This is a genomic window from Bacillota bacterium, assembly GCA_013178125.1.
Lineage (GTDB): Bacteria > Bacillota > SHA-98 > Ch115 > JABLXJ01 > JABLXL01.
In genome coordinates, this window is sequence record JABLXJ010000009.1 from 57,672 (window position 1) to 115,342 (window position 57,671).

Annotated in this window: 54 protein-coding genes and 4 pseudogenes (1 of these 58 only partly in view); 17 read left to right on the forward strand and 41 right to left on the reverse strand. The window is 57.1% G+C overall.

What is annotated here, in order from left to right:
- Positions 1 to 125: 125 nt before the first annotated feature.
- From HPY71_09190 to HPY71_09300, 23 genes are all read right to left on the reverse strand, one after another.
- Entirely contained in the window at positions 126 to 695 is a 570-nt protein-coding gene (locus HPY71_09190; GenBank protein NPV53685.1) for a hypothetical protein, read from the reverse strand.
- 53 nt (positions 696 to 748) lie between these two features.
- Positions 749 to 1,561: an OmpA family protein gene (locus tag HPY71_09195; protein ID NPV53686.1), complete on the reverse strand. Its 813-nt coding sequence runs from the start codon at positions 1,559 to 1,561 to the stop codon at positions 749 to 751.
- On the reverse strand, positions 1,545 to 2,345 hold the full coding sequence (locus tag HPY71_09200) for a motility protein A (GenBank protein ID NPV53687.1): 801 nt from the start codon (positions 2,343 to 2,345) through the stop codon (positions 1,545 to 1,547). The genes HPY71_09195 and HPY71_09200 overlap by 17 nt, the downstream gene beginning before the upstream one ends.
- 51 nt (positions 2,346 to 2,396) lie before the next feature.
- Positions 2,397 to 2,678, reverse strand: a complete 282-nt coding sequence (locus HPY71_09205) for a flagellar FlbD family protein (GenBank protein ID NPV53688.1) — start codon at positions 2,676 to 2,678, stop codon at positions 2,397 to 2,399.
- Positions 2,679 to 2,876: 198 nt separating this feature from the next.
- A complete protein-coding gene (locus tag HPY71_09210) occupies positions 2,877 to 4,112 on the reverse strand; it encodes a flagellar hook protein FlgE (protein NPV53689.1) in 1,236 nt (411 codons plus the stop codon).
- 175 nt (positions 4,113 to 4,287) lie between these two features.
- A complete protein-coding gene (locus HPY71_09215; protein NPV53690.1) occupies positions 4,288 to 4,626 on the reverse strand; it encodes a flagellar protein in 339 nt (112 codons plus the stop codon).
- A gap of 212 nt (positions 4,627 to 4,838) precedes the next feature.
- Entirely contained in the window at positions 4,839 to 5,330 is a 492-nt protein-coding gene (locus tag HPY71_09220; protein NPV53691.1) for a flagellar hook assembly protein FlgD, read from the reverse strand.
- A gap of 92 nt (positions 5,331 to 5,422) precedes the next feature.
- Positions 5,423 to 7,858, reverse strand: coding sequence for a flagellar hook-length control protein FliK (locus tag HPY71_09225; protein NPV53692.1), 2,436 nt, complete (start codon positions 7,856 to 7,858; stop codon positions 5,423 to 5,425).
- Positions 7,840 to 8,349, reverse strand: a complete 510-nt coding sequence (gene fliJ / locus HPY71_09230) for a flagellar export protein FliJ (protein NPV53693.1) — start codon at positions 8,347 to 8,349, stop codon at positions 7,840 to 7,842. The genes HPY71_09225 and fliJ overlap by 19 nt, the downstream gene beginning before the upstream one ends.
- Positions 8,350 to 8,495: 146 nt before the next feature.
- The gene (fliI, locus tag HPY71_09235) at positions 8,496 to 9,830 is read right to left on the reverse strand and encodes a flagellar protein export ATPase FliI (GenBank protein ID NPV53694.1); all 1,335 of its coding nucleotides are present in this window, start codon (positions 9,828 to 9,830) and stop codon (positions 8,496 to 8,498) included.
- A gap of 73 nt (positions 9,831 to 9,903) precedes the next feature.
- Complete coding sequence (locus tag HPY71_09240; protein ID NPV53695.1) at positions 9,904 to 10,701, reverse strand: hypothetical protein; 798 nt, start codon at positions 10,699 to 10,701, stop codon at positions 9,904 to 9,906.
- Positions 10,694 to 11,710: a flagellar motor switch protein FliG gene (gene fliG / locus HPY71_09245; protein ID NPV53696.1), complete on the reverse strand. Its 1,017-nt coding sequence runs from the start codon at positions 11,708 to 11,710 to the stop codon at positions 10,694 to 10,696. The genes HPY71_09240 and fliG overlap by 8 nt, the downstream gene beginning before the upstream one ends.
- Before the next feature lies 1 nt (position 11,711).
- A complete protein-coding gene (gene fliF, locus HPY71_09250; protein NPV53697.1) occupies positions 11,712 to 13,403 on the reverse strand; it encodes a flagellar M-ring protein FliF in 1,692 nt (563 codons plus the stop codon).
- A gap of 1 nt (position 13,404) precedes the next feature.
- Positions 13,405 to 13,737, reverse strand: a complete 333-nt coding sequence (gene fliE / locus HPY71_09255) for a flagellar hook-basal body complex protein FliE (protein ID NPV53698.1) — start codon at positions 13,735 to 13,737, stop codon at positions 13,405 to 13,407.
- Between the two features lie 63 nt (positions 13,738 to 13,800).
- Positions 13,801 to 14,286, reverse strand: a complete 486-nt coding sequence (gene flgC / locus HPY71_09260) for a flagellar basal body rod protein FlgC (protein ID NPV53699.1) — start codon at positions 14,284 to 14,286, stop codon at positions 13,801 to 13,803.
- A gap of 3 nt (positions 14,287 to 14,289) precedes the next feature.
- Positions 14,290 to 14,658 carry a flagellar basal body rod protein FlgB gene (gene flgB, locus HPY71_09265; GenBank protein ID NPV53700.1) on the reverse strand — a complete coding sequence of 123 codons (369 nt, stop codon included), beginning with the start codon at positions 14,656 to 14,658 and terminating at the stop codon, positions 14,290 to 14,292.
- 440 nt (positions 14,659 to 15,098) lie between these two features.
- The gene (locus HPY71_09270; protein ID NPV53701.1) at positions 15,099 to 15,632 is read right to left on the reverse strand and encodes a chemotaxis protein CheX; all 534 of its coding nucleotides are present in this window, start codon (positions 15,630 to 15,632) and stop codon (positions 15,099 to 15,101) included.
- 62 nt (positions 15,633 to 15,694) lie between these two features.
- Entirely contained in the window at positions 15,695 to 16,480 is a 786-nt protein-coding gene (locus HPY71_09275) for a protein-glutamate O-methyltransferase CheR (protein ID NPV53702.1), read from the reverse strand.
- Positions 16,481 to 16,578: 98 nt separating this feature from the next.
- Complete coding sequence (locus tag HPY71_09280) at positions 16,579 to 17,688, reverse strand: chemotaxis response regulator protein-glutamate methylesterase (GenBank protein ID NPV53703.1); 1,110 nt, start codon at positions 17,686 to 17,688, stop codon at positions 16,579 to 16,581.
- Positions 17,689 to 17,763: 75 nt separating this feature from the next.
- Entirely contained in the window at positions 17,764 to 18,120 is a 357-nt protein-coding gene (locus tag HPY71_09285) for a response regulator (protein NPV53704.1), read from the reverse strand.
- 73 nt (positions 18,121 to 18,193) lie between these two features.
- Entirely contained in the window at positions 18,194 to 20,500 is a 2,307-nt protein-coding gene (locus HPY71_09290; GenBank protein NPV53705.1) for a chemotaxis protein CheA, read from the reverse strand.
- A gap of 17 nt (positions 20,501 to 20,517) precedes the next feature.
- Positions 20,518 to 20,982 carry a chemotaxis protein CheW gene (locus tag HPY71_09295; GenBank protein ID NPV53706.1) on the reverse strand — a complete coding sequence of 155 codons (465 nt, stop codon included), beginning with the start codon at positions 20,980 to 20,982 and terminating at the stop codon, positions 20,518 to 20,520.
- A 114-nt stretch (positions 20,983 to 21,096) separates the two neighbouring features.
- Positions 21,097 to 23,262 (reverse strand): HAMP domain-containing protein, encoded by a 2,166-nt coding sequence (locus tag HPY71_09300; GenBank protein NPV53707.1) that lies wholly within the window; start codon positions 23,260 to 23,262, stop codon positions 21,097 to 21,099.
- A 162-nt stretch (positions 23,263 to 23,424) separates the two neighbouring features.
- On the opposite strand from HPY71_09300, the gene HPY71_09305 reads away from it, so the two are divergent.
- Entirely contained in the window at positions 23,425 to 23,619 is a 195-nt protein-coding gene (locus tag HPY71_09305; GenBank protein NPV53708.1) for a small, acid-soluble spore protein, alpha/beta type, read from the forward strand.
- A 160-nt stretch (positions 23,620 to 23,779) separates the two neighbouring features.
- On the opposite strand, the gene HPY71_09310 is transcribed toward HPY71_09305, so the two are convergent.
- The 6 genes from HPY71_09310 to HPY71_09335 all read right to left on the reverse strand — a co-directional run bounded on the left by HPY71_09310 (position 23,780) and on the right by HPY71_09335 (position 29,784).
- The gene (locus HPY71_09310) at positions 23,780 to 25,162 is read right to left on the reverse strand and encodes a hypothetical protein (protein ID NPV53709.1); all 1,383 of its coding nucleotides are present in this window, start codon (positions 25,160 to 25,162) and stop codon (positions 23,780 to 23,782) included.
- A gap of 51 nt (positions 25,163 to 25,213) precedes the next feature.
- The gene (spoVG, locus tag HPY71_09315; protein ID NPV53710.1) at positions 25,214 to 25,483 is read right to left on the reverse strand and encodes a septation regulator SpoVG; all 270 of its coding nucleotides are present in this window, start codon (positions 25,481 to 25,483) and stop codon (positions 25,214 to 25,216) included.
- Between the two features lie 92 nt (positions 25,484 to 25,575).
- On the reverse strand, positions 25,576 to 26,403 hold the full coding sequence (gene purR, locus HPY71_09320; GenBank protein NPV53711.1) for a pur operon repressor: 828 nt from the start codon (positions 26,401 to 26,403) through the stop codon (positions 25,576 to 25,578).
- A 45-nt stretch (positions 26,404 to 26,448) separates the two neighbouring features.
- The gene (locus HPY71_09325) at positions 26,449 to 27,330 is read right to left on the reverse strand and encodes an NTP transferase domain-containing protein (protein NPV53712.1); all 882 of its coding nucleotides are present in this window, start codon (positions 27,328 to 27,330) and stop codon (positions 26,449 to 26,451) included.
- Positions 27,315 to 28,472, reverse strand: coding sequence for a 4-(cytidine 5'-diphospho)-2-C-methyl-D-erythritol kinase (gene ispE / locus HPY71_09330; protein NPV53713.1), 1,158 nt, complete (start codon positions 28,470 to 28,472; stop codon positions 27,315 to 27,317). The genes HPY71_09325 and ispE overlap by 16 nt, the downstream gene beginning before the upstream one ends.
- 118 nt (positions 28,473 to 28,590) lie before the next feature.
- The gene (locus HPY71_09335) at positions 28,591 to 29,784 is read right to left on the reverse strand and encodes a D-alanyl-D-alanine carboxypeptidase (protein NPV53714.1); all 1,194 of its coding nucleotides are present in this window, start codon (positions 29,782 to 29,784) and stop codon (positions 28,591 to 28,593) included.
- Positions 29,785 to 30,498: 714 nt separating this feature from the next.
- Between HPY71_09335 and HPY71_09340 the strand changes: the two are divergent.
- Both HPY71_09340 and HPY71_09345 read left to right on the forward strand, forming a co-directional pair.
- Positions 30,499 to 30,735, forward strand: a pseudogene (locus tag HPY71_09340) (peptidoglycan-binding protein).
- A 39-nt stretch (positions 30,736 to 30,774) separates the two neighbouring features.
- A pseudogene (locus tag HPY71_09345) lies at positions 30,775 to 31,185 on the forward strand (L,D-transpeptidase).
- A 26-nt stretch (positions 31,186 to 31,211) separates the two neighbouring features.
- Here HPY71_09345 and HPY71_09350 read toward each other — a convergent pair.
- Positions 31,212 to 31,304, reverse strand: a pseudogene (locus tag HPY71_09350) (DUF2242 domain-containing protein).
- A gap of 16 nt (positions 31,305 to 31,320) precedes the next feature.
- On the opposite strand from HPY71_09350, the gene HPY71_09355 reads away from it, so the two are divergent.
- The 14 genes and pseudogenes from HPY71_09355 (at position 31,321) to HPY71_09420 (ending at position 44,936) form a co-directional block, all read left to right on the forward strand.
- On the forward strand, positions 31,321 to 31,620 hold the full coding sequence (locus tag HPY71_09355; GenBank protein NPV53715.1) for a LysM peptidoglycan-binding domain-containing protein: 300 nt from the start codon (positions 31,321 to 31,323) through the stop codon (positions 31,618 to 31,620).
- Between the two features lie 138 nt (positions 31,621 to 31,758).
- On the forward strand, positions 31,759 to 32,031 hold the full coding sequence (locus HPY71_09360; GenBank protein ID NPV53716.1) for a hypothetical protein: 273 nt from the start codon (positions 31,759 to 31,761) through the stop codon (positions 32,029 to 32,031).
- Positions 32,028 to 32,474 carry a PIN domain-containing protein gene (locus HPY71_09365; protein NPV53717.1) on the forward strand — a complete coding sequence of 149 codons (447 nt, stop codon included), beginning with the start codon at positions 32,028 to 32,030 and terminating at the stop codon, positions 32,472 to 32,474. Before HPY71_09360 ends, HPY71_09365 begins: the two co-directional genes overlap by 4 nt.
- Positions 32,475 to 32,856: 382 nt before the next feature.
- Positions 32,857 to 33,906 carry a LacI family DNA-binding transcriptional regulator gene (locus HPY71_09370; GenBank protein NPV53718.1) on the forward strand — a complete coding sequence of 350 codons (1,050 nt, stop codon included), beginning with the start codon at positions 32,857 to 32,859 and terminating at the stop codon, positions 33,904 to 33,906.
- A 221-nt stretch (positions 33,907 to 34,127) separates the two neighbouring features.
- Positions 34,128 to 36,134, forward strand: a complete 2,007-nt coding sequence (locus tag HPY71_09375) for a beta-galactosidase (GenBank protein NPV53719.1) — start codon at positions 34,128 to 34,130, stop codon at positions 36,132 to 36,134.
- 305 nt (positions 36,135 to 36,439) lie between these two features.
- The gene (locus HPY71_09380) at positions 36,440 to 37,762 is read left to right on the forward strand and encodes an extracellular solute-binding protein (protein ID NPV53720.1); all 1,323 of its coding nucleotides are present in this window, start codon (positions 36,440 to 36,442) and stop codon (positions 37,760 to 37,762) included.
- A 120-nt stretch (positions 37,763 to 37,882) separates the two neighbouring features.
- On the forward strand, positions 37,883 to 38,794 hold the full coding sequence (locus tag HPY71_09385) for a sugar ABC transporter permease (GenBank protein ID NPV53721.1): 912 nt from the start codon (positions 37,883 to 37,885) through the stop codon (positions 38,792 to 38,794).
- Between the two features lie 291 nt (positions 38,795 to 39,085).
- Positions 39,086 to 39,664: a carbohydrate ABC transporter permease gene (locus HPY71_09390; protein ID NPV53722.1), complete on the forward strand. Its 579-nt coding sequence runs from the start codon at positions 39,086 to 39,088 to the stop codon at positions 39,662 to 39,664.
- Between the two features lie 315 nt (positions 39,665 to 39,979).
- On the forward strand, positions 39,980 to 40,900 hold the full coding sequence (locus HPY71_09395; GenBank protein NPV53723.1) for a hypothetical protein: 921 nt from the start codon (positions 39,980 to 39,982) through the stop codon (positions 40,898 to 40,900).
- A 46-nt stretch (positions 40,901 to 40,946) separates the two neighbouring features.
- On the forward strand, positions 40,947 to 42,233 hold the full coding sequence (locus tag HPY71_09400) for a hypothetical protein (protein ID NPV53724.1): 1,287 nt from the start codon (positions 40,947 to 40,949) through the stop codon (positions 42,231 to 42,233).
- A 41-nt stretch (positions 42,234 to 42,274) separates the two neighbouring features.
- A complete protein-coding gene (locus tag HPY71_09405) occupies positions 42,275 to 43,321 on the forward strand; it encodes a hypothetical protein (GenBank protein NPV53725.1) in 1,047 nt (348 codons plus the stop codon).
- A 155-nt stretch (positions 43,322 to 43,476) separates the two neighbouring features.
- Positions 43,477 to 43,578 (forward strand): annotated as a pseudogene (locus tag HPY71_09410) (GDSL family lipase).
- Between the two features lie 47 nt (positions 43,579 to 43,625).
- Positions 43,626 to 44,633 (forward strand): hypothetical protein, encoded by a 1,008-nt coding sequence (locus HPY71_09415; GenBank protein NPV53726.1) that lies wholly within the window; start codon positions 43,626 to 43,628, stop codon positions 44,631 to 44,633.
- A gap of 108 nt (positions 44,634 to 44,741) precedes the next feature.
- Positions 44,742 to 44,936: a hypothetical protein gene (locus tag HPY71_09420; GenBank protein ID NPV53727.1), complete on the forward strand. Its 195-nt coding sequence runs from the start codon at positions 44,742 to 44,744 to the stop codon at positions 44,934 to 44,936.
- Positions 44,937 to 45,266: 330 nt separating this feature from the next.
- Here HPY71_09420 and HPY71_09425 read toward each other — a convergent pair whose 3' ends face one another.
- From HPY71_09425 to HPY71_09475, 11 genes are all read right to left on the reverse strand, one after another.
- Positions 45,267 to 45,971 (reverse strand): hypothetical protein, encoded by a 705-nt coding sequence (locus HPY71_09425; GenBank protein NPV53728.1) that lies wholly within the window; start codon positions 45,969 to 45,971, stop codon positions 45,267 to 45,269.
- A gap of 445 nt (positions 45,972 to 46,416) precedes the next feature.
- Positions 46,417 to 47,220 carry a DUF1638 domain-containing protein gene (locus HPY71_09430; protein ID NPV53729.1) on the reverse strand — a complete coding sequence of 268 codons (804 nt, stop codon included), beginning with the start codon at positions 47,218 to 47,220 and terminating at the stop codon, positions 46,417 to 46,419.
- A 320-nt stretch (positions 47,221 to 47,540) separates the two neighbouring features.
- Entirely contained in the window at positions 47,541 to 48,587 is a 1,047-nt protein-coding gene (locus tag HPY71_09435; GenBank protein NPV53730.1) for an alcohol dehydrogenase catalytic domain-containing protein, read from the reverse strand.
- A gap of 36 nt (positions 48,588 to 48,623) precedes the next feature.
- A complete protein-coding gene (locus HPY71_09440) occupies positions 48,624 to 49,856 on the reverse strand; it encodes a mannitol-1-phosphate 5-dehydrogenase (GenBank protein ID NPV53731.1) in 1,233 nt (410 codons plus the stop codon).
- A 191-nt stretch (positions 49,857 to 50,047) separates the two neighbouring features.
- Positions 50,048 to 50,431, reverse strand: a complete 384-nt coding sequence (gene gcvH / locus HPY71_09445) for a glycine cleavage system protein GcvH (GenBank protein NPV53732.1) — start codon at positions 50,429 to 50,431, stop codon at positions 50,048 to 50,050.
- A 155-nt stretch (positions 50,432 to 50,586) separates the two neighbouring features.
- Positions 50,587 to 51,813 carry a thiolase family protein gene (locus tag HPY71_09450; protein ID NPV53733.1) on the reverse strand — a complete coding sequence of 409 codons (1,227 nt, stop codon included), beginning with the start codon at positions 51,811 to 51,813 and terminating at the stop codon, positions 50,587 to 50,589.
- 168 nt (positions 51,814 to 51,981) lie between these two features.
- On the reverse strand, positions 51,982 to 54,297 hold the full coding sequence (locus tag HPY71_09455) for a pyruvate dehydrogenase (protein ID NPV53734.1): 2,316 nt from the start codon (positions 54,295 to 54,297) through the stop codon (positions 51,982 to 51,984).
- A 250-nt stretch (positions 54,298 to 54,547) separates the two neighbouring features.
- Positions 54,548 to 55,717, reverse strand: coding sequence for an MFS transporter (locus tag HPY71_09460; GenBank protein NPV53735.1), 1,170 nt, complete (start codon positions 55,715 to 55,717; stop codon positions 54,548 to 54,550).
- A 58-nt stretch (positions 55,718 to 55,775) separates the two neighbouring features.
- Positions 55,776 to 56,339, reverse strand: a complete 564-nt coding sequence (locus tag HPY71_09465; protein NPV53736.1) for a hypothetical protein — start codon at positions 56,337 to 56,339, stop codon at positions 55,776 to 55,778.
- 166 nt (positions 56,340 to 56,505) lie between these two features.
- Positions 56,506 to 57,006: an NUDIX hydrolase gene (locus HPY71_09470; GenBank protein NPV53737.1), complete on the reverse strand. Its 501-nt coding sequence runs from the start codon at positions 57,004 to 57,006 to the stop codon at positions 56,506 to 56,508.
- A gap of 183 nt (positions 57,007 to 57,189) precedes the next feature.
- A protein-coding gene (locus tag HPY71_09475) for a hypothetical protein (protein ID NPV53738.1) crosses the window boundary here: on the reverse strand, positions 57,190 to 57,671 show its 3' portion. The gene runs 316 nt beyond the window's last position; the window shows 482 of its 798 coding nt (coding positions 317–798); its start codon lies off the right edge, out of view; it ends in the stop codon at positions 57,190 to 57,192.

Here is a 57,671-nt window from a genome sequence, read left to right on the forward strand (position 1 = left end):
CCCGCCCCGCTGTGATCCACTCGACTTGCTTGCGATAATCTCGGCTTTCTCCGGCACTGCCTTACCCTTACCCCGACTCACCCCGGGTCAACGGGTTTCCGGCCTCCGGGTTTCCGCCTGCTCACTTACTGAATTACGAAATCAGTAAAAAACACATTGCGCACCTTCCCCGTGTCGAGGTTACTATTAAAAGCCTGGACAAGCTCGCGACGCAATTCTTCCTTGCCCTTCGGGCTATCAAGTTCGGACAGGGTCTTGCTTGTCAGAACGTTGATGACTACATCCCTCATCCTGACGAGCTTGGTCTTGACCTCGCGGGCGGCGCTTGCGGTCGTAAGCTCTATAGATATGGAAACCTTCAAGTAGCGCTCGGCATCCGTGCGAGCTATATTTACAATGAATGGGTCGAAGGATTCGATCGGCCCCTGCACATCCTGGAGTTCAGCCTGCTTGGCGGCCCCGTTCAGCATGATCGGGTGCTTCTTGGAGATGCCATAGTAAGCCCCGGCCGCCAGAAGCAACAGGATGATGCCGATGAGCGTGAGGTTCCTTCCGAAGAACACCCCGGCGAGCCCGCGCCCCCGGCTCCCTTGAGCCCCTCCGGGGAGCCGCGCCCCTGGCTGCATACCTCGAACGCCCTGATAAATGCCCCGGTCCCCGGGCGCCCCGGGTGGGACAGGTCTATTCCCTGGCATGGTCCATACCCCCAAACAGCATCTGAGCTAACTAGTCTCGCCTGAAGTCTCACCTAATCGACCGTAACCGTCTTTGCTGAATTACCCCCTGCAGCCGGCCTACCCCCTGTAGTTGGCCCGGGCGCCTTGCCTGGCTCCTCCCACCGCCTCTTCTCCGTCAATATCACCATGTCAACACGGCGGTTGAGGGCCCTGTTTCGCTCGCTCGTATTCGGGACCTTGGGGTGGTACTGCCCGTAGCCCATGGCCGAGAAACGCTCGGGCGGGAGGCGCAGCGATTCGACAAGATACCTCAGAACCTCTGTGGCCCGGGCCGTCGAGAGCTCCCAGTTTGACGGGAATTTCGCGCTGTGGATCGGCAGGTCGCACGTATGTCCCTCGATCCTGATATCATTTGGCAGCTTCTTAATCAACCCGGCCACCTCGATCAGGACCTTTTTCGCATCGGGCTTCAGCGTTGCCTCGCCCCGGTCGAACAGCACCTTATCCATAAAGCTCACCACCAGCCCGCGCTCATCGAGCTTGAGCTCGACATCATTCGACAAGCCCTTCTCGCGGAGATAGCCCTCAAACCTCCTCATGACGCCCATGAGATTCCTCCGCTCGCGCGCCTCGGGGCTCTCAGAAGGGGGCTTTTGAGCCGGCAGGTCGCCGAGATTGAGCGGCCTCGGTCCCCCCGTGAGCACCCCCAGGGCCCCCTGGAGGGAGATGATCGCCTGCCTGAACTTTATGATATCGATCCTTGAAAAGGCGAACATCAACACAAAGAAACACATGAGGAGGCTCATTAGGTCGCCGTATGTAACCATCCAGGCCGGAGCCCCGCTGATCCCATCGTTGCCTCCGCGCCTACGCTTGTTCCTCATAGCCTCCCACCACCGGTCGCCTGTAAGTTATGTTTGCCCTCATAGAGGGGGAGAGGTAAGCCCGGAGCTTCTCCTCCACGATGCGTGGGTTATCCCCTGATTGAATGGCCAGGATGCCTTCGAGCATTATCTCCTTGAGCAGGGTCTCCTTCTCGCTCCTGAGCTCGAGCTTCCCTGCAATGGGTGTGAAAACCAGGTAGGCGAGCATGGCGCCATAAAACGTGGTGATCAAGGCGGTAGCCATGCCCGGCCCGATCGCGCTCGGATCGTTGATGTTCCGCAACATCTGGATGAGTCCGATGAGCGTCCCGATCATGCCGAAGGCCGGGGCATACGTCGCCATCGCCTGGTATATCTGCCTCCCGGCCTTGTGTCGCTCTTCCGAGCACGCGATGTCGTTCTCGAGGATCTCGCGTATGAGCTCGGGCTCTGTTGCATCCACAACAAGCTGCAAACCTCTTCGCAAGAAATCATCCTCCACGTAATCGAGGCTATTCTCGAGGGCGAGGAGACCCTCGCGGCGGGCCTTTTCGGCGAAGCCGATGATCTCGCTGATCACGACCGTCGGGTCGTCCACCTTCTCTGTGAAAGCAATCCTCGTGATCCGCAGGACGCTCCTTATCTCCGAAAAGGGGAAATTCACAAGCGTAGAGGCTATGGTTCCTCCGATCGTAATAAATACGGATGGGAGATCGTAAAATGTGCGCAGCGCCCCGCCCATGAATATTGCCGCCCCGACGAGAACAGCGCCGGCTACGATGCCAAGGAATGTAGTAACATCCATCAACGACGACACCTCTCTCTGGATAGAGCCATTAACCTCGATGTCAGGTGCTTACGCGCCGGCATCCCGGTCCTCGACTGACTCGTCGCCCAGCCCGCGCTGATCCGGCCCATACCGGCCCGGGGCCTCGCCAGGGTGCTTAAAAGTCAGGCCCTGGGCGATGCAGCGGCGGTAATCGATGACCTTCTGGATTACCTCATCGACGCCCTGCCGCACCAGGAGCTTCCTCCCGGTGGTCAGCGTGATTATCGTATCGGGCGTGGCCTCCACAGTCTCTATGAGCTCTGCGTTCACAACTATCTCCTTCTGGTCGAGACGGTTGACCTTGATCATGCTCCCACCCCCCTGCCGTCTCACTCCTTTGGACCCGGCCTCCGGACCCGTATCAGGCTGCACACCACCGTTCCGCCACACCACTACTATCCCCCGGGCGGAGGGCGGTGTGCAGCCAGACCAGCGGAAGGTGACTGCTTGAATGCCGTTTTGAATGCCATTTGAAGAGCCCGGCGATCCCCCACATCAACTTAGAACTTAGCGCTTCAGCGTGAGAAGGTCCTGCAGCATCTCGTCCGCGGTGGTGATTATCCTCGAATTCGCCTGGAAGCCGCGTTGCGTGATTATCATGTCTGTGAACTCCCGGGCGAGGTCCACGTTGGACATCTCGAGCGCACCCTCCACGATCTTACCGCGCGCCTCGGTCGTCGCCACCCCTATAAGCGCCGCTCCTGAATTCGCCGATGACCGGTACATGTTGCTCCCGAGCCTCTCGAGCCCCGCGGGGTTCGCGAAGTTGGCCAGCACTATCTGCCCCAGGGGCTGGTGCTGCCCGTTGGTGTAAACCCCCGTTATCAACCCGTTGTCAGCTATGCTGAAGTCCTCCAGCGAACCGGGCGGGAAGCCATCCTGGCTCGCCATGCTCACCACGGAGCCGGAAGAGGTATTATACTGGGTCATGGTCGAGAAGTCGAGGGTGACCGTCTGGGGCGTGGTAGCACCCCCGGTTGGGTTAAGTTGTAACGAACCCGTGGACACCCCAGACTGACCATCGGCGTCGAAGGTTATCTGTGCGGGAGACGGACTCGTTATGCTTGGCGAACCATCCCCGCTTGCGCTGAGACTCCACTGTCCACCGGCAACCTTCTCAAATGTCACCGTCAAATCATACGCCTTCCCGAGCGAGTCAAATACCTCGACCGGGACGTCTACAGTATCGCCCACAGCCGCCCCCGCATCCAGGTTGCCGCGCAGCTTCACATTGGCCGTCGCCTTCGCGAGCATCTTTTCGCCAAGCGGGATCTTCACATCCTGAATCGGCTGGGTCGTATCGATGTGCCCCGCCGCATCAGCGATCCAGCCCTGGACCCTGTAGCCCGTGGACGGGTTCACGAGGGTATTGGCCGCGTCGAGCTTGAATGCCCCATCGCGCGTGAAATACTGCTTCTCGCCGTCCGACACCACGAAGAACCCCGCCCCCTCGATCGCCAGGTCGGTGGGCAGGTCGGTCGTTTCAAGATTGCCCTGGGTCTGGAAGGTATCTATGCTCCTGACGCCCGTTCCCAGCCCGACCTGCATCGGGTTTACGCCGCCGCGGCCGCCCGGCACCGGAGCAGCCCCGTTTTTGAGGGTCTGGCACAGGACCTCGTGAAACGTCACGCGGCTGGCCTTGAACCCTATGGTATTTATGTTCGCGATGTTATTTCCTATGACATCCATCCTGACCTGGTGAGCCTTTGACCCCGAAACCCCTGAAAACATGGCTCGCATCATAGTCGCATCGACCTCCCCTGGGTTTTATTGGGTTCGCCGGCTTCAATTCGCCAGCTTCAACTCCAAGATTTACTAGTTACCGCCTCAGTCGTTCAGCGGCCCCGGGCCCCCTCCGAGAGGTCCGGCCCGTTAGATATTGCTTAAACGCCTCTTCACTAGCTGAATTGGCTGAACGTCAGATAATCACAGCGCTATCGATATTTGTAAAGACATTCTCCCTGGCGCTCGCGCTGTCGATCGCCGTTATCACAGTCCGGTTCTCGATGCTCACCACCAGCGCCAGCCTGTCCATCAGCACGAGCGACTCCTTCGCGCCCTTCGCCGCAGCCTTCGCGACCGCGGTATTCAGCTTCGCCACATCCCGGCTCGAAAGCCTTATATTCCTCAGCCTCATGCGGGCCTCTGCATGCGCCGAGAACTTGATGCCCTGCTCCGCCACGGCAGCACGGAGGACCGAATCAAAGGGCTCGATATGCCCACCAACTCCCCTGGCGGGCCCTGACCCCGGGCGCATTGCCTCCGGCCCCTGAACTGGGGCGGCAACTGGCGCGACATAACCTGGTCCTGGTCTAACGGCGTAACCTGATCCATTCGCATTCAGCCCGCCGACCACCGTCATCCCCTCCACTCCATCCTGTGATTCCTGGGTCCTTAGATCCTCGGAATCCCCGGCATCCTCTCGCCCCCGCGGCCTCCCGCAACCACGATAACCGCAAGGCCGCCAGGTTATGCTGGCAGGATGCTGGTGACCTGGGACAATGCGATGCTATGCCCATCCACCTGGAGCATGGGGACCCCATTCTGGAATGTGACGGCTGAAACAATGCCCGTGACCTTGCCCTGGTTGTCAATCGCCGCCTCGATCTTATGCCCGATGAGGCTGCAGGCCTGCGTGGCGAGCTGCATATGCATGAGCCCCGTGAAGGCCTGGTTGAGGTTTTGCATCTGTTCCAGCGCCGAAAACTGCGCCATCTGGGCTATGAATTCCTTCTGGTCAGTCGGGTCTGTAACCGTCTGGCACCTGAGCTCCGTGATGAGAAGCCTCAGGAACTCATCCTTTCCCAGCTCGCCGCCGGCCGGAGCCCCAGCCCCGGAAGCCTCTGAAGGGGCAGCAGTCGTTTGAGCGGCGCGCGCCATGGCCACCCGCCGGCTATCAGGGTTGGTCGCCGCGCCACGGGATGTGGCCAGCAATTCCCCTCTTATCCCCGCTATATCCAACGTTCACACCTCCCTCAATGTGTCATTGCTATGGACACCCGGCTGGCCCTACCAGCCTATCAGCCTACCAGCCACCAAGTTGTCCAGATCGCCTAAACAGCGTAATCTATGAGGCCCGTGCCCCCTCGAGAAGAAGGAGCCCACGCGGCCCCAATGACCCCCTCATCCAGCTTCTTCACGGCTCCAGCCGCGCGCCCGCCCTCTCCCCCTCTCGGCCCCATATCTTGCCATGCATCGCCCCGTTCAAATCCGAACTGGGGTGCTCCGTACCCCGGGCCGGTGAAGACCGTAAATTGCTCGATATTGAACCCCTGGCTTGCGAGAGAGGTCTTGAGTTGAGGGAGCCCGGCCTCGATCAGCGCACGCACAGCTTCGCTCTCCGCCCGGATCCCCGCCGTGAGCGTGCCGGCGTGATCTATGACGCTGATGTGAATGCGTCCAAGGTAGTCGGGCTTGAGCTGGACCGTCATCTCCGTGCGGCCCTCCCTGAACCTCAGGACCGCCTTCTCGACGACCTGAGCCACAACCTCATCCACCAAGGCCCTCAGCGGCTCCGGAACGGCTCTATCCCCGGGGTACGGCTGCTGCACGGAGTCAGGCGCGGGAACCTCGCCCGCGTGCTGGACTGCACCCATCGCCTGCTGGTGCTGGCTCGAACCCTGCTGTTGTGAGCCCTGATCCATACCCTGCCCCGCCCGCCGGTCCGCGGATTCACCGCCATACACGCTCCGGTATCCTGCATCCACTGCTGCACCCACGCCGCTGGCCGGCACGCCCGGGGCTTCACCGGGCTCTACAGCGCCCCTCTCGATCTCGCGTCCGGCCCCAGCTCTAGTTACAGCCCCGGCCGCAGCCCCCTCTACAGCTTCAACCGTTTCGCCAGACCCCCGGCCGCCCTGTAGGTGCCGACTCTGCACGGAATACGCCTCCGGGCGCTGGCTTGCGCCCAGGGACCAGGAAGGGCCGCCGGCATCGCCTGTGCCGGAGCCATCATGTCGCATGCCCGGAGCCTCCAGGCCGGTTGCCGGCGTGTCACCCGGCCCGCCCGGGGCGATGTGCCTTACGGGACCGGCGGGGCTGCTCCCCCCTGCCGGATTTTCCGTGGGATCGATAGAGCCGGTGCCGTGGCCTGCATCCTGGCCAGCAACCGTCGTTATCGCCTGGCCGCGGTCGCCCGCAACCTGCCCCGCATGGCTTGATCCCGGCATCTCCTGCATGCCTGCCGTAGCGGCAGGTGACTGCACCTGAGCGGTAGATGGCTGCACCTGCACCTGCGCCCCGGCACCCCGTGGATCCGCCTCCATGGTTCCGGCCCGGGATGTGCCTGCCGCTCCGGGCACCGGCGCATACGCTGGTGCCTGAGTTCCTACCTGCTCATCATGCGTATGCGTGACATCAGTAGCCTCGCTCTGGCCGCGGATGACCCTGGCGGACCTCGCCATCACATCCCTGATGACCTGCACCAGCTCGGGATCGACCTTCCCTGGCTCCTGCCCACTGCGAGCGTTCATCGCGCCGGCTGCCACGCCCGCCGCCTGGTCGAAGATGTCAGCCCCGGTGGCATCGTTATGACCGCCAGCATGACCGCCAGCTCGCGCCGCTCCAGTCGCCCCGCCCTGCTCCTGCTGCACAGCGCCCCGGGTGAGACGACCCCCAGCAGCATGTGGGGATTCCCCCATGGCCGCGCCAGGGCCATCCTCTGGCTCACGCGAAACTGGCACCATGCTCGCCGCCTCTCCCGCCGTGGCCGGGGTGCTCACCGTAGCTGGAGCATTTCCTGCAATCTCCACCCCTGGCCCCCTGATTGCGGCATCATGCGGCTTCACCTCCGAAGTTTGCTTCGCGGCATGCATCGTGGAAGCTGTCATAATCGTGGAAGCCAGCATATCGGCATAAACGCCCATGCCCATCGTCTGGCCTCCTTCTCCTGGCATACCGGCGGCCATCACCGGAGTCTCACTCATGGCGCCCTGACCCCGGGCCTGCACCTGAGAAGCTTCCGCTTCCGGCCGCGAAACCTCTTGCTGGACCGCGGTGAATACCGGCAGGGCGAATGCGGCGAGCTCACCCGATATAGCTGCCATATTCACGATAGGATCCGCGATGGGCCAGGCGCCAGGCGAGGTATCGCCGCCCGCCTCGCCGTCCCCATGAGGGGACTCAGCTTCGCGAGGAACCCGCGGCTTGCCGGCATCACCCGATCCAACTTCACCCGGCCCGGTTGACATACCCGCTCCCGTCTCAACCCCCGGCTCAACCTGCCCTGTCGCACCATCGAGCGTGGGCCCGGCATTGGTGTTGCCTGCGCCCTGCTTTGCCCCATCGGGGCCACCGCCCTGGCCCTGCACGGGCGCCGCGCATCCTTCGCCATCGATCTCCCTGAGCAGCAGGCGCCAAAACCCACCCGCGTCTGTATCCTGCGGCGCGGGAGAACGCTCCGCGATTACCCCCATGCGGGCTCCGGTTCCGGTCACCGCACCCATCGCCGCCACCTGGAGACCGGGCATTGTTATAGCCTGTACTTGCATCCGCTATCACCTCCTTGGGCGAGGGAACGCGAATGCGATCTGCGATTGTGCGCGACGGTCCCTATCTCGTCCATGAGATTCTCTTCGGACCGGAGCTCAGCCTCGCGCCATTCAGCAAGCTTCTTCTCCTTCAATCTCTCCATGATCCGCCGGTCCTGGCTGGCTTTTACAACCTGACCCCTTTTCACCTGGACCTCAGTGTCTATAGTTTCAAGGATGTCCGCCTCTGTATGAATATCTGTTGAAAGCTTCTCCAGGTAGGTATAGTAAAGCAGGGTTTTGGCTATATCCACCGCATCTTCCCCAGCCTGCACCCCCTGGCGAAGCTCCACCGCCGCCTTATCTCGCTCGCGCGTGAGCATCGAAAGGAGGAGTCTCTCGTCTTCCTCGCGCTTTCGCAGGTCCGCGAGCTCCTTAACGAGGATATCCTCGCGTATCTTCCGCACCTCGAGCACCGGGTCGAGGCGAAATCTGCGTTTCTGCAGCGCCATTCACTATCACCTCTGCCTGAGGCTGGAATGCCATATTAGGTCGGGAACACCTGCCGCCCGGAAGTTCTGTGATTCTAAGTTCTGTAATTCTATAGTCCCGTAATCCTGCAATCCCGCTACTGCTCCTGTAATCCTGTTACTACCCGTTACTGCCCGAATATCCTACTAATCCACTCAACCGTCTCTGTATAGCCCGCCTTCTCATATATATCCTGCTTCAGGAAGGCATTGACCTCATCCAGGACGCTGAGGGCGTAATCTATCTTTGGGTTGCTGCCTGCGACATAGGCGCCGATATTTATCAGGTCCTGGGCTTCTTTGTAGGTTGCAAGGACATCCCTCAGCCTGCCGGCCGCCGCCTGGTGCTCCTTTGAAGTTATGTCAACCATGACCCTGCTGACGCTCCCCAGGACATCTATGGCCGGGTAATGATTGGCTGCAGCAAGCTCCCGCGTCAGCACAATATGCCCGTCCAGTATGCTCCGCGCCGCATCAGCAATCGGCTCATTCATGTCATCAGCCTCAACAAGAACCGTGTAAAGCCCGGTTATGCTCCCGCGGGACGACGTCCCGGATCGCTCGAGCAGCCGCGGCAGCAGCGAAAACACCGAGGGCGTATAGCCCCTGGTCGTCGGGGGCTCCCCGATCGCAAGCCCGATCTCCCTTTGAGCCATCGCGAACCTCGTCAGGGAATCCATCATCAATATGACGTCCTTATTCATGTCCCTGAAATATTCGGCGATGGCCGTGGCAAGCAGCGCCCCTTTCAGGCGGACCAGCGCGGCCTTGTCCGATGTAGCCACAACCACGACGGACCGCGCGAGGCCCTCATCACCCAGGTCCTTCTCGATAAACTCCCGGACCTCCCGCCCTCTCTCCCCGATCAGAGCGATGACGTTCACGTCAGCGGTGGTGTTCCGGGCTATCATCCCCAGGAGGGTGCTCTTCCCGACGCCGCTGCCTGAGAAAATCCCAACCCTTTGGCCCTTACCGCACGTCAGGACGCCGTCGATGGCCCTCACCCCCAGGGCGAGCGGCTCCTGTATCCTCTTTCGCGAAAGGGGATCGGGAGGCAATTGCTCTATAGGGTACTCGTCTTCCCAGTCAACCGGGCCCCTGTCATCGATGGGATTGCCGAGGCCGTCTATCACCCTGCCGAGCAGCCCGGGCCCGACCTTTACCGACAGGGACCGCCCCGTGGCAACGACCTCGCTCTCGGGCTCTATCCCGTTCCTATCACCGAGGGTCATCAGCAGGACCTTCTCTTCCCTGAAGCCTACGACCTCAGCCCATGTCCAGCCCGTCTCTCCATCCCGCCTGGTATTGGATATCCGGCAGAGCTCGCCGATCCTCGCCCTCGGGCCCCTGGATTCTATAACCAGCCCGATCGCCTGGGTCACCCTCCCGACGGCCTTTATGGGGTCAACGGATTTCAGGAGCCGGAGGTATCTGGCCCGGGCGGGCGTGGTCGACGCGGACATAGCCTGCGCAGACGCGGACCCGGAGGACTCAGGCGGAGATCCAAGGGATTCAAGTTCAAGGGATTCAAGAGATTCAGGTGACCTCAAGGCTATGGCCATCCTGCAACACTTCCTTCACTTCCGAAAACTGGCGCCGGATCCTTGCATCAACCATCCCAAACTCTGTCTCGATTATGCAGCCGCCCTGCTCAACCCGGGGGTCCTGCAGGATCTCGATGTCCCCGGCATCGCTCACCATCTTCACCAGGTCATCCCTGAACGCGGCAACCCTCTCAACATCCCAGGGGCTGACCCTGATCCTTACGGCTCTGCTGTCCCTGACATGCAGCAAGGCCTCCTTCACCATGCCAAGCACCACAGATTCATCGACCTCTATCTCCCGGTGCACGATCTTTTCAGCAATGCCCACTGCGAGCTCGACGATGTCGTTCTCAGCCCCGCGGATCACATCCCTCCGCAAGGCAACCAGGGCATCACGGGCATCCCCCAGGAGGCGGATCAAATCCCCGGCCTGCTCGAGCGCCTCTTCACGCCCCCTCTGGTAGCCCTCCTCATACCCCGCCAGCCTTGCAGCCTCCTCTATCTCGGCCCTCCGCGATTCCGCCTCGTCCAGCGTTGCCCTTGCAGCCCTCCCGGCATCCTCAACGATCTCCCTGGCCCGAGCGCCCGCCTCCTCGAGGACCGCCCTGGCATTCTCCATGGCTCGCTGCATGACCCTGTCGGGACTGTCCTGCGCCGGCGGCGCCGCCTGCCGCGGCGCTACGGGCTTGAGGAGAAACTCCGCCCGGCCGGGCCCGAGCCCAGTCGCGGATGAGGCCTTCATTACGGAGGCTTTCATCACGCCGCTAGACAAGAATCTCCCGCTAGACAAGGATTTCGTCCTCCCTCGTCCCCCTGGCGATGGTGATCTCGCCAGCAGCCTCGAGCTTGCGGATAATGTTTACTATCTTCTGCTGGGCGTCCTCGACAACCCTGAGCCTGACAGGGCCCATGTATTCCATGTCCTCTTTCAGCATAGAGGCCGCCCGCTCCGACATGTTCTTGAATATCTTCTCCTGGACCTCCCCGCTCACGGCCTTCAAGGCCAGGGCGAGGTCCTTTGTATCGACCTCGCGCAAGACCGCCTGGATCGACCGGTCGTCGAGGAAGATAATGTCCTCGAATACAAACATGAGGCGCTTGACCTCCTCGGCGAGCTCGGGATTCCTCTCCTCGAACTGCTCGAGGATGCTCTTCTCCGTTCCCCGGTCCACCTTGTTGAGAACCTGCACCAGCGTCTTGACGCCGCCGGCCGCCTTGAAGCCCTCGCTCCCGAGGGAGGCCATTCGCTCCTCCAGGAGCTTGCCCACGTCGCGCACGACCTCGGGCGCCGTCCTATCCATCGTGGCCACGCGCATCGCCACATCCGCCCTCAGGTCCGCCGGAAGGCCCGAGAGGACGGACGCAGCCTGCTCAGCCTTGAGGTGGGCAATAACGAGCGCTATGGTCTGGGGATGCTCATTCTCAATGAAGCTCAAGAGCTGCTTTGGATCGATATTGCGCACAAAGTCGAAGGGGGCCGTCCCCAGCGATACCGAGAGCCGGGACAACACCTCAATCGCTTTGGAGGTGCCGAGCGCCCTCTCCAGGAGCTGCCGGGCGTAATCGAGCCCGCCCTCCAGGATGTACTGCCTGGCCACGCAGAGCTGGTAAAACTCTTCTGCGACTACCCTCCTCACATCAGGAGATATCCTCCTCAGGTTGGCGATCTCGAGGGTGAGCTGCTCCATATGCTCCTCATTGAGATGCCTGAACACCTGGGCCGAGAGCTCGGGCCCCAGTGTGACCATGATTATTGCTGCTTTCTGCTTCCCCGTAAGCGCGGACGCATCTGTTATCATGTCACTTCTTGCCTTCCTCGATCAGGGTCTCGATCACCCTGGCCACATTCTCGGGTTGCGAACGAGCAAGGCGCGCAACCTGCTCTTCAGGAGCTTCCTCGGGCTCCTCCTCGGCTTCTGGCTGGGGCGCAGTCGCCGCGACCTGAGGCATAAACTCAAGCCCGCTGAACTCCTCCTCCCCGGCTGTCGCCCCCGCCAGCGCCCTCCGGCGCCTCAATATCACGAGAGTGGCCGTGACGAGGATCAGGAGAATAAGCCCGGCTATAAGGTATGAGAGGCTTGAAGAGAGCGCCGCGGCAAGGCCCTTGCCCGCCGCCCGCCTGGCGGCTGCAGCAGCCTCGAGCTCCATGGCCTTCCTCTCCTGGTCGAGCCAGGACGTATCAAACGGCACGCTCGCCACCGTCAGGGAATCCCCCCTGGCCGGGTCGATGCCGGCAGCCGCCGCGATCGCCTGCCTCACCGCATCCACCTGCGCCGGTTGGAGCGAGCTATCAACCATAACCGCCACGGAGAGCTTCCTCAGCTCCACAGGCGCCTTGACTGTATGTTCAACCCTCTTTGTTATCTCATAGTTCGTTATCTCCTCGGTCTTGCGACGGTCCTCAGAGCCCACGGGGCCGACGGCCTGGTAAGTGGGAATGCCCCCCAGGCCGCCTGTGGGGACATTTGACGTAACGCCGGGAACCGCTCCGGCGGCGCCACCTGTTATCTTTACAGTCTCTTCGCTTTTCTTGCTGTTTCTTACAATCCCCTGGCCGTTTGGGCCCGGCTCATATATTTCGCTGCTCGATTCCTGTTTGTCAAAATTGATATCAGCATTAACCCGCGCTACAGCTTTCATGGGCCCAAGGACGCGGTCGAGCATGCTCTGCAGCCGGGATTCCATGTCCTTTTCAATGGCCTTCTTGGCCTCCAGCTGGGTGGTGGTCAGCGCCGCGAGGGCAAGATCCTCGCCGGTGCCGGTATTTGAGAGGATATTCCCGTGTATATCCAGCACCGTCACATTCTCAGGCTTCAGCCCCTCGACGCTGCTCGCCACGAGCCTGACAATGCCCTGTACCTGCCTCCTCGTGAGGGTGGCACCCGGCACAAGCTTCAGCAGCACGGACGCGGTGGCATCCTGTTGCTTCTCCTCATAAAGGCGCTGCTCGGGGATGACCAGGTGCACCCTTGCCTGATCGACCTCGGACATCTCCGCTATAGTGCGGGCGAGCTCCCCCTGGAGGGCCCTGAGGTAATTGACTTTCTGGGTAAACTCCGTAACCCCAAAACTCGTCCTATCAAATATCTCAAAACCGACGCCGCCCCCCTGGGGCAGTCCCTGCTCGGCGAGGCTGAGCCTCAAGTCATATACATCCTTGTCCGGCACCCTGATCGTCGCGCCGCCATCGTCAAGCTGGTACGGGATCTTCGTTTCCTTTAACTTGGACACTATGGCCGCGGCATCCTGGGTGCTGAGGCTCGTATAGAGGGGGACGAACCGGGGGCCCGGCGCCCTGTTGAGCAGGAGCAATGCAACTGCTACGATGATCAAGACTCCGCCGGCGCCGGCCGCGATCTTCTGTCCCCTGGACATTCTGCTCATGAAGGAAAACCTGGTGCCTGCAGGAGTCCCGGGTTCAGCGGGTGTAGCAGGCGCGGCGGGTGAAGCGGCCGCGGCAGATTGTATATTCCCCTCTGTCACAGCCATCATCTTACACCTGCATCCTCATGATCTCCTGGTAGGCGTCGACGATCTTGTTCCTGATCTGCATGGTCAGCTCGAATGCGAGTCCTGCTTCCTGGGCGGCGATCATGACCTGGTGGAGATCGCGAACCTCGCCCGTCGCAACCCCCCGGGCCATAGCATCCGCCCTGTGCTGCAAGGCGTTCACCTGGTTCAGCGCGTTGCTCAGGACCTGACCGAAGCTCCCGACAAGCGCATCAGCCCCTGCGCCTCCGCCTCCCGGCACGGGCTGCGACCTGAGCTGTTGTGCGTCAGCGGCTGGGCTGATCAAGCCCATCACCTGTGATATCCCGTAGTCCATGTAATTCAGCTCCCTCCCCCTGGGCTTGGGAGCCCGCCGGGCTCCACTTCAGCTATGCCCTGGCTATGCCCTCCCTATTTCAAGGGCTTTCTGGGCCATAGACTTTAGCGCATTTATGGCAGTTACGTTGGCCTCGTAAGCGCGCGTCGCCGATATCATGTCCACCATCTCCTTAATGACATCGACATTCGGCATGGCGACGTACCCGCGCGCATCGGCATCAGGATGCCCCGGATCGTATACCATCCTCAGGGGGGAGGTGTCCTCGGTAATGCCCACTACGACAACCCCACCCCGGGCCCCGGCGTCCCGGTCCCGGCCAGTCGCCCAGGTCTCTCCAGACCCTCCAGCCCCCACCTGAAGCCGATCACTATCAAGCCCGTATTGTGCTGCCACGGCGCTGAATAAAACCTGCTGCCTCCTGTAGGGGCCGCCAGCAGGCGTCCTGGTGGTATTGGCATTCGCTATATTATTGGCTATGACGTCCATCCTGAGGCGCTCGGCCGTAAGGCCCGAGGCGCTTATCATTATTGAAGAAAAGACGCCCATACATCATCGTCTCCCTTCGCTGATAGCCATGCCCAGTATCCTGAACCTGGCCGAAATCAGCTCCGCAACCGCGTTATATGTCAGCGCATTATCCGCAAGCTTTCCCATCTCGCGGTCGATGTCGACACTATTCTGGTCGACCCGGTAGGCGAGCGGGGCCACCTCGACCCGCGGCCGGAACCTGGCGAGGGCTGCCTCCCCTTCCTCGAGGGCCGACTTCAGCGCCTCCTCGAAACTGACCTCGCCTGCCTTGAAACCTGGGGTGTTGACGTTCGCTATATTATTTGATATGACCTCGTGCCTGAGGGACAGGCCATCGAGGGCCTTTGATAAAGCCAGGAAGGTGATATCGCCGAAAAGCCCGTTACTCATAAGAGCCTCCCCCCGCTCATCGCTCATATGCGATCCTATGTCCTGTATAATCCTGTGCGTACAATCTCGTGCGGTCCTACACAATCCCGAGGGTATACTCAAGCAAATATGATGCCATGTAGCCTCATATGCCCCATGCTCGCCCGTCCCGCGCAACCTGCGGTCCATACGGCCCATAGGTAGCATGGGTAGGGGAACGACAAGGAAATGGGACAAAACAAAATACGGATGGGAAAAAAATTCCCATCCGCTATCGTAGATCGCACTTCCATACTGCACGCAGGGCAAACAAAAGGGTTGCCGGTGCTTGCGTGACGGGGCCTTTGAAATTTGGCAGGGCCCTCGCGCCAAATTTCAACGGAGGCGCGCCGCAAGCGCGCCGTCCCCGGAACGCAACACCGGCAACCCTTGAAAAAACGGTGATAATCTTCAAATTTACACTAATGGGCGAGCGCGCTCACCGCATCCCGGATCTGGATCGTGCTCCTCGCAAGGTCAGTAGAGGAGCTTGATTTGGCCTCCTCCAGCGCGATGCTCACCTCTATCTCACCGTACTGGGTCTTGAGCGGGACTACGAGACGCTTGATATTAACCGTCGAAATCACCGTCTTTGCGCCCATGATGAGGGTCGGCGGGGAGATGCGGCATGCATAACCGGCCTTCTCGAGCTCAGCGCTTGCTCCCCCGGTGATCACGTTCCCGATCTCGCTGATTGCGCTTTCGGCCATGCTGTCAAAGGTCTCGACCGGTTGCCCCAACATCGCGCCCACGAGGTTCCTGGCAGTCTCCTCGGACATGCTATACATAACTATGCCCCGGACCTTTCCAACAACCCCGATCATGACGGTGATATCCTTGCTTGTAAACTGCGATTCTTCAATAGAAAGATCGCCCCGGTCGATCTTGGCCTGGACCTCCGTCTGCAGTACATTAAATGCTGCGGATAAGAAAGGATTCACGAATTCCACCTTCACCGGAACTTCCCCCCTGTCTCATTTGACGCTTACTGTTCCTGCGCTCCTGCCTGCAAGAAAATCTACCTGCCTCCGATTTTGCGATAAAAAAAGGGTGATACAATTTCCAGGTCGATCTGGCTCGGATTGATTATGCTTTCAGTCGCGCCGACAAAGAGAATACCCCCGGGCTTCAGCGACCTGCTAAACTTGTGAAACACCTCGTTTTTTGCCGGCTCCGTGAAATAGATCACCACATTACGGCATAGAATCAAATCCAGGTTTGTTTCAAACTCCTCCCTGAGGAGATCCTGCTCCCGGAGGGTAACCATCCTCCTGATGGTTTCCCTGACGCGATAGCCATCGGGGTGTGGTTCAAAGAATAGCTTGAGCCGCTCAGGGCTCACGTTGACCAAGTCCCGCTCCTTGTATACACCAAGGCGAGCCACCTCCAAGATCTCGCTGTCGACATCAGTCGCTAGGATTTGATGCCTCCCGAACGGGGTTGCCTCCTTGAGAATTATGGCCACGGAATACGCCTCGCTCCCATTTGATGTGCCCGCGCTCCATATCTTCAAGCTCGGGCTCCTCTTCAGGAGGTAAGGGATGAAGACGTTTTGCAGTTCCCCGAACTTATCAGGATTCCTAAAGAACTCCGAGACATTTATCGTAAACCAGCTCTTGAACTCTTCACGCCGGGCCTCGTCCCGCTCCAGGAGCCTGGCATATGCCAGGTAGCTGTCGATCCCCAGCCTGCTCATCAAGGTCTTGAGCCTTCGCTCCATCAACGGCCCCTTGTAAGAATTCAAATCTACTCCGGTGATGGCCGAGACCTTGTGGCGGAAATAATCAAATTCGTTGAATCCCATACACCGCTTTCTCCTTCAACACCCGTTCCCCGTTTCCCCTCTGCCCGGCCGGCGTATTACCATAAATCCCATCCAGGCCTCCAGGTCGACGTTCCCAGCTAGATCCCATCCACGGCCTCCGCGATGGCGTCCGCCACGTGGTCCAGTGAAACGACCCTGTCGGCATTCCCCATTTCCACCACAGCGCGAGGCATCCCGTACACTACCGAGGTTTCTTCATCCTGAACGATCGTCCTGCCGCCGGACTTCTTCAGCATGGCCATGCCCCTGGCTCCATCCATGCCCATCCCCGTCAGGATCACACCCACGATGCGGCGCCCAAACACGGGCAAAGCGGACTCGAGGGTTATATCGATGGCGGGCCTGACCCCGTGCAGTGGAGGTCCACCGTTTAGCGCTATGGTCTTGTCTGGCGTCACGACCATATGCAGCCCCCCCGGTGCCACAATCACCTTTCCACGCGAAATCGGCTCCCCGTCCTCTCCCTCTTTGATGTCCATGAGCGAGATTTCATCAAGCCGCATAGCGAGGGACCTGGTAAAACCCGGTGGCATATGCTGGACCACCAGCACCCCGGCATCGAGGTCGCCCGGGAGGCGGGGAACTATCTCTTGTAACGCCCCGGGCCCTCCTGTCGAGCTCCCGATGATCACGAGATTCTCCGGGGGGTTCCCCGGCGTGGCCACCATCCCCGCGCCTGGAGCCCCGCCCGGGCTCCCCGGCAGCGCGCTCAGGCCGACCTCCGCGTCCTTCTTCAATAACGGGACTCGAGTCTGGGGGAAATGGCGCATCCGGTGCGGAAATAACTTCGCGCGACGCGCTATGCGTATTTTGGTTAGGAGCTGGTCCCGCACCTTCTCGATATCGAGGGAGATCGTGCCTGACGGCTTCGGCACGAAGTCGACCGCTCCAAGCCGCAGGGCCTCCATGGTAGTCTCAGCGTTCTCCTGCGTCAGGCTGCTCAGCATCACAACGGGCGTCGGCACCTCGCTCATTATGCGCTTCAGAGCCGTAAGCCCGTCCACCTTTGGCATCTGGACATCAAGCGTGACGACATCCGGGAGTAGGACCTTGATCTTCTCCAGGGCGTCGCCCCCGTCGCGCGCAGTAGCCACAACCTCCATATCAGGATCGCTTGCGACCATCTTAGATATAACCTTGCGCATAAAAGCGGAATCGTCCGCAACAAGCACTCTAATCTTTCCCATCGAGATTCCTACCGCCTCCGGGCCCCGAAATCAACCAGTAAACCTGGCTATCTATAAAGCCGGCTGGAAGGCTGGCTAGCCCACGAATTTCTTGACAGCTGCGAGAATCCTATCCGGCTGGAACGGCTTGACTACGAAGTCCTTTGCGCCAGCCTTTATGGCATCGAGAACCATCGACTGCTGGCCAAGAGCGCTGCACATAATTATCTTGGTATCATTATCTACCTTCTTTATCTCCTTTACGGCAGTTATACCGTCCATAACTGGCATGGTGATATCCATCAAGACCGCATCAGGGCGCTCGCTTATGTACTTCTCCACGGCCTCGGCGCCATTAGTCGCCTCAATTACCTCGTAACCGTTTTCTTGGAGAAGCTTCACGGCCCGCATGCGCATAAAAGCTGCATCATCCACTACAAGGATCTTGCCCATTCTTCCCCCCACCTCTGACACTTGACACTAGCGTCATCCATCAGCCATCAGGCTGTTTCAGACTGCCATCGCTTCAAACTGCTATGGTTTCAGACCTGGGTACGCCCCTCATGAGCCCTGGGATGTCCAGTATGAGGGCGACGCTCCCATCGCCAAGAATGGTGGCGCCTGCTATACCGGGAACCTCGCCGATCAGGCCGCCCAGGCTCTTCAAGACGACCTCCTGCTCACCGATGAGGGTCTCCACGGTGAGGCCAACCTCCCTGCCGCCGGTATTCACTATGACGATGAACTCATCTGCCCCGCCACACCCGTCGCCGTAGAAGGATTCCCCGAGCCTGATCAGGGGAAACACCCTATCGCGCAGGGCCACAACCTCCTGGCCCTTGACCACATGCAGCTCGCTCGAGTTCAGCTTTATGATCTCGAGGATTGACGAGAGGGGGATCGCATAGGTGCATTCGCCGATACCAACCAGGAGCGCCCTTACGATTGCAAGAGTAAGCGGCAATCTTATACTAAACGTCGTGCCCTTGCCAACCTCGGTCTTGATCTCGATCGAGCCATTTACGCGCTCTATATTCTTCTTGACAACATCCATCCCGACGCCTCGGCCCGAAACCTCGCTCACCCTCCTGGCCGTGCTCAGGCCCGGCAGGAAGATCAGCTCGAGGGCCTCGTCCCTTGACAGACGGGCCGCAGCCTCCTGGCTGATCAAACCCTTGCGAACCGCGGATTCCTGGACGCGGGTGGGATCAATGCCGGCGCCATCATCCGAGACCGTTATTAGGATTTGATTCTCCCTGTGGCAAGCCGAAAGCCTTATCGTGCCGGATGGGCTCTTGCCCGCCTTAACGCGCTCCCCGGGCGGCTCAATCCCATGATCGACAGCATTCCTCAAGAGGTGAATCAGGGGGTCCCCGATCTCCTGCAGGACGGACCTGTCGAGCTCGGTCTCCTCGCCCTCGATGATGAACTCCACCTGTTTCCCCGCGCCCTGCGCGAGATCGCGGACCATGCGCGGGAACTTCTTGAAGATGCTGTCAAGCGGCAGCATCCGGGCCTTCATGATCTCCTCTTGAAGCTGGCTCGTCGTCCGGCCTATGTGGCCCGCGGTGAGGTTCAACTCCTCAGCCAGGTCAGCAGCCTCCCCCCGGGTCGCAAGATCCTGCAGGATTTGAGCTAACCGCGTCCGGTCGATTACGAGCTCACCGACCAGGTTCATGAGCTCATCAAGCAGCTTCACGTCCACGCGCACGCTGCGGATCGCTGACGACGAGATCCGGAGACCGCCGCCCGCCGCAACCGCTCCCGGTGCCCCAGCTGCCGCTCCCGCCGCGCTGGTTGATTTCGACTCCGCTGCCCCGGATCCGGGCTCGGATCCGGGTGCGCCCGCCGTCGCAGGCCTTGTCGCAACTGGTTCGGGTATGATGCCCCCCTCGCCCACCTGGAGGCGGCGAATGTCTACCTTCGTAACATCGGGGATCGCGACAACGGCCTGGCGTAGGGCCTCACGCGGGGCCTGTGTCAGAAATAATACCTCCAGGTGATTGCCGACCCTCTCTTCCTCGATTTCATCGAGGCTGGGGCTGGACTCAACAACCTTACCGTTCTCGCCCAGGGCGAGGATCACCTGGTATGCCCTGACCGCTGGCATTATGCTATCAGGAGCGAGCTCCACGGAGATCCGCAGAGCCTCGTAACCATCCTTAACCCCCTGGCGCAGCTGCTCCTGGACGCTCTCGCTGGATTCGCCCTCCATCACCTGCTCTTCCGACCCGGGCGGCACTGTCGCACCGTATTCACCGGGCCCGGCAGCGACCAGGGCCGCCTGCGTAACCGGCGCAACCTCCGCGACCGGTGCGCCCGATACGCCCGATGCAGTCGGTGCAGCCGCCACAACTGGTACCCCTCCTACAGCTTGTACACCTAGCGCGGCCGGCGCAGGGGCGACCGTGACCCCGTCCGCAGGGCTGAGCTCTCCACGTTCCACGACCTGCCTGAGCCTGGCAAGCGTGACCCCGAGCAGCTCGACCGCGGCCTCCTCTCCCGTCCTCACCTCGTCAACGAGCGCCCGCATAAGGTCGAGCGACGAGAATAATAGGTCGACAAGGCCCCCCACCACCTCGATCCGGTGGCTCCTGAGCCTATCAAACACCCCCTCGACAGCGTGCATGAGCGCTGTGAGACGCTGGTGGCCCAGGGTCGCAGCGGACCCTTTGAGAGTGTGAGCTGCGCGGAATATCTCCTGGAGGAGATCCTCATTATCGGATTCATCCTCGAGACGCAAAATATCCCTCTCGAGAATGTCAAGGAGTTCTTCCGCCTCGTCCAGGAATACCTTAGTTTCCTCGGGGGTTAAATTCCCATCAAACTCCATAGATATCTCCCCCGCTATTACGCTTCTTCAACCTCCGCAAGCTCGTCAACTTCCCTTTTATCGAGGAGCCTGCTCATGTTGAGAAGGATGATCAGCCTCTCCTCGAGTCGCGCGATCCCCTCTATGAACTGGGCATCAACATCCACGACGATGGACGAAGGGGGCTCAATGGAATCCGAAGGTATCCTGAGCACCTCCGAGACTGCATCCACAACGACTCCAAGCGTATGTTCGCCGATCTCCACCACGACGATCCTCGTGTCTCTCGTGTGCTCCACAACGGGCAGCTCAAATCGCTTGCGAAGGTCGATCACCGGTATGACGTTCCCGCGCAGGTTTATTATCCCCTCAATGAAATCGGGCGCCCGCGGGACCCGCGTAATCCGCTGGACGGTAATAATCTCGCGCACGCTGCTGATATCAATGCCGTAATCCTCATCGCCGAGCTTGAAGACAACGAGCTGCCTCTCCACCGCTTCCATTCCCGCTGCTGTAGCCTCTCCCACGCTTATCCCCCCGTTCTCCCCGAATTACCTTACCACACCACTTGCCTTTCTCTGCTCGACTAACCGGTCAGACTTTGCCTGTCCAATCGCTTAAACCGTGAACTGGTTCGCCACTGCGCGCAATTCCTCGCTGAGCTGGGCCAAGGACTTCGCGGCGGCCGCCACTTCGTTGATGGACGCCGTCATTTCCGCAACCGAGGCCGAGACCTCCTCCGCTGCTGCTGCGCTCTCCTCCGAGATTGCGGCTATATTCGCGATATCCTGCTCGACCCGCTCGCTATTCCTGGCCATGGCCCGGGTTGCCTCCAGGTTAGCCCGGGCTATGCTCGCGATCCTATCCACTGCCTTGCTCACCCGGGATGCGCCCTCATTGAGGCCCTCGGTGAACGCGGCAACCTGCTCCAGGCTTTTCTGGCCCTTGGCTGTGACATCCAGTATCGCCTCGAGGGCCTTGCCGGCATCCCTGGCGAGCGCGGAGCCATTCCGCACCTCCTCGGTGCCCTTGACCATCGCCTTGACAGCATCCTGGATGCCGCCGGTAATATGGCTCAGAAGCCCCGCTATCTCCTTTGTGGCCCTGGACGAGCGCTCCGCGAGCTTGCGCACCTCGTCGGCGACCACGGCGAAGCCGCGGCCGTGCTCGCCGGCGCGCGCAGCCTCAATGGCAGCGTTCAACGCGAGCAGATTTGTCCGCTCCGCTATATCATCGATGACCTCGATTATCGTGCCGATCTGCTGCGATTGCTCACCCAGTTGATTTATCCTCGAGGCTGCATCCGCAACGACCTTCTCAATTCCGGACATATTGGCGACGACCTTGCTCACGGCCTCGCTCCCCGCCGCCGCGCTCCGATCGTTGGCCGAGGCTGCTGCGGCTGCCTCCTGGATCATGGAAACTGCCCTGTGGATGTTTTCAACCATGTCTTCCACGACCGCGACCGCCTCAGACGCGCCGGCGGCCTGCTCCTCTGCGCCCCTTGCAATCTGCGCGATCGCGCCCCCCATCTCCGATGTGGCCCCGGACGTTGCCTGGGCCGCGGCAGATTGCTCGGTCGCCCCCTTAGCGACCTGTTCGATCGATGCCGCTATCTGCTGGGTGCTCTTCACGGCCTCGTCCATCGACGCCGACAGCTGCTCGCCTGACGCCGCAACCCGGCCGGCGATGTCCATGCTCTGGCGAATGATGCCCCGCAGGCTCCCCACGAACTGGTTGAACGCCCCTGCGAGCTGGCCTGTCTCATCGCTGCTCTTAACCCTTATCTCCTTTGTAAGGTCTCCCCCACCGGCCGCGATGGCCGCCAGCTGGTCCTTTATCGCCAGAATCGGCCTGGCAACTGCGCTGGTGAGCAGGAGGACGACTATAAACGTCGCAAGAAGCCCGACCACAACCAGCATTAGTGAGCTGGAGGCCAGCTTACGCGCCTCATGCGTAATCTCGTGCTCGGGAACAGTCAGCGCCAGCGACCAGCTGGTATTGGGGACGGGCGCGTGGACCAGCATCATCTCGGAGCCAGCACCCCCAGTGCCGCCCGGGCTCAGGCTGTAGCGGGCTATGCCGCTCTTGCCGGCGACCATCTCCTTTACAGCACTGGCGAGGCGGGCATCCTTGCTTTCCAGCAGGTTGCCGCGGAGATGCGCATCTTTCTCGCTCCCGCCCGCTATCAGGCTTCCATCGCCGCCCACGAGGTAACTCTGGCCGGTTTCCCCGAGTTTAATATCGGCAATAATCTTAGCAAAGGACTTCAATGAAATCAGGCCAACCAGGACGCCATTGATAGCACCGAAGGTGCCGTTTATTGGGACCGCGATGGCTATCATGGAGCCGCCTATGCTCTTGAAGCTTACCACATCCGAGATGTAGGGCGTCCCCGAAAGCGCCTTCTTGAAATATTCTTCGTCCCCTATATTCCCAACGGCCTCCAGCGGGTCCCGGTATGTCCCATCAGGGCCCGCTATCACGACCATTTCATAATTGCCGAGCGTCGGCAGGATCGCCCTGAGGTACGGCCCCTGCTGGCTCCAATCCATCGATTGAATCGCCGGCATCGAAGCCAGGAAGTTCATCTCTACCAGCCGGGCGGAAAGCCACTCGCTGACGTTTTGAGCCCCCAGCCTGGCTAGCTTCAACCCGGATTCCTCCGTCTCGCCAGTCAGGAGGCCGGCGGCGGTTCGATAATTGAGGAATGTAATAGAGCCCATTGATATGATAATAATGGCAAGGATAACCAAGAGAAGCCTTGTTTTTATGCTCTTCATTTTTTCCCCTCGCCTCCCTGACCTTCCCCGTCCGTCCACCGATTCACCCTCTTACCTAACTTATATCGGCATATTCGGGCGAAGGCTTTAGCCAAATCTAACAAAAACGTCCTAACATGCGGGTCTGCCTGCGGGGGAAAAATAAATTGGGGGTGAGTAAGTATGGGTCGGAACCGCAGCATTGTCTCGGATGAGGTGAAATACGAGATCGCACGCGAACTCGGTTTCGCTGATAAAATCAAGGTAGATAATGGCGCCTACGACTACAGCGATATCACCACCAGGGAGGCTGGCCTCATCGTCCGGGGCCTCATTCAAAAGGCCGAGGAAATGATGGCCAACCAGATGAGGAGGTAAGGGTCTTTCGACCCTTGCCCCCCTTCACTTCTTCAGCCTGTAACTCTTCGCGCCACCAGGCTGTGCGCCGCTATCCCGCCCTGCCTCCTGCCTCGCTCTACCTAGCCCTCCATTCGAGCTCTACTGTGGCTCTGCCGGGCTCTGTTTAAGCTGTCGGGCTCTATTCAAATGGATTGATGATGAGCTTTGCATCGGCCTCGTCTTCTTCGTGCTCGTCTTCATCGCGTCTAAAAACACCGATGCTTCTAGAAACTAGTTTATAAACAAAGGGGATATCGAGGAGGCGCTTGCCGCTCTCAATGGCGAGCGCCGTCGCAAGGCAACATTTGGCCTCATATTCGTATTTATCATCGACGTGCAGCAACATGTAGGCCATTTCCTCAAACCGGTATTTAAAACGCCGGCGGCCCTCGTTTTTGAAGAGCTCCTCCGCCGCATCCGCCAGGATACGCTCAACTCGCTCATTACGAGTCATAGGATCCACGACGATGACACCCCGCAAGGCCTCTTCAGCCTTCTCACTATATTTCCAGGCTATCTCAGGCTCAAGGCCCCAGCTCGCAAATACCCCCTTGAATTTCTCCATAGTTATTGAATCCGAGCTTCTTGGATCTAATAGCCCGGCCGCGCCCTCTAAAAGGCTCTTATCCTGGAAGACGGCGCCCGCATCGAGCTCCGAATATACCGGATGCCGGTCGTATGCGGATCTCCTGTCCCCTATGGCCTCCTTCCAGAGCGCATACGCCTCGGGGAATCTGGTCTGCGTCTCTTCGTTTCTCCTGGCAGCGTCCTGCACCGCAAAGAGGCAGTATTCGGGGTCGATATCGATTACAGGGAATCCCCCTCCCTTCCCTGCATCAATTTCCCTCTGGAAGCCTCGCTTGCTTTTGGGCCCCAGAAATCCCTCTACTATGCCCGCGGTTTCATTGATGAGAAAGTCGGCAGCCACAGACCTGCCCGGGTACGGCCGTATAAAGGCGTAAACTATGCGATTCCCATCGCAATCGATAACCGTAGCCGCGGCCTTTATAATCTTCCCCATCCTCTCCCGATCCCGGCTCTTCTCCTTGTCTCCGGCCGGCGGCGCCTGCACCAGGGCGGCTGCCTCGTCCTGAGCCTGCAGCGCCGGCTCGATCCCCCATGATTTCAACTGAAAAAGCGCCCTTCTGGCCTCCTTGCGGAGGGACTTAGCGCCGGGGCTATCGGCGGGACCGCCCGCGATGCCAGCTAGCCTGTCAGCGCTCGAAGTGGATTTTAGATAGCCCAGGGCCCCGGCGGCTGCCAGGGCGACCCTGAGCGACTGCGGATCCTCGGAATCCGCTCGATCCACGAGGGAGCCTAAAAATCCCAGTGCCTTGTCGTGTGCGGCCGCATCACCGTTGCCACCTTCGGCGACGCGCCTCAACCTGGCCCGGAGCTCCTCCTCAGGCATAGAACGGAAGTCATCAATATCAAACTCAAGACCAAAGCCGGGATTTTCAGTCTCCTGGACATCCTGGATATCCTTGGATTCCTGATTTTCCCTTTCCTGATTCTCCTCCATAAACACCCTTCCTAAGAAAAATCCCTGCCAGACATTATGTCTTGCCGGATTTTACGTCTTGCTTGTCCCATTGGCTTCGCTGAATCGCCTCATTATGGCGGCGTTGATCTCCTCTCTAGCCTTGGAGGTTATGGGATACGCAACATCCCGGAATTCGCCGTCCGGCGACTTCTTGCTCGGCATCGAAACGAACAAGCCCTTCGGACCTTCGACAATGCGGATATCCTTCACAACGAATGCACCATCAAGGACTATCGAGGCAACCCCTTTTGTCCTCCCCTCACCGTTTAGCTTCCTCACGCGCACCTCTGTAATATTCATCGAAATGTACACCCCCACAGCAAGAATTTGATAGATTGATGGAATATATATTCCATATAATGTATCAAAATCCTGCTTATGGAAGAAAATATCTATTGACCTTCGACAACCCACTGGCTAGGCCTTACTATCGCCCTCTTGGCCTCCTCATCCACGCCCTCGAGGACCATAAGGGACACGAAATCCGAAACCAGCTTCTCCCGGGGCTCGGCGGTGGCTATGAGCACACCGATGCCGACGGTCTCCGCCCCGAACTCCCGCACGAGATCGCTCAGTCCCTTTGCGCTGCCGCCGCCCTTCATGAAATCATCGATAATGAGCACCCTCGCCCCCTCGGGTATGGCGCGCCGGGCGAGCGACATCGACTGGAGCCTTTTCGTTGACCCCGAAACGTAATTGATGCTGACTATCGGCCCCTCCGTGACCTGGCTGTCGCGGCGGGCGATGGCGAGGGGCACGTTAAATGCCGCTGCCGTCATAAACGCTGGAGGTATACCCTTCGTCTCGACCGTCAGGACGCAGTCGGGCATAACACCGGCGAACGTGCTCGCAAAGACGCGGCCAGCCCGCGTCATATGAGAAGGGGAAAACAAAAGGTCTGTCATGTAGACAAACCCTCCCGGCAGGATCCTCTTGGGACTGGCGAGCTCTTCGCAGAAGTCCCGGACCACTCCGGCGATCTCGTCCCCCCAGAGATAAGGGATGAACCGGACACCCCCTCCAGCCCCGGCCACAGTCTCGATCTTTCCCAGCCGGAGGTCTTCAAAGGCGCGCTTTATAATGGCTACATCCTCGCTGATGCTCGACTTCGCGGCGTTGAAAGCCTCCGAAAAACGACCCAGAGGGATCAGGGAGTGGGGGCGGTCGATCAAATCCTTGGTTATAGCTACGAGGCGTTCACTCCTGGGCAGCTTTCCCATAACGAACTCTCCATCGCCTTTCGCTTCTGGCTTATTACCCCTCGCTCAGCACCCAGACCGCTGCCCGGCGCCTGCGCTGCTGGCGGCCGCGCCACCAGAACCCGCGCTACCGGCACCTGCGCTGCCGGCTCTCGCGCCACCGGCGCTCACGCTGCCCAGCACGGACCTGGCAAACTCCAGGTGGGCAGGTTTATCAACATCCATAGCAATCTCGGCATAGGGCGTGAAAACGCCCGAGCCCTTGAGGCCTGTAAGGCGGTGAAATCGCTCCTCGATATCCCTGACGCGGAGTGTTCCAAAAAGGAATTTAACGGCGCACCTGACCCCGAGAACGGAGAGCATCAGCCATGGCTTCTTGCGAGAGACCACGGCCATATCCACGAGCTTTCTACACTTATCGATAGCGGCAGGGCGGACAACCATGACGTTCCCGCCCGTGAGGACCCCATCCGCGATCTTCATATACGTCCGTTTAATGCCAGAGAAGCGGGCGTCGTTCGTTTCCTTTGTGACCACCGAATAACAAATATCCGAATCCAGCTTCTCACACCGCTCCAGGAAGTCCTCGACCGCCCCGGAGGTAAGGAGTGGCAGGTCTCCGGTGGCAACGAAGACCCTGTCCTGTGCGCCGGCTCCAAGCTCCCTGACCCCTATATCGAGGTTCTCCAGGATGGACCGGCCCCGGTTCGCAAAGCGAACCCTGCCTGCGGGTATGTGCTCGTCTATGAGACCTGGCGCACTCTCGAGGGCCTCCCCGGGGCCGACAACCACGATATTCCCTATGCCCCTCGCGCCTGCGATCGCATCGATCACATAACCCACCATGGGCTTCCCGTTTATCTCTATCAACGCCTCATACCTGGCCGGGTCAAGGTCCTTCAGAGGGCCTTCATTATCCGCGCCGGCTAGAATCACCGCATCCACCATGCCTGCTCTCCCCCTCTCCCGACGCATTCTCTTTCCTTAACCATCACCCCGGCCGGTGCTGCACCGCATACAAATACCCGGACGCCGGCACCAGATGCACCAGATACAGATGTGCCCGCGATACCAGTATCTCTGGAGATGTCTCTGGAGGATATCTCCTCGCGTACCCGTAAGGCGCTCTCCCTGCTCCGCACCAGGCCTATAACCGCGGGACCGCTACCCGACATCACAGCTCCAAGCGCGCCCCGGGCCACCAGCATCTCCTTTATCCGCGCGATCTCCGGGTTTCGCCGGGCCGTTACCGCCTCGAGCGCGTTCCACAGCGCTCCCGCGAGCCCCTCTATATCCCTGGACCGGGCCATCTCTATGGCCTTCGCCGTGTTTGACCCGCGCGGCCTGTACGTAGCTGCGGTTGCAGCTGCAGCTGCGGCGGGGCCGCAACTCGCGGAAGCTGCAACCGCGCCGCAAACCGAACTACCGCGATCACCCGGCCCACCGGGATTACCTGATTCACCGGGGTCACCTGGTTCACCGGGGTTGCCAGGATCGTCGAGGCTGCCGGGATCGCCGAGGAGGACATCAAATTGCCTGTACACATCAGCGGTCGACACCTTGATCTGCGGCACGACAAGCACAAACCAGGCGCCCTCCAGCGGCGGCAACTGCTCGATGAATTCGCCTTTACCCCGGGCCACGGCGGTCCCCCCCGTGAGGCAAAAGGGAACATCAGCCCCAACCCTGGCGCCGATCTCCACCAATTCGCTTGCCTGCAGGCCAAGGCCCCAGAGCTCGTTGAGCCCGAGAAGCGTTGCGGCCGCGTCAGCGCTCCCACCTGCGAGGCCGGCTGCAACGGGAATCCTCTTGTGGATCTGGATACGCGCACCGCGCGCACCCAATCTCGCGCCGCACGAGGTGGCAAGAGCCAGAGCGGCCTTAGCCGCCAGGTTCGTGCTATCCGCCGGCACATCAGGGGAATCCGACCATATCTCGATGCCCGGCCCGCCATCGCTGACCCTCACGATGTCCGCGAGGTCAACGGATTGCATCAAACTCTCGATCTCGTGATAGCCGTCAGGACGTCTGCCGAGGATGTCGAGGGTCAGGTTGACCTTTGCCCTGGCGGCCAGCAAAATATGTCCCATGCGTAGTCCCGCTAACTCCTTGACGGCCCTTTTAACCGCCTTCCTCCGACTAACTCTGCAACCTCCAGCCCTTCAACTAGCTTTAATTGGCTATTTCTCGGGAAATTCCTGCCGGGTTCTAGCGCCTGAGCCCAAAAAGTCTCGCGAAGAAATTCCTTATGCCCCTGAATATAACAACAAGGATATTGGCCCTGCTCACATCCTCCCCTGCAACTACATCGATCTTCGCGAGCTCCTTGCCTTCGAGGGATATTGTATATTCGCCCACCTTCTGGCCCTTCTTGACCGGTGCGGTCAATCTCTGCTGCTTGAAGGCCTTATCTATAAAATCCTCTTTGCCCCTTTCAACAACTACGCCGAAGTCGGCCTGGACTATCGCGGGCACCGTCTCCTTCGTCCCTCTAGCGACCTTCGCGTCAGCGACCTTATCTCCCTTTTTCGCAATGGGAACCCGCACAAAATTCCTGAAGCCGTAGTCGAGAAGCTTGATCGATTGAGTAACCCTTGCCTCGTCGCTATCCGCCCCAAGAACAACCGAAATCAGGCGGAAATCATCGCGCCTGGCCGTTCCCACGAGGCAGTAACCCGCCTCCTCGGTCATGCCGGTCTTCAGGCCGTCGGCCCCGCGATATCTCCTTATAAGTTCATTTGTATTCTTCAAGGGATACACACCATCGGGCACCGCCGGGCGCGGGATCTCAGTAAGCCACTGCGATGTCCATTCCAGGACCTTAGGGTGCTTCAGGAGCTCGCGAGCCATGACTGATATATCATATGCGCTGCTGTAATGATCAGGGTCAGGGAGGCCGTCAGGATTGACGAAATGGGTATCCTTCATGCCGAGCTGTTTTGCGCGTTCGTTCATCATTGCTACAAAGTCATCCTGACTCCCCGCTATGTATTCAGCGACGGCCGTCGAAGCATCGTTGGCGGAGACGATCGCTATGGCCTTCATCATATCCCCGAGGGGCATCTCCTCCCCCTCTTTGAGCCATATCTGGGAGCCGCCAATCGAGCTTGCGTAGGTGCTTGTCCTGACCGTGTCTGTCAGCTTGATCTTTCCGGCCTCGACCTCCTCCATGACGAGGAGCATCGTCATGATCTTAGTTATGCTGGCGGGAGGGACCCTCATGTGGGTATTCTTCTCATATAGAATCTGACCGGTGACGGCGTCGATCAGGATCGCCGCTTTCGCATCGATCGATGGCTTATACGCGTGAGCTCCCGGAGAGGCGAGCAGATTAGCTACAAAGAAGCTGGCAATGAAGATGAGTATGAGTCCGAACGTGATGGTACGGCTTGTTGTAAGCATCTTATCGGCTCCTTTCGTCTTTACCAGTTAATATCACCTGTTTGCTGGGGCGTTATGCACTCTCTGGAAGATATTTCATGGCATAGCCTCCTACTGGGCCCGGGTCCACCCTCACCCGCGCCTATACCCACGCCTACGCCTACCGTCTCATAATCCGTAATTCATATGGCCCACCATTCCCTATCCCTATCCCTATCCCTATAGCCTATCGTCTCCTATACACCCTATACCTTTTCTACAGACCACGGAGATGACCCAATTACTTCCAGAGGCATTTTCATTCTTTGGGGCGCCGCAGAGCGGCATGGGAGTCTACCTCGGAAATGAATATTATCCCAACTAAAGTCATTTCCATTCTCTGGCGGTGCCGCTAATATGACATGTAGGCCTTACCATAAGCTGCTACACTCGCATACGCCATATACACTTTCCCCATGGAACCTACCCGCCGCCCGTGGCGGCCGGTATACGATACGCATATGATATAGGCGAGAGCTTCCGGCTGGCTGGTGTCGCCAGGATACAGGGCTGCGCCAAGTTGAGTTGGGCTGGAATTCTACAAATTCCACATAATTGTTCCATCTACTAACTACTATCTACTGTATCGTTCTACTATATCGTTCCATCTACTTACTATAGTTTAACAGAGGCGCGCAAGCCATCGCAATACTCGCCGGCAATAACCGGCAATGCCGCGATAATGTAAATTATAGGATGTTCGGGAGGGGAGCGAAAATGGGTAGATCACCGCAGAAACCGCGTGTATTCAAGCGAGGCGACAGGGGGCCAATGATAGTCGAGGCCCAGGAAAGGCTGGCGAGGCTGGGTTTTGATGCCGGCCAGGCCCAGGGGTATTTCGGCTCCAGGACCTATGAGGCGATCAAGGCCTTCCAGGAGGCCCATGGGCTCGAGGTAACATGCGAGCTGGACTCCCCAACCTGGAGGAAGCTCTTTGATCTCACTGACCCGGAGGACTACCCTGAGGGTTTGATGACTCCCGGAACTCCCGGAGCGGGCGAGCCATTGCTTCGGGGATGGGGGCCCCAAGTGGGAAAAAAGGTACAGAATGACGCGGCGAAACGGGCCATCGTCATAAGTGTGACCGAGCACGCCCTCGGGCTTTTTGAGGAAAATACCCTCACACGCAAGTACCCGGTCGCCGTCGGTAAACCTTCAACCCCAACGCCCCTCGGGAGCTTCAGGGTGATCGAGAAGGTCATGAATCCGGGAGGCATGCTCGGTACAAGGTGGATGGCCTTTACATATGAGATGCACGGTATACACGGCACAAATCACCCCGAGCTGATTGGGCAGGAGGTATCCAACGGGTGCGTGAGAATGCACAATGAAAATGTCGAGGAGCTATATGACATGGTCCAGGTGGGGACGCCCGTCGTGGTAATCCAGGGGGCTGTAGAGGCCTGGCCGGGGGCAGGGACGGCAGCAGGAGGGACCGGCGCAGGGACCGACGCCGGCGGGGCGAGCGGAGCTGGTGGGACCGGGGGAACTGATGGAACCGGACGTCAAGGTGCGAGCGTGGGAGCCGGAGCCGGCGTTGGAGCGGGCGTAGGTGCAAATGCAGGCCCCGGTGCGAGTCCAGGGACGGAGACAGGCACGGGGACGGGGAAGCCGGCCCCCAAGGATTCAAACGAGCCGTCAGGGTGGGATGGCAATAGCGGCGGCGCACAGGTTTCCAGAACATATACCGTGCAGCCCGGCGACACCCTGTGGAAGATCGCAATGCAGTTTGGGACGACGGTGGATGCCTTGACGAGGCTGAATGGCATCAAGAATCCGGATTTGATCTATCCGGGGCAGGTTCTAAGGGTAGGGTAATACTCCTAACCTCATATGACACATCTGACACATCTCTTTTTATTGACAAATTCATAGCAGCGTGCTATCTTTAAATTGATGTATACATTATATCTACTATGATGTATACATACTGACTTCGAGGTGAGTACAATGGCTTTGAAACGAAAGCAAATCTACCTGGATGAAAAGAGCGACGAGCTCCTGAAGAAATGGGCGAACCTCAAAGATGTCTCGGAGGCTTCTATTATTCGCGAGGCGGTGAACTCCTATCTTGTAAATCTGGAGCACCAAGATACCCCCAAGGGACCTGATGACCCTCTCATCCATATTGTGGGTATGTATGAAGGCGAAATTCCACCCGATGTGGCCATAAACCACGATAAGTACATCTATCGAAAGAGCCAAGGAAGTGGAGAGATTGATGAATGATGGTCTTCGTTGATACCTCAGCATGGGTTTCCCTGATTGCTAAGAAAGATCCATATCATGAGGAGGTCGCCCGCAAATGGAGTGAGTTGTTGGAGCATAATGCGGGGCTCGTAACCTCCAGCGATGTTTGCTCCGAAACCCTCACGCACCTCCGCTACAATGCAGGACACAGTGTAGCGTTATCATTTTACCGTTCTCTCAAATCCGCTCAGGCCCAAAACCGGATACTGATCGATTGGGTGAGCCCCGCTATATTCGAGAAGGCCTGGAATCTATTCCAGCGCTACGATGACCAAGTTTTCTCTATGGTAGACTGTACAAGCTTTATAATCTGCAAGAAAAGGCGCATCAAAACAGCGCTTACTCTGGACAAGCATTTCATTATTATGGGCTTCGAGGCAATCCCAAATCCAGGTAGTAACATGCGGTCTTCTCGCCTGTGACCAGATCCCGGGCGAGGTGCCTCAGTAAAAAATTGATCAACATGGGAAGGAATTTGCCGGCGGGCGTCGAAGTAACTAAATTGAGCGAAACGTTTGTCTAAACATTTCCCCCTTGCGTAGCCTTGCATAGCAGAACATCGCTTGCACGGCAAAAAGGGCATCGCGAGAGAGGCGAGGGGACAACCCTCGCCAAAAACAAAGCGGATCCAAGACCAAAAACGGATCACGGACAAAGAGCGAGACAATCTCCGGAGGAGCTGACATCTAGCAAAACGTTTGTCCGATAGCCAATTATCAACAACCCGATAACCGATTATCAACTAATCGCCAACTAATCACCGACCAATACCAACTGATCAATGCCGGAGCGTGACGGAGCGCCATGGCCACCATGAAAGATGTAGCAAAAAGAGCCGGGGTCTCGGTATCCACGGTCTCACATGTCCTCAGCGAGACGAAGTACGTAAGCCCCAGACTCCGGGAGAGCGTCCTCAAGGCGATGCGCGAATTGAACTACCAGCGCAATCAGATCGCGAGAAGCCTGAAGCGCAACCGTTCGGAGGTTATAGGGCTCATAGTTCCCGACCTGACCACCCCGTTCTTCACATCCATAGTGGACGGGGCCGAGAGGGTCGTGGACGCTAATAGTTACAGCCTGATCTTGGGGAACTCGAGGGGGCTCCACGCAAAGGAGCTCCAGTACCTGACGGTGTTCGCCGAGCGATGCGTGGAAGGCCTGCTGGTGACATCATGCGGCGGCATCACCTCCAACCGTGTTATAGAGCTCAGGTCGTCCGGGATCCCGGTGGTGCTCATCGACCAGTTCCTTCCCGACTGCGAGGCGGATTCGGTGCTGACAGATAGCAGGGAGGCGATCATCAAGGGGATAGGTTACCTGGCGGCGCTCGGGCACCGGCGGATCGCGACGATCTCAGGGCCTGTGGAGCGGGGCTTTTTCACATCGAAAGAACGGCTCGAAGCCTACCTGGAGGGCTTGAGGAGGTATGGGCTGGAGGAGGACTCGAATCTGATCCTAAACGGCGGGTTCTCGAAGCCCGGCGGCAAACGCGCCATGAAGCAGTTGATCGGGTCAGATAACCTGCCTACTGCTGTGTTCATTGCCAATGGCCTCATGACCATAGGGGCTATCGAGGCCCTCGAAGAGGCCGGCCTCTCTGTCCCCGGGGATATCTCCATCCTGGGTTTCGATGATATACACGACTGGTTCCCCGGGATGAGGACATCGATAACGACATTTCGCCAGCCTTCGTTTGAGATGGGCGCCCAGGCCGCCGACCTGCTCTTTCGCAGGATTCGCGGGGAGAGCAAGGACGCGCCGCCAAGGTCGGTAAGGCTGCCCGTCAAGTTCATCGTGCGCGATTCGTGCGCCCCGCCCCGGGAGAGGACCCTCGAGGTCAGGGCCGGCACTTGAGTCAAAGTCGTGAGGTGAGATTCACGCCTGAGCCAAGGCCGAAAGATAGGCACTTGGCATCCGGATCAAGGTCGCGAGGTGAGCGGTTGGATCAAGATAACAAAGTGAGCGCTTGAGATTCGGGGCCCGGCGCCCTAAAAGGGATCATGCCCGGCGGCTAAACGGGGTCAAATCACGAGATTAGATCACGAGATCAGATCATAAGGCGAGGAGAATACAGAATGATTCCACAAGCCAGCATAAATAAGACTTTGCCGTATCGCACTATCCATCTGGATTTTCACACCTCCCCTGAAATCACGCCAATTGCCGGGGATTTCGACCCGGCGGATTTTGTCGAGACGCTGCGCTCGGCGCACGCCAATTCCATCACCTGCTTTGCCCGCTGCCACCACGGCATGTGCTATTACCCCAGCAAGGTGGCGCCCGTGCACCCGGGCCTGAGCCGTGACCTACTGGGCGAGATGATCGAGGCGTGCCACAGCGCGGGAATGAGAATCCCGGTTTATACCACGGTAGTGTGGGATGAGTATTCAGCCGCCAACCATGCGGACTGGCTCCAGGTGGACGAGGAAGGCAAGCTGGTCGGGCGCCCTCCGTTTGGCAACGGGTATTCACAGTGGCGCTACCTCTGCATGAATAGCCCCTACGTCGATTACCTCGCCGCCCATGTGGAGGAGTTGGTGAGGGCCTACGACATCGATGGGCTGTTCTTCGATATAACATTCCAGCACACGCCTGGCTGCGTGTGCAACCATTGCATGGCGAGCATGAGGAAACTGGGACTGGACCCGGAAAGCGAGGCCGACCGCCGGAAGCACACCCTCATCGTCGAGCGCAATCTTATGAAGCGCATGACCGACCTGGTGTGGGACATCAAGCCGGGGATTGATATATTCTTCAATGGACGCCTGCGCCTCACCCCCCAGGTCCAGAACGGAATACGTCCCGAGGCCGGTTACTTCAGCCACTTTGAAATCGAATCGCTCCCATCGGGCCAGTGGGGCTACGACCACTTCCCGATGTATGCCAGATACTACAAGAACCTCGGGAAGGAGATCCTCGGTCACACAGGCCGTTTCCACAAGTCCTGGGGGGACTTCGGCGGCCTGAAAAACAGGGCGGCGCTGGAGTATGAGTGCTTTAGAATGCTCGCGCTTGGCGCGAAGTGCTGCATCGGCGACCAGCTGCACCCGGGCGGCCGGCTGGATGCCGCCGCGTATGAGAGGATAGGCCAGGTTTACGCATCGGTCGAGAAGAAAGAGCCATGGTGCAGGGACTCTGTCCCCCTGGCCGAGGTAGGCGTCCTGATAAGCGAGTCGACCAGGTCCAACGAGGGCGCCCTGCGGGTGCTCCAGGAGTGCCACTACCAGTTCGACTTCATCGACGAGGAGAGCGACCTGGGGAAATACCGGGTCATCGTAGCGCCGGATAGGGTGTCATTCTCGGAGGGATTGGCCGGCAAGCTGAGGGACTATCTCAGCAGGGGCGGCGCGATGCTCCTTAGCTACAAGTCGGGTCTCGATGAGGAGAGGTCCGCCTTCGTCCTCCCGGAGATGGGCGTGAGTTACCTGGGGGATGCCCCATATTCACCCGATTTCATCCGGGTCGACAAGGCTAAGGCGCCAATCGCGCGCGGGATCGAGGATATGGACCACGTGATGTACGAGCGCGGGCTCGAGGTGAGGCCCGGGGCTGGCACAGAGACCCTGGCCCGGGTGGCGCACCCGTACTTCAACCGGACGTATGAACACTTTTGCTCTCACATGTATTCGCCCGTCGCCAAACTCACCGATATCCCGGCGGCGACGCGAAGCGGCAATGTTATCTATATCGCGAGCCCGATCTTTGCGGCCTATAGAAAACACGGCAACCTCGTATACAAGCGGATCGTGGAAAACTGCTTGAGGCTGCTCTTGCCCTCGAAGATGGTGGAAAGCAACCTGCCTTCCACCGCGGAAGTGATGCTCCACAGACAGGGCGACCGCGCCGTGCTCCACATCCTTAATTACATTCCTCAGCGGCGCGCCGAGTCAATAGACCTCCTGGAGGACGTGATTCCCCTCCACGATGTGAAACTGGAGGTGAGGCTCTGGTTCGAGCCCAGGAGGGTTTATACCGCCCCGGCCTTGACGGACCTGGAGTTTGAGGCTGCGGGAAACAGCGGAAACAGCATCTCCGTGACGGTCCCAGTGGTCGAGGGGCACCAGATGGTGATCTTCGAGTAGCCAGATGATCCGGTCGAGAAATACGGGATATATGAGTTTAATTTAGGAGATGGGTAGGAGATAGAGTTCTATGATATCAAGTATCAAGCACCCCGACCAGGTATGGACCCACCGGGACGAACAACACACCAGTCTGAATCAAGAAACTGAGAGGGGGGATACGAGCGGGAGGCTGATTTATCTCAACTTTAATGCGGGCTGAATAGTTGTGTAATTTCCTGTAGTTTCCTAAAAAATGATTTCTTCATAATGGAATGGCCTAAAAAGAGAAGAGACAGAAACAAAATCATTAGGAGGGAAAACCGATGACCAGGAAAGGTATATTTGTATGGCTATTTGTTGTGCTGATAATAGGCTTAATGTCCAGCAGCGCAGCGTTGGCGGGGAAGGTCTCCATTAGAATTACAGCTATCCCTGGTCCTACAGCAAAAGCTATAGAGGCAAACGCCCAACTGTTTATGAAGAAGAATCCAGATATTAATGTGGTAGTTGACATAGCGGGAGGCGCGGAAGAAGTTTATAAGCCCAATTTCCCTGTCATTGCTGCCTCTCCGGATCGCCCTGACATGGCTTGGTACTGGGTCGACGGCAGGCAATACCAGGACATGGTGAAAGCCGGCCTGTTGGAACCCTTGGATGACCTGTATGCGAAGGAAGGCTGGTTCAAGAGCCTGCCGGAATCCACTATAAAGAAATATACGAGCCCTGATGGACATCTATATGCCGTTAACCAGGACATCGTCTGGTATCCTCAGGTTTACTATAATAAAAAGATCTTTAAGAATCTAGGTATTCAATCCCCGGCGACCCCTTATATGGCCTATGCATCACTAAATGAATGGTATGCAGTAATAAACAAAATAAGAGGCGCTGGCTACCAGCCGGTAAGCTATGGAGGCAAAGAGGGGTGGATCATCGGCCATACACATGATGCCTTGCTCCAGAGGATGATCCCTCAAGATTTGCTAAATGATCTATATGAGAACTGGAGATCGGGGTCGAAGCCAAAGGTCAGATACACCGATGAAGTATGGACACAGGTTGACAGGATGCTCCTTGAGTGGGCGAAGAAAGGCGTGTTTGCCGACGGATTTATGGGGCGCAGCTACCCTGAAGGCCGTATGCTTTTTGTCCAGGGCAAGGCAGCAATGTATCAAGATGGTTCCTGGGCTGTGGGGATACTACGTAATGAGGCCCCGAATCTTGACTTTGGATGGATGCTCTATCCGAAGATAAAGAAGGAAATCGATCCTAAGTTCCTCCTTTATGCTGGAAACGGCATAATGATTCTTAAAGGGACGAAGCACCTTGATGCGTGCAAGAGATTCCTCGCCTTCATTCTCAGTAAAGAGGGCCAAGAGAATATGATGAAAAACGCCCAGCTGATCCCCAGCAGGATGGATGTCGACCCGAACGTTATCAAGAAGATGGCGGACCCGCTGGTCTACGAGATGTGGCTCAAGCTCCGTTCAATTGGCACTTCAACGGGTTGGGACGATCCCGTACCTGCGGAACCTGCTGAAAGGAGTTTCATACTGTTCCAGGAGTTGCTTACCGGCACCCGGACCCCTGAGTCAGTGGGGAAGGAATTAGAGGATATTGTAGAAAAACTTAGGACGAAGAAGTAGTATAAAGAGGCCTCCCCACCACGAACCCTTCCTGGGAGAGATAGTGGGGAGGCCCCTATTGATCTGTCCATATCGGTGCATGCTACTCTGACATTCTTCCAGGATGGAGGCATTACTTCTATGAATGCTCCTAACCGTGCTTCAAACCGTTCTCTCTTTCTCAGTCGGGGGATAATTACCCCTTATCTATTTGTGGCCCCTGCCTTCTTGTTGATTATAGTTTTCATATTTTATCCTGTAATAGAAAGCTTCGCCCTCAGTCTTTATAATTGGACGGGCATCAGCAAGAAAACCTTTGTCGGATTCGATAATTTTAGAGAGCTTTTGAGAGATCAGGTGTTTTGGCTGGCGATCAAAAACAACCTGGCTTTTACCCTGCTTACCACCGCCGGGACGGTGTTCCTCGGCTTCTTTCTCGCGGTTGCCATAGAAAGACGGTTGCGGGGATGGCAGTTCTACAAGATTGTCTATTTCCTCCCGGTTATGATGTCCACGACCGTGGTAGGGCTCCTATGCGGCCGTATCCTTGATCCAACATTGGGATCGGTTAATCTACTCCTAAAGGGACTGGGAATTTCATCTCCCCCATTTTGGTTGGGCAACCCTAAAATAGTGTTGCTTTCTATAATCGCAATTACTATATGGCAATATGCCGGTTTCCCAATGATCGTCCTTCTTGCCGCCATGGAGAACATCCTCCAGGAGATACACGAGGCAGCTACTATCGATGGAGTCAACAACTGGCAAAGAATTTGGTACGTGACCTTCCCCCTCATAAGGCCGGTGTTTTTCATGATTACCATTCTACAGGTCATCTTCTCTTTCAAGGTATTTGATATCGTCTGGGCTATGACCCAGGGTGGGCCGGGGGATTCATCAATCGTGCTTGGCGTTTACCTCTATAAAACCGCTTTTAGATATACCAAATTTGGTTATGGCTCAACAATAGCCCTGGCGATGCTCATGATTATCGTGCCGCTTTCGCTCCTCTACTTGAGGATCACCAGGCTGGAGACCGTAGAAATCGAGTAATGGGGGGATGATGAGTTGATAAGTCACAGGCAGGCCGTGAACAGGAGGATATCTTATTCGTTGATTTATATCCTGCTGGCGTTTTGGGCCGTTTTGGAATTATACCCTATTCTATTCTTGTTCATAACTTCCATGAAGACCGACGCCGAGATAATAGGGAATATATTGGGGATTCCGCGGGCCCCAACCTTCAGGAATTTTGTTGTAGCATGGAGAGGTGGGAGCCTGAGCGTTCCCATCAGTAGATATTTCTTAAATAGCATAATAGTAACAGGGGGAACGCTGGGACTCTTGACCATTACAGGGGCGATGGCCTCTTACGGTCTTGTAAGGTATAGCTTCCCCGGGAGGTCCCTCCTAGAGCGGCTTACAATATTTGCCCTGGCAATTCCGATACATGCTACCCTCATCCCAGTATTCAACTTCCTGGGAGACATGCATCTCAGGAATAATTATCTGGGCCTCATTTTGGTCTACACTGCTTTCTGGCTGCCATTTACGGTCCTTCTATTATACTCTTATTTCGTCTCCTTCCCGCGAGAGTTGGAAGAGGCGGCAAAAATCGATGGGCTCTCCGACTGGGGTGTTTTCTGGAAGATCGTCTTACCAATATCCAAAGGAGCATTAAGCAGCGTCTCTATAGTGAATTTCGTTGGGATATGGAGCGAATTGCTCTTCGGATTCTTGATAATGAATAGAGAACAGATGAAGACCATTACAGTTGGCGTCCTTTCCTTCCGGGGGCAATACGAGGTGGAATGGGGCATTATGTTTGCGACAATGGCTATCGCCGTTCTCCCCACGCTTTTGTTCTTCATCATTTTTCAAAAACGGATTACAAAGGGCATGCTTCTCGGTATCTATAAATAACCAAGGTCGCCAACATCTTGGCCCAGAGGCCCCTATCAGCCACCATAGTGGGCCACCTTTTTTCGAACTGGCCCCACCTGATAAGGGGTACTGGCGGGAGGGAAAAAGATCAAGCCCTGTGTCAGGCCACGCACGGGTATAAGGCGGGAAGGAGGAAGAGAAACTATGAAGCCTAAAGAGCGAGTCATGCGCATCTTAAACCACCAGGAAGCTGATCGTGTACCTATTGATTTCTGGGCTGCGGACGAAGTGTGGGACGAACTCATGAGCCACCTGCGGGTCTCCAATAGAGAGGATCTCTTACGGGAATTGCACGTGGATTTCCGCTTCCCTTCTGCTTGTTTCAGCGATCTCATGCCGGCACAGACTTATCCGGACGGTAGTTTTGAAGACTCGTGGGGAGTGAGGAGAAAAGGCCCTTTTGGCGGTATCCCAATAGAGCACCCACTGGCGGGGGCAATATCTGTGGAAGATATTGAGAAATACAGCTGGCCAAACCCGGATAATATTGATTATGATGGATTTGTCCGGGAATGCGAACAGTATAGCGACTATGCTATTTACGGCGGTGCTTGGAGCCCCTTCTTCTATGTGGCATGTGAACTAATGGGTATGGATAATCTATTTGTGAATATGGTAGAGGCGCCAGAGGTGGTACATGCTCTTCTGGACAAGACTTGTGGTTTTTACCTGGAGGTCTCCCGGCGGATGTTTGAAAAAGCCAGGAATAAAATGGATATATTTTTTATGGGGGAAGATTTCGGCACACAAAACGGACTAATCATGAGCAGGGATATGTGGAGGATATTCATTGCTCCCCGGCTAAAAAGCCTCTTCGAGCAGGCAAAATTATACGGTTATAAAGTGATGCTACATTCCTGTGGAAGTGTCCGCGACCTGATCCCGGATCTTATAGAAATGGGGCTGGATGGTTTGGATCCCATCCAGGTGCGGGCACGGGGAATGAATATCGAGGAGCTAAAACAAGAGTATGGATCGGTGCTAACCTTTAGAGGCTCCATAGATACCCAACAAACCTTACCTTACGGGACGCCCGAGGATGTGAAGCGAGAAGTTATCGACCGGATATGCAAAATTGCCCCGGGCGGGGGGTTTATTTTAAACTCGAGCCAGAACCTCTTGCCTGAGATCCCCCTTGAAAACATTATCACCATGTACCGGACGGCATATGAATACGGGCATTACGATAGTTTAGGGCAGCGAAAAACGGCCTGAAGGCAGGTAACCAAGGGAATGACGCTGGGGGCGCTCAAATGACGCCATGACGGTGGAGGTATCAATGCCGGTGGTGGTATCAAAAGTAATATCGAAAAAGGATAAGCAAATCCTGAGAGAGCTTGTCGAGAAGGTGGCGGAGATAGCGGCCCTGCCCGTTCAGCAGGAGAAGGCCGGGATGTGGAAGCGGCTCAACGGGCTTGAAAGGGTCAAGCCCATGATCTGGATCAACGAGATCCCGTGGCATGAGATGGATGTAAATGGCGAACTGGAGCTCAAGACCGAGGATGAGTTTTGCCGCATGCTGGAGACGGGGCTCCGACAGACGATCTACCAGTGGGAGCATATGAGGGGAGATATGGTCGTGGAGCCGAAGATCTACTGCCCCCTCGTCATCTATGATACCGGTTTCGGGATCTCCGAGGATGTGGATATTGTAAGGACCGACGAGAAGAGTTCCATCATCTCGCGGCATTTTCACCCTCAAATACAAGAAGAAAAGGATATCGAGAAGATAAAGATGCCCGAGGTCGTCTATGATGCGGAGGCGACCGAACACAATTACCAGCAGATGGTTGATATCTTCGATGGCATCCTCACGGTGGAGAAACGGGGCGTGCCCGGTTTCTGGTTTGCGCCGTGGGATGAGTTGATCCGGTGGTGGGGGGTCCAGGAGGCCATGATGGACCTCGTATTGCGCCCGGAACTGGTCCACAAGGCTATGGACCGGCTGGTAGAGGCCTACCTTCGCCGCTTGGACCAGTATGAGGAACTGAACCTCCTGTCACTGAACAACAACAATACCCGCATAGGCTCCGGCGGCTACGGTTATACAGACGAGTTACCCCAGCCCGGCCATGACCCGGCCCACATCAAAGCGGCCGACCTGTGGGGGTGCGCTGCAGCCCAGATATTCTCCGAGGTTTCCCCGGAGATGCATGAGGAGTTTGCCCTCAAGTATGAGATCCGGTGGTTGAAGAGGTTTGGACTGAACTATTACGGCTGTTGTGAGCCGCTCCATAAGAAGATAGGTATACTCAAGCAGATACCGAATTTAAGAAAGATATCCATGAGCCCCTGGGTGAATGTAGAAGAAGGAGCTGCCAACATAGGGAACAAGTATGTGTTTTCATATAAACCCAGCCCTGCAATCTTTGCGGCGGATGCGTGGGATCTCGAGGCGGCCCGCGCACAGCTGGTGAGCGCCCTGGAAAAGACAAGAGGCTGCGTGGTGGAGGTTATTATGAAGGATATCAGCACAGTCCGCTACCAGCCGCAGCGCCTGTGGGAATGGACCGAGATGGCCGCTCAGGTGACGGAGGATTTTGCTTAGAGGCGCGCCTGCCCAGCAAACATGAGAAAGGGGGAACAGCTATGAGCTATGAGAGAGGGCTCAAAGCCCTGAACCTCGAGATGACCGAGAAAATACCTCACACCGAGTACCTGGATCATCCCGGATATGTCCGGCTCAAGACGGGGTTTGACCTGAACCCGGATGACCCGGACGAATTCCGGCTCGCCAACGCCGCGATTGCAAAGGTCATGGATTACGACCTTTTCTGGAATATATTTGAACGTCCAATCACCCGGGGTCGCATTACGAAAATGGGAAGGGCCTACTTTCACGAGAACCAGGGCCCGGACTACGAGGTTTACTGCCCCTTCAAGACCGTTGAGGACGTTCTGAATTTCGACCCCGTGGCCGAATACGGGATCCCGGACGTGGATATCACTGCTAAGATATTCCAGCAACACTATGTGGAAAACCAGGCGCTCTACGATTCCATGGTCTACACGGGCGGGCGGTACCACACGCTATTCAGCGCCTGCATACGGACCTTTGGATGGGAGATGTTTCTCGCCGGCGCCGGGGCGGAGTATGAGCGCTTTGACAGGGTGTTGGAGGGGTTTTACGAAATCTCCATGGCCGAGGTGAAGGCGTGGGCGAAGACGGGCATCAAGGCATATATCTGCCATGATGACATCGTATGGAGCTCCGGCCCTGTCTTCCACCCCGACTGGTACCGGAAGTACATCTTCCCAAGGTACAAAAAGTTATGGGCCCCGCTGAAGGAAGCCGGGATCAAGGTGCTTTATTGCTCCGACGGCAACTTCGACGCATTCGTGGACGACATCGCCGGGGCGGGGGCCGATGGCTTCATCTTTGAACCCATCACCTCCCTGGAGCGTATCGCGGAGAAATACCGCAAGTCGAAGGTAATGGTGGGCAATATTGACTGCCGGATACTCACCAGCGGCACCAAGGAGGAGATCAGGGCTGAGGTGAAGCGCTGCGCTGATATAGGCAGGGACTGCCCCGGGTATTTCTTCGCTGTGGGCAATCACATCCCCGCTAATGTACCCATCGAGAATATAGAGATCTACCTCGATGCGCTCGACGAATTCGGAAGACGGTCTTAAATTGGGTAAGTTTTAGCATAATTTAGCATAAGTCCTGGGGTTACTCGGGTAAGGGCTGAGTTCAGGTTCCCCGCTGACAGACTGCCGCAAAGCGATGGACCCACATTTCGGTATCAGGTGGTATAATAGGCATATAAAGTAAAGGGGGAGAATTCATGTCCGCCCTGATTGAGACTAAAGCAGTGGTCCTTTTTCAAGGGGATAGCATTACAGATACTGGCCGCAACCGGGAAAATGATGATCTGGGCCAGGGGTATGCGATGTGTTCAAGTTGGTCGAAAACAGACAGAAAGAGGGTGTTTCGATGACCTCCTACGAAAGGCTCATTTCCGCGATCGAGTTCCGGACGGCTGATCGCATTCCAGTGTTCCCGCTGGTAATGCGCTTTGCGGCCAGGTTTGCGGGCATGACATACAGGGATTACATGATGAGCGGGGATAAGCTTGCCGAGGCCCAGATCACCTGCCGGGAGAGATTCGGGTATGACGCCGTGACCGTATGTTCGGATGCCTACCGGGAATCAGATGCCCTCGGAGCCGTCATTGACTACCCGGAGGAGGATGCGGCCCGGCCGGTGAGGTGTGCGCTGCACTCGAAGGAGGTGCTCGACCGCCTCGAGGTGCCTGATCCTTTGAAGGGGCACCGCATGCGGGAGCGGGTGGAGGCGGTACGCCAGTTGAAGAAGCATTATGGCGGGAAGGTTCCATCTTTCGGGTGGGTTGAGGCACCCTTCTCGGGCGCTGCATATATGCGGGGCGTGGAGCAGTTCTTGATCGACCTCTACGAAGACCCCGGTTTCGCCACAAAAGCCATCGAGTTTGCATATGAAACCGAGCTCCGCTTTGCCCTGGCCCAGGTCGATGCGGGGGCCGACATGATCGGGGCTGGAGACGCTGCGGCTTCCCTGTTATCCCCGCCACTCTACGAGAGATATGCCCTCCCCTATGCGGCGAGAATGTTCCGGGAGCTGAAATCAAGGGGCGTCCACATCAAGTACCATATCTGCGGGGATACCAACCACCTCCTGCGAGCGATGGCCCGCCTGGGTGCAGATATCATCAACCTGGACTTCATGGTGGACCTGAAGGCGGCAAGGGAGGCGTTTGGCCCTTCGACGGCCATAAAGGGCAACGTAAACCCGGTCATGGTCGAGAGCCTCTCCCCGTCGGAGTTGATATCGAGATTGCAGGAATGCGCCGGGCAAGCCGGCCGGCTGGGGTATATCATCAGCCCTGGCTGTGAGGTTACCCCCGATACCCCTTATGAAAATATGGATGCTATGATTGAGACTGCGTTTAAGATCCAATATTAGCCAGCATTGAGTCCAGCATCGAGTTGATGCGTATGAGACGTTTGATTTTCCAGACCGGGCATAACTTGCTCTAACTCTAAGCACATAAAGCAGACATAGTCGAAGACATTGTTCCCCTCCATCCTCACCGACCTCTTCAACCGTATAGGGGTCGATGTCAGCTTCGGGGGCTATGGCTTGAAGCAGGAACAGGTCGAGGATTTCTGTGAGCTAGTTTATAACAGCTTCCAGCTGGACTTAAAAGGCCATCCAAAACCAGTATCTAAGAAGGACCTTGTGGAGATCATGGAGAAATGTATGTGAAGTGGTAGCGTAGATGTAACGTAGATATTAGCAACTCAGACATCAGTAGTTCAGAAACAGAATAAGCGCTACCAGGTTATGGTTCTCCAGGTTTGTTATGATCAATAGTAATAGTCCGGACGGTTATAGCGTGATTGGCCTATACCATATGAGAAAGAGAAAACCATGCGGGAGACTGGATAGACATCGGGATCTCCAGCTGCAAGCTGGCCGCCCTTCCTGTTGGTCGGGTTAAATTATGACCCGGTCCCCAGCCAGCCGAGCCCTGTCAGACTTCTACCGGATCCCCAACCAAACCCGATCAAAATTCAGTCAGTAGTATATCCGAATCTATCTCATACATCCTCTTCCAACCTCCTCCAACAGCTTCGCGATTTCGCTCTCAGGATCGACCGGGTCGACAGGTAATTCCGGAGGAATTTTGGATATCATCTTCTTCAACGTCAAATCATCCCTAGTAACTACGATGACTTTGATATTCTTCTCCATACTTAAACCGAGTTTAATTAAATCCCTCTTCCTCCTCTCCTTGAAAGCCTGTTTATCGGGATACATCTCGGTCGGCCCGTAATGCTGGTCTCCGTTGAACTCGAAAGCCACACCCGCGAGGTAGTACCTATCATATTCGAGGGGCTGACCCGTATCCGGATTTCGCAGGAACTGAGGACGAGCATTATCTATGTAGTTGTCGTCGGGAATCAGGAAATCTAAGAACCGCTTCATGACCGTTTCCGCTCTATGGCCTGACATATCCAGGTTGTGCTTGATCCGCATAATATAGGCCTTCTCAACTTCTTTGGGCATGGTCGGGATGATTGCACTCCGGCCGGATTGCCTGATGGTTTTTACCCAGCCTGCTTGTTCCAATTCTCGATAATACCGCCGTATGGCGCATCTGGATTTTTTGGTAAGCCTAACGAGTTCGCCTAATGAGCGAGGACGGGCTATAGAGATAACTACATATACATATTTTGCCTGGAGGGATAGGTCCTCCTGAAAAAAGAGTTCAGGTGGGATATAGGGGCTTCTTATCAATTTCCTATACCTCCGTTATTTGGTATCTTATCATGATTTGGGAGCGAGTCTATCTATTTCAATCCATATTTTACCATATACATCATAAAATTTGCAACTAAATACTGGGTATAAATCAGTTTTTTGTTAAATTCAGTTATTAGTCGCATGATCGCTCATAAGAACTAACACAGTCAAAATTTAGACGGGTCTAACAACGAACCCGGCCTAATTTTAGCCATGTCTGGCGATGAAGCCGGTCAAAATCGAGACCGGTACCCGGTCAAAATTAAGCCCGGGCTTCCCCCGAAGCTGGTCAGAATTTAACCGGGTTTCCCAGCCAACCCGGTCAAGATTTAGCCGGATCCGGTACCAAATCCGGCACCAGGAGCATCCTCATATTGTAATTTAATTGGGTAATTTAAGATAATTCTGCGAAATTCGAGATTGGAAGCATAGAAATCAGTCAATCCGAATTATCACCCCTCGTTTCCTCGATTCCTTCTGCATCCTCTGCGCAGATAATAGAATCATCAAAACTGGCGCAAACTGTCTTGCCCGGGTGGACGACCAGCACCTTATCCTCATTAAATTCCCCGTTAAGGAGTTTCTCGAGCAGCACCCGGTCCCCCGGGAGTTCGTCATAGTGCCACCCGAGAAACTCCGCGCATTCCCTGGTATATCTCCTGTAAAAATCCGACCGCGGGAAGCCCCAGTCTATATAGGTCGCGTAGTTGTATTCCTTGAACCAGCCCTGCTCCATTTGCATAAGATAATCGGCGTTATCCTTGCCGTACATCTCCACGTACCTGTCGTATATCCTCCTGTACCTCTCCTCCCCCGGCTGGAGGGTCCTCTCGATCCAGCCCGCCGAGTACCAGTAAACCCCCCGGTGGGAGTCGAAATATTCCTTGTATCTCTCCTTTGACCCCAGCAGCAATGTAATACAATCGTGCGCCCTCGGGATCACAATGGGAATCTTCTCGCTGGTAAGGCCAACTATGCCGTTACTGCACAGGCCATACCCGAGGACAATGAAGTCGTATCCAAACAGATTGAAATCCTTCATGCTGGCCTTTTCCAGGTAGTTAAGCTTATAACCTCTATTGGCTGCGTCAATCTCATCCTGCAGCGCCCTTCTCAATTTGTCGGGCTCATTGTGAAGCCCCTGGGGCAGGAATCTGACATCCACGAAATGCCTCGATTGGCTGCTCAGCATGGAAATCTCACGGTTGAGCACGTCACAGGCTATGACCTTTATGTGCATCACAATTACCCCCTGCTCCCTTCGTTGGGGCCGCGCGCCTCTCACGCGCCCGCTTTGTTCCATGACACTATCGCTCGCTGGCCGGGGGCGGGATAGAGTGAACCGCCCCATACATATCACGTAGCATACATATCATGTGGCAAAATACTCCGCGTGGGAGGTAAGCAAGTAGGCCTGCTCGCTCACCTCCTCCAGAATACCTTGCGAAGCACGCACACCCAGCCAATACCTGGTAGTGTATGGCAGCAGTACAGTGGCATATGGTGGTATATCGTGGTACATGGTAGTATTATGCTATGTGTGCAGCAAGCAATTTGGCACCACTATGCCCACGGCTGCATGACGATTCGCAAGCCCTGCCCGGCCTTGGCCATGGCGAAGCCCTCAGCTATCCTGTCGAGCGGGAGCGTGGCCGAGACAAACTTCTTCGCAGGGAACACGCCGCTCGCCACGAGCTTGTGCGCCGTGTCGTAAGCCGCCCTGGGAGCCCCGAACGACCCGAACACGCCGATCTCGCTATAATGAATGAGGTTGACATCCATCTCGACCCTGCTGCGGTCCTTGGGAAAACCGGCAAACAGCAACACGCGACCGCGCTTCTTGACCATCTTCATGGCCTGCTCGATAACCTGCGTGACAGAGCACGCGACGATGGCCACATCGGCTCCGGCTCCACCGGTTGCCTCGCGAACGGCCTCGACAGGATCGACCTTGCTGGAATTGAACGCAAGGTTGACGCCGAACTCCGATGCGAACTTCAACCGGTCATCCACCACATCCATGATGATGACCTTTGCGGCGCCCTCCAGCTTGGAGATGATCGAATGAATATACCCGAGCGGCCCTGCACCTATGATCGCAACGGTCTCACCGAGCTTTATGTGGAGGTTTTCATGCCCGTTGATCGCCGCCGCCACTGGCTCGGTTACAGCCGCCTCGGGGAAGCTCAGGTCATCCGGGATCTTATACACCCCGCCCGCCCTGACTATCGACGGCGGGATGGCAATATACTGCGCAAACGCGCCAGGGTAATAGTAGCCGATGGCCTTGGTCTCGGGGCAGAGGCTCGCCCGGCCGGCCTTGCAATACTCGCATTTCCCGCACCCGTCCGTAGGGTCTACATTGACGCGATCGCCGACCTTCAGGTCCACATCGGGGAGGCCCTTTATATCCTCCACAACGCCGGCGAATTCATGACCCGTGGTCCACGGGAATTTAACCTTGCTGTGGCCGAAGTTGAATATCCTCACATCCGTCCCACAAATGGCACATGCTTCTACCCTGAGCAGCAACCCGCCACCCTCTATAGACGGCTTCGGAACCTCTCTAACCTCGACCTTACCTATATCTGTTATGACAGCGGCCTTCATTATATTCTACCCCTCCTCTAGTTTGATGCCCGCAAGTTATTCACCCTTCTTGCGCATGGCGCGGACCTTCTCGAGGCCTGCAGCAACGAGCCTGCCCAGCTCCTCGTCCATTGAGATCTCGCTGACCTCCCTGAGCACCCCTTCAACCCCGATCTCGGCGACCTTCTTTGCCAGCTCCACCGCCTGGGCATCAGACGGGGCATCGTAAAAAAGCGCCGCGGCGATGCCAGTCGCGATATCATCCGGGACTATCCCGAATTTCATGGCCATCCGCGCCGGCCGTACCAGCCTGTCGCTTGGCCCCAGCTTGCGAAGGGGCTCGCGGCCCAGCCTCGATATCGGGTCCTTCATGTCCGCGTTGGCGAACCGCCGCAGGGCCCGCGCAGTATAGACCCTCTGCTCCTCAGCATCAAAACCATGCTGCGCGACGAGGAGCCTGCTCGTTTCATCGAGAGCCCCTTCCACGATCGCCCTCGTCTCGGGGTCGCGCATGGACTCGTGGATGAATTCGTAGCCCTTCAAGTATCCCGTATAGGCCGCTACGGCGTGCCCCGTGTTAACGACGAATACCTTGCGCTCCACATAGGCGTCGATATCGTCCACAAAATGGACGCCCTTCACGTCCGGCACCCCGCCCACGAGGCCCAGCTTGTGAATGTAAAATTCCTCGTTGGATTCAGTGAAAACCGTGAGAGGATCCTCGCCCTCGATGGGCTGCAAGATCGTCGGGGCGATCGTCCCGATCTGCGCCTCGGGGAAACCCACGTTTTCCTCGACGAAGCGCCTGCATTCAGGCGAGCACCCCTCGAGGATATAGCCCCTCAGCACTGAGGAGGCTCTTGGAATGTTCTCGCAGGCGACGATATTCAGGGGTTTCCGGCCGGCAGCCCCGGCGCCTACTCCCGCCCCGGCGCCTGCGCCTACACTCACGTCTATCCCCTTTGCGCGCAACTCCAGGCCCTCGCGAATCAACGGCACCACTGCCTTGACAGCCGTGGGCCCGACAGATGTCGTGACGATGTCGGCCACAGCCACTGCCCGGGCGATCTCGTCCCTGTGATCCACATCGGTCACCCGGAACCCCTCGACGTGATAGATGTGCGGGTCATCACCTATAGTCTTGACCGTATATGCCCTCTTGTTGCTTAGCGCCTCCACCAGCTCTTTATTGGCATCCACGAAGAGCACATCGTAGCCGGACTGGATAAAAAGACGCCCGACCAGGCCCCGGCCTATTTTGCCGGCGCCAAATTGAACAGATGATTTCACAGATCTCCGCTCCCCCTCGCGCCTTGCGCTATAGATAACATAACATGCCCATATCCCTACCCCTACCCCGCGAGTGCCGCCACAAGCGCCGCCCCGCGGGCGGATATCCCAGAGGACCCCGCGCCCGAGGCCAGGGGTGTCAGAGATGCCCAGGGCTATAGGGCTATACTAACCAAGTTACATTGTAGACTCTACAGACTCTCGAGGAACGCCTCGTATTCTTCAGCGCCCATCAGGTCGTCCAGCTCAGCCGGGTCGCTCAGCTCGATCTGGGCAAGCCACCCTTCTCCGTAAGGGTCGGAATTCACTGTATCCGGGGCATCAACAAGGGAATCATTAATCTTCGTAACCTTGCCGCTAACCGGCGCATATACAGTGCTAGCCGTCTTCATACAATCGAGCGATCCGAGCTCGCCGCCCTTCTCGATCTCGGAGTCCAGGAGCGGGAGCTCCACAGCGAGCACCTCGCCCAGCTGGTTCTGGGCATAATCGGTGATACCTAGCGTTGCCGTAGTCCCATCTACTTTCACCCATACATGGTCTTTAGAATACTTAATATCCCTCGGATTCATTATCTCGATTTCGCCTCCGTTCCGCATTTAGCCTAAAAATCACCCGGTTATCTCCAGACGACCTTTTCCATTGCCTATAGCGCTCTATAGCGCTGCATCACAACATAAATGCCTAATGTCTAATGTTCAACGAATACCTAATGAATGTCTACTCTGATCTATTCCGGAACCTCAACCGCCACCGCATAGGCCCCGCCGCTCCCAAAACACATCGTGACTATCCCGTAGCGGTGGCCATACTGCTTCATAGCGTTGAGAAGCGTAACAAGAAGCCTGCAGCCGCTGGCGCCCAGCGGGTGGCCCAGCGCCACAGCCCCACCGTGGACATTCACCTTCATCTCCGCAAATTCCTTCTCAAATATCGGTATTTGCAGGCCGAAGGCCTCATTAGCCTCTACTATCGCCGGGTCAAACCTGCGCCCCGCACTTATGAGCGCAGCTCGCAGCTCCCTGACGGCATCAACCGGCGCCGTCAGGAAGTCCTCGGCGGCGCAATTTACCACTGAGTAGCCGTGAATCAGTCCCACAGGCTTTATGCCGAGATCTCTCGCCTTCTCCTCCGAGAGCATCACGATGGCCGCCCCGCCATCTGCAGGGTTCGAGGAATTATATGCGGACGCAGGGTCGCCTTTGCCGGCCTCGCGCAGCTGGGCCTGCACGTCCTCAGGCACCAGGTCATCCGAATCGTATCCATCGACCGGCACTATCTCGTCCTTGAAGCGCCCCTCGTCCGTAGCTTTGCGGGCCTTCATATAGCTTCCCCCGGCGGCCTCGTCCACTTCCTCCGCCTTTATGCCCATTTTACTGGCATAGATAACAGCGTACTCCTTCATGAACTTCTTGTCGGGCGGCCAGTAAAGCCCATCGTAGCGCGTGGACTCCTTGGTCTGGACCTCCCGGGTCTTGATCTTGCGCTCGAGGTCCGGCTCCATCGGGATCAACTTATAGCCCGCCAGCTTGCACTGGAACCGCGAGCCATCCTTCTTGATGGCATCTATCAAATATGGGCTCGTACTGCAGGACTCCATCCCACCGGCCACCGCAACGCTGGCCATGCCGAGCTCTATAGCATTCGCGCAGTCGGCGATCGCTGCCAGCGCGGAACCGCAAACGCTGTTCATGGACCTGCAGACGGTTGTCTTGCTCAGGCCCGCGGCATCTGATGCCTGTTTAGCCGGGCCCTGGCCGAGGCCGGCCGAGACTACATTTCCCATCACGACGAGCTCAACGGCAGCAGGGTCCACCTGAGACCGCTCAACCGCCGCCTCGATGGCCGCAGTCCCCAGCTCAACCGCGGAGCGCTTCCCCAAAATCCCGTTAAACCGCCCAATCGGCGTCCGAGCCCCTCCTGCTATGGTCACCGGGGCCTTCAATATCTTATACACGCCCTGAGTACACCGACCTTTCTAATCAAGTTGATCTGAGTCGCATCTCTCGATAATCCAAGCAGTACCTGGCGCCTGGCGCTAGACGGCGCGAGATGCCAGACACCAGATACCGGATACCAGACGCCAAATACCCGGCGCCGGTGCCAGACGCCGGACGCCATGCGCCTACTTGCCAAGCATCCGGAGCGCCACGCGCGCCACCTTTTCGGGGCTCGGCGTATGCTCCTCCTCCAGGGTCCGCGCCATCGGCGGCGGGACCTCATGAGCTGCCACAACCTCCACCGGCGCCTTAAGATGCGCAAGAGCCCTGTTCTGTATCTCATATGCTATATGCTCGCCGAAGCACCCCGTCTTTGGAGCCTGCGACAGCACCATGGCCCGGCCCGTCTTCTTCACGGAATCAACGATCGTATCAATATCAAGGGGCACGAGCGTCCTCGGGTCTACCAGTTCAACGCTCACACCCTGCCCCGCGAGGATCTCCGCTGCCCGCTCCGCAACCCTCGCCATGTATGAATAGGCTACTATTGTGATATCCGTTCCCTCGCGCCGGATGGCCGCCTGGCCAAGGGGAATCGTATATTCCTCCTCGGGGACGCGCCCTTTCTCTGTGTAGAGGAGCTGGTGCTCTATGAACAGCACCGGATTATCGTCGCGTATGGCGGCCTTGAGAAGCCCCTTGACATCATAAGCAGTTGAAGGAGCAACGACCTTTATGCCTGGGAATTGGGTCACCACCGCCTCCAGGCTCTGCGAATGCTGGCCGGCATAGCCCTTGCCGCCACCCACCGTAGTCCTTATAACTAGCGCGGCCTTTGGCTTGCCCGCAAACATGTATCTCGTCTTGGCGACCTGGTTGCCAACCTGGTCCATGGCCTGCAGTATAAAGTCTATATACATTATCTCGGCTACGGGCCGCAGCCCCGTCATGGCCATCCCCAGGGCGGAGCCTACGATAGCAGCCTCCGAGATGGCGGTGTTGTAAACCCTTTCCCCTCCAAATATATCATAGAGGCCATGGGTCACCTGGAACGCCCCGCCATAGGCCGCGACATCCTCGCCGAAGAGAACGACCCTCTTATCCCGGATCATCTCCTCCATGAGCGCCTCAAACACGGCGTTTCTGTAGAGAATCTCTCCATCCTTGTTGCGCGGGAATCTGCGCACCTTATCCGCGTTATACTCCACCGACCTGTAGCTTTCGGGGAGATCCTCGCTCGAGGTGTCGGCCCAGAGCCCCTCGTAGATTGTCTTTGGATCGGGATCCTCGGCCGCCGCGGCCTTGATGGACGCCTCCCTCACCATGGCCTCGACCGCGCCATCGAGGGACGTGATCTGATCTGCGCTCGCAACATCAGCATCGATGAGCTCCTGCTTGAACCGTTCTATCGCGTCCTGAGCCTTCCAGGCCGCGACCTCCTCAGGGCTCCTGTACTTGCTCCCGTCATCGCTGAGCGAGTGGCCCATATAGCGGTATGTCGCGCACTCGAGAAAGACGGGCCCCTCACCGGCGAGCGCCTTGGCCTTGGCCCTCTTCACGGCGTCGCGCACCGCAAGGGCATCCATGCCGCAGACGACCTCGGCATTCATATTCTTGAGATTGAAACCCGCCGCCCTCCGCGCCAGGTAATCGAGCCCGGTCACCTCGCCGATGGCCTGGCCCGTCATGCCATACTGGTTATTCTCTATGATGTAGACCACGGGGGTTCCGCGCTTGAACTGGGACATGCACGCCATGTTCAGGGACTCCAGGACCACGCCGTTGTTCAATGCGCCGTCACCGAGCAGGCACAGCACTACCTTCCTCCCGCCCTGCTTATCCACTGATATCGCAGCGCCCGTTGCGATAGCCGAGCTGCCGCCCACGATGGCGTTTGCACCCAGGTGCCCGACGTGGAAGTCAGCTATGTGCATGCCTCCGCCCCTGCCGCGACAGTAGCCGTCTTCCTTGCCAAATAGCTCAGCAAAAGTGCGGTAGATATGAACCTCGATGGCCTGCTGCAGGAGGGTGGCTCTAGAATTCCCGCAGCAGCTGCACGTCGCTCCCGGCGTTTGAACTCCCCTGCCCCCCACGTCTTCGATGAATTTCCGAAGTTCTTCATCGCTCATCTCGAATAGCGCGAAGAACCCCTTGGCGATCGAGTGGCCATGTCCCCTATGCGTGCTCGTTATGTAATCTTGCTTCGTTATGGCGGATATGGCGCCGACCGCGACCGCCTCCTGGCCGATGGACAGGTGGGTTGCACCTATAAACTTGAAGCCCTCCCTTGGGCTGAACTTACCTGCCTTCATCTTTACGATCGTATCCTCGAAATGGCGGATCATGAGCATGACCTTCAACATAGTCATAGCATCCTGGGGTGAGATTTCTCCTGCGCGGATCTCATCCAGGAGATGACGATCGTAGAGGAACTTGGGTATTCTCCCGAGCTCAATCTCGCCCTTCTCAAATACCGGCAACACATCTATAGCCTTTACCAACCTAAACGCCTCCTCATTCTAGCCAACAGGCATGCCTAATAAACGCGCTCAAATAAACGCGCCTTTTCCAGGTGTGATCCAGTCGCCATTTAGACATATAGACATATGGAGGCGATTCAATCGCCAGCTGTGTCCTTTTATGTCCGAGATGAGTCCATTTATGTCCTCATCAAAGTCATTATTCAACACCCAGAGGCGCTTTCCTGCCGAGACGAGGAAAAATAATATAAAAAATATCGGGCAGCTGAATCTAGACCACGATCCATATCCCTACAGCCGCCAGCAGCCCCATGAGCCCTCCGAAGTAGAATGTCGCCTGGGGACCGAAGACATTCCAGAGGAGCCCCGCCAGCAGGGATGCAGGGAGGAGCCCTATCCCGACCAGGGTGGCGTGGAGGCCGATTGTGGTCGCCCTGAGCTCGCCGGGTGCGATGTCAGCGACCAGGGCCTTCTCCACGCCCTCGGTGAGCGCTATGTAGAACCCGTATGCCACAAAGAGGGCCCATATGTGCCAGCGCGCGCTCGCGAGGGCAAACCCCACATATACCAGACCATACATTGCATAGCCTGCAACGAGGAGCGACTTTCGCCCGATCTTATCCGAAAGGCGACCCGCCGGGTAGGAGAGCAAGGAATACGCCACGTTATATGCGAAGTATATGAGGAGCACACTCGCGGGGTTGAAACCCAGGTTTCTGGCACGAAGCAGGAGGAATTGATTTGAGGAGTTGCCGAGCGCAAACAGGAATACCACGACGAGAAAGCCCTTGAGGCGCCTGTCCAGCTTCGACCAGTTGATCCACCCACCCACCTGCTCAGGCCCTCGCTCCGCCAGCGCTTCCCGCGCTTTCCCTGCTTCCCTTTCTTCCCGTGCCTCGCGTGCAAAAAATAGCGCGCACACCCCGAGGGTAGCGGGAACCATTGCCCAGAGGAAGACCTTAGAGAAATCGCCTTTATAGGCCGTCATAAAGTAGTACGCTAGGAGCACTCCGAGGGCTGCCCCGAGGGTATCGAGGGCGCGGTGGAGGCCATATGCCCGCCCCCTCGTAGACGGGTCCGACGAATCGGCGATGAGGGCATCACGGGGCGCGGTCCTTACCCCCTTGCCGAACCTGTCTATAATCCTCGCTAGCAGGACCATGGGCCACGATCCGGCGAGATAGAGGACGATCTTGCCTATCGTGGAAGAGCCATATCCCAAAATGGCAAGGGGTTTTCTCCTTCCAAACCTATCCGATACATAGCCCGAGAAGACCTTCAAGAGGCTCGCAAGGCTCTCCGCTATGCCCTCTATCAAGCCCACTATGGCAGGGCTCGCACCGAGGCGCGTCGTCAAAAAGAGCGGGAGCAGCGGGTAAACCATCTCCGTGCTCACGTCCGTGAGAAGGCTAACAATGCCGAGAATGATGATGTTGAACACATCTTAACCCTCCTTCTTAACCCTCCTATCTTGGGGCGTTCTTTGAGCGTTCAAGTCCTCAATGTTCCAGATCAGCCCGCCTGAATACCTCGGCCTCAAACTCATGCATCCTCGCCTTACATTCCCCCAGTTTCTTACCTACCACTTCCCCAAGGTCCGCGCCAAAGAAATCCCGGGCCCTGGCCTTTTCAACCCACCGCTCAATGTAAGCGAGGTCCCCCTCATTTTCCTCTATTTCCGCAAAGGTAAACTTCTCCCTCGCGGCCTCTTGGGTGAGCTCGTCCAGTAAACCCTTGCACTGCTCGAGGATCTCCCGGTATTCCTGGTTGCTCTGAGCCCTGAACCTCTCAACCAGGTCCTCATCTCCCTCCCTGGACTCCGTGGAAGCCAAAAAGGGGAAAGCCTCGCCGCCGAGCGTCATTATCTCACGGGAGAGTTCGGATACGGAGGCGCGAAGGTCAGCTATATCCGGAAACAAACACACGGCCTGCTGGATGTAAAGCCCGCCCAGCTCGCGCACCCTCCTCCACACCCTGACTCGCGCGGTGGAAGGTTCGACAGGCGTCTTGTAGATAAGAATTAGCCATCGTATATTCTCCTTGAGGGAATCAGCCCCTTCCATGCAGCTATGCTCCTCCTCATCGTCACCATTTAATCCATTTCTTACCTGCCTAAAAGAACGCAACATCTGTTGCAACGCAATTTTATTGTAACAGATGTTGCATAAAAACTCAAGTCCCATTCCATGTTCATTTCGCTGCTTTTCTGCCTCGGCTTAGGTTAAGAGTTTATATCCGGGTGTTTACCCACAAGTTTCCAAGATATATGCCGTAAATTATCTTACCATCTGCGATTTCCTTCAACAGCGTCAGAACATCTGGGAGCAAAGTGATTTTTTCGCATTCAGATATTGAGAGAAAAGCTGGCATATCTAGTCTCTCGTCAGGGAAAGACCATTCTGGTTTTCTAACCTCTCCTCTTAATCTCCTCGCCTCAAAAAAGAAATTTATAATATGCCGTTCGCCATCAGGCCAGATGGTCTCCCCAAGAAACAGTAATGGGCCGATCTCTACTTCAAGGCCAGTCTCTTCGAGCGTTTCCCTCCGTGCACATTCCACAAGAGTCTCTCCTTGCCTGACCTCGCCGCCCGGCAGAACCCAATATTCCATGTCTATGTTGGTATCTGTCATTACGGGGTAGACGTCACGCCCTCTGGCCAATACATTATGGCGGACGAGTAGGAACTTCCCATCCTCAATTAATACGACCCCAGACCTTACTTTAAGCATGTCAGCCTTTCCCTCCTTGTCGCATGTTCACCTTTTCCTAGCCACAATGCTCATAGTGAGACAATCAATTCATCGAGAGTTCTCTCCTCACGATAAAGAGCAGCGGCACCGAGAGCACTTCCAGTATGACAGAAAATAAGCATTTCCCCTCCTGGCTGTGCTGCTCGTCAATGCCTTTCACACTCACTTTCGTACCCTCCTCAAGTTTTGTTCCAGCATATCCTTGGAAATCCAATAGGGTATCCGACCGCTGCCAGCAAAGCGTTCAACAGCTTTCAGCCACGTCACCTGTTCTTCTCCTTTAGGCTCAGCGGCGAAACGGTAATCTTTCTTGCGGAAATACTCCCTGAATCCCTCACGGAGGTCAGCCATCCTCTGAAGGTAATCTTGAGCAAGGAACGCTGCCGTCTCGGGCGACGCATATGTGAGAACCATGGCGAAATGCTCTAAGCAGAGCCCTTCAGACTGAGTAAACAGCGCTCTCCCAACGGGTTCCTGTAACATCTCAACTAGTAGTTTTGACGCAAAGGTTTCGGCATCTTGCAGAGTTTGGCAAAGCGGGCAGGGTTCCTTGCGTTCAAAGTTGTGTACAGCCCTGACATACCTACACCTCATTCTCCCCTTGATGAAGCGGCCAAGACCTCTCCGCCAGCCTCTGCTGTCAG

Bases quoted from the DNA above. Each gene is read 5' to 3' on its own strand.
- HPY71_09190 (NPV53685.1), bottom strand. From the start codon at position 695: ATGCCAGGGAATAGACCTGTCCCACCCGGGGCGCCCGGGGACCGGGGC.
- HPY71_09195 (NPV53686.1), bottom strand. From the start codon at position 1,561: ATGAGGAACAAGCGTAGGCGCGGAGGCAACGATGGGATCAGCGGGGCT.
- HPY71_09200 (NPV53687.1), bottom strand. From the start codon at position 2,345: ATGGATGTTACTACATTCCTTGGCATCGTAGCCGGCGCTGTTCTCGTC.
- HPY71_09205 (NPV53688.1), bottom strand. From the start codon at position 2,678: ATGATCAAGGTCAACCGTCTCGACCAGAAGGAGATAGTTGTGAACGCA.
- HPY71_09210 (NPV53689.1), bottom strand. From the start codon at position 4,112: ATGATGCGAGCCATGTTTTCAGGGGTTTCGGGGTCAAAGGCTCACCAG.
- HPY71_09215 (NPV53690.1), bottom strand. From the start codon at position 4,626: ATGCGCCCGGGGTCAGGGCCCGCCAGGGGAGTTGGTGGGCATATCGAG.
- HPY71_09225 (NPV53692.1), bottom strand. From the start codon at position 7,858: ATGCAAGTACAGGCTATAACAATGCCCGGTCTCCAGGTGGCGGCGATG.
- fliJ (NPV53693.1), bottom strand. From the start codon at position 8,349: ATGGCGCTGCAGAAACGCAGATTTCGCCTCGACCCGGTGCTCGAGGTG.
- fliI (NPV53694.1), bottom strand. From the start codon at position 9,830: ATGTCCGCGTCGACCACGCCCGCCCGGGCCAGATACCTCCGGCTCCTG.
- fliG (NPV53696.1), bottom strand. From the start codon at position 11,710: ATGATAACAGATGCGTCCGCGCTTACGGGGAAGCAGAAAGCAGCAATA.
- fliF (NPV53697.1), bottom strand. From the start codon at position 13,403: ATGATGGCTGTGACAGAGGGGAATATACAATCTGCCGCGGCCGCTTCA.
- fliE (NPV53698.1), bottom strand. From the start codon at position 13,737: ATGGACTACGGGATATCACAGGTGATGGGCTTGATCAGCCCAGCCGCT.
- flgC (NPV53699.1), bottom strand. From the start codon at position 14,286: ATGGGCGTCTTTTCTTCAATAATGATAAGCGCCTCGGGCCTTACGGCC.
- flgB (NPV53700.1), bottom strand. From the start codon at position 14,658: ATGAGTAACGGGCTTTTCGGCGATATCACCTTCCTGGCTTTATCAAAG.
- HPY71_09275 (NPV53702.1), bottom strand. From the start codon at position 16,480: ATGGGATTCAACGAATTTGATTATTTCCGCCACAAGGTCTCGGCCATC.
- HPY71_09280 (NPV53703.1), bottom strand. From the start codon at position 17,688: ATGGGAAAGATTAGAGTGCTTGTTGCGGACGATTCCGCTTTTATGCGC.
- HPY71_09285 (NPV53704.1), bottom strand. From the start codon at position 18,120: ATGGGCAAGATCCTTGTAGTGGATGATGCAGCTTTTATGCGCATGCGG.
- HPY71_09290 (NPV53705.1), bottom strand. From the start codon at position 20,500: ATGGAGTTTGATGGGAATTTAACCCCCGAGGAAACTAAGGTATTCCTG.
- HPY71_09295 (NPV53706.1), bottom strand. From the start codon at position 20,982: ATGGAAGCGGTGGAGAGGCAGCTCGTTGTCTTCAAGCTCGGCGATGAG.
- HPY71_09300 (NPV53707.1), bottom strand. From the start codon at position 23,262: ATGAAGAGCATAAAAACAAGGCTTCTCTTGGTTATCCTTGCCATTATT.
- HPY71_09305 (NPV53708.1), top strand. From the start codon at position 23,425: ATGGGTCGGAACCGCAGCATTGTCTCGGATGAGGTGAAATACGAGATC.
- HPY71_09310 (NPV53709.1), bottom strand. From the start codon at position 25,162: ATGGAGGAGAATCAGGAAAGGGAAAATCAGGAATCCAAGGATATCCAG.
- spoVG (NPV53710.1), bottom strand. From the start codon at position 25,483: ATGAATATTACAGAGGTGCGCGTGAGGAAGCTAAACGGTGAGGGGAGG.
- purR (NPV53711.1), bottom strand. From the start codon at position 26,403: ATGGGAAAGCTGCCCAGGAGTGAACGCCTCGTAGCTATAACCAAGGAT.
- HPY71_09325 (NPV53712.1), bottom strand. From the start codon at position 27,330: ATGGTGGATGCGGTGATTCTAGCCGGCGCGGATAATGAAGGCCCTCTG.
- ispE (NPV53713.1), bottom strand. From the start codon at position 28,472: ATGGGACATATTTTGCTGGCCGCCAGGGCAAAGGTCAACCTGACCCTC.
- HPY71_09335 (NPV53714.1), bottom strand. From the start codon at position 29,784: ATGCTTACAACAAGCCGTACCATCACGTTCGGACTCATACTCATCTTC.
- HPY71_09365 (NPV53717.1), top strand. From the start codon at position 32,028: ATGATGGTCTTCGTTGATACCTCAGCATGGGTTTCCCTGATTGCTAAG.
- HPY71_09370 (NPV53718.1), top strand. From the start codon at position 32,857: ATGGCCACCATGAAAGATGTAGCAAAAAGAGCCGGGGTCTCGGTATCC.
- HPY71_09375 (NPV53719.1), top strand. From the start codon at position 34,128: ATGATTCCACAAGCCAGCATAAATAAGACTTTGCCGTATCGCACTATC.
- HPY71_09380 (NPV53720.1), top strand. From the start codon at position 36,440: ATGACCAGGAAAGGTATATTTGTATGGCTATTTGTTGTGCTGATAATA.
- HPY71_09385 (NPV53721.1), top strand. From the start codon at position 37,883: ATGAATGCTCCTAACCGTGCTTCAAACCGTTCTCTCTTTCTCAGTCGG.
- HPY71_09400 (NPV53724.1), top strand. From the start codon at position 40,947: ATGACGGTGGAGGTATCAATGCCGGTGGTGGTATCAAAAGTAATATCG.
- HPY71_09405 (NPV53725.1), top strand. From the start codon at position 42,275: ATGAGCTATGAGAGAGGGCTCAAAGCCCTGAACCTCGAGATGACCGAG.
- HPY71_09415 (NPV53726.1), top strand. From the start codon at position 43,626: ATGACCTCCTACGAAAGGCTCATTTCCGCGATCGAGTTCCGGACGGCT.
- HPY71_09435 (NPV53730.1), bottom strand. From the start codon at position 48,587: ATGAAGGCCGCTGTCATAACAGATATAGGTAAGGTCGAGGTTAGAGAG.
- HPY71_09465 (NPV53736.1), bottom strand. From the start codon at position 56,339: ATGGAAGGGGCTGATTCCCTCAAGGAGAATATACGATGGCTAATTCTT.
- HPY71_09470 (NPV53737.1), bottom strand. From the start codon at position 57,006: ATGCTTAAAGTAAGGTCTGGGGTCGTATTAATTGAGGATGGGAAGTTC.